The organism is Streptomyces sp. W1SF4 (genome assembly GCF_003950035.1).
Taxonomy (GTDB): domain Bacteria; phylum Actinomycetota; class Actinomycetes; order Streptomycetales; family Streptomycetaceae; genus Streptomyces; species Streptomyces racemochromogenes.
In genome coordinates, this window is record NZ_CP034350.1 from 2,980,001 (window position 1) to 3,036,871 (window position 56,871).

Sequence of the window (56,871 nt, forward strand, 5' to 3'; positions counted from 1 at the left end):
GCTGATAGGCCGCGGGCTCATCCTTCACCGCCGGAGCTTTCCACCACAGGAGATGCCTCCCGCAGTCGTATCCGGTATTAGACCCCGTTTCCAGGGCTTGTCCCAGAGTGAAGGGCAGATTGCCCACGTGTTACTCACCCGTTCGCCACTAATCCACCCCGAAGGGCTTCATCGTTCGACTTGCATGTGTTAAGCACGCCGCCAGCGTTCGTCCTGAGCCAGGATCAAACTCTCCATGAATGTTTACCGGTAATCCGGTCCACACCACGAAAGAGCGGGCCAGTCACGGTCGGAATAAGACCGACTGGCCACAACGTCCTCGCTGTGTTCGTTGCCTGCCAGTGCCCGAGGGCCCGACAGGTCTTTTTCAAAGGAACCTCATCCACCGGAGTGGACGGGGTATCAACTTCTGGCGTTGATTTTTGGCACGCTGTTGAGTTCTCAAGGAACGGACGCTTCCTTTGTACTCACCCTCTCGGGCTTTCCTCCGGGCTTTCGTTCTTCGTTCTTGCGATTCAGACTCTATCAGAGTCTTTCTCGCTTGCTTTCCAGGTCCTGCACTTTCGCGCTTTCCCTTTCCGGCGGTTCCGACTCTATCAGAAGTTTTCCACCGGATTTCCCGGCTTCGGATTCCTGGATGAGGAGTCGACTGCGCCCCACAGGAATTCAATTCCGAATGGGAGCGAGAGAGATTTTAAACCATCGCTGCCGAACTTGTCCAGTTCGAGGCAACCGTTCGAATCTACCTCCCCACAGTGGCCGTGTCAACGGTCTGCGGGACGACGAGGAGACTAGCAGCTCAGCTGCCTTGTACGCACATCAGGCTGCCGTCGGGAGCGTCGCCGTGCGGTCCGCCTCCTCCACGTCGCCCACCTCGCCCGCGCGGGAGGCGCGGCCGCCGAGGACGTAGACGTAGGTGAGGAACGCGGCCTCCGCGACCACGCCGATCGTGATGCGGGCCCAGGTCGGAAGGCCCGACGGGGTCACGAAGCCCTCGATCAGGCCGGAGACGAAGAGGACCGCGGCCAGGCCCATGGCCATGCCGAGGGCGGCGCGGCCCTGTTCCGCGAGGGCCGTGCGGCGGGTGCGGGGGCCCGGGTCGATGACCGTCCAGCCGAGGCGCAGGCCCGTACCGGCGGCGACGAAGACGGCGGTCAGTTCGAGGAGGCCGTGCGGGAGGATCAGGCCGAGGAAGACGTCGAGGCGGCCGGCGGAGGTCATCAGGCCCAGGCCGACGCCCAGGTTGGCCATGTTCAGGAACAGGATCCACAGGACCGGGAGTCCGAGGAAGGCGCCGAGGACGAGGCAGATCGCTGCGGCCTGGGCGTTGTTCGTCCAGACCTGCGCGGCGAAGGAGGCCGCCGGGTGGCTGGAGTAGTAGGTCTCGTACTGGCCGCCGGGCCGCGTCAGGTCCTTGAGGTGCTCGGGGGCGGCTATGGCGCTCTGCACCTCGGGGTGGGCGGCTATCCACCAGCCGATGAGCACGCCGAGGGCGGTGGAGAGCAGCGCGGTGGGTATCCACCAGCGGCGGCTGCGGTAGACGGCCGCCGGGAAGCCCTCGGTGAAGAAGCGGGCGGCGTCGCGCCAGCCGGCGCGGCGGGTGCCGGTGACCGTCGAGCGGGCGCGGGCCACGAGCTGGGTGAGGCGGGCCGTGAGCATCGGGTCCGGGGCGCTGGACTGGATCAGGGAGAGGTGGGTGGAGGTGCGCTGGTAGAGGGCGACGAGTTCGTCGGCTTCCGCGCCGGTGAGCCGGCGGCCGCGGCCGAGGAGCTGCTCCAGGCGGGCCCATTCCGTCTGGTGGGCCGCCACGAAGACGTCGAGATCCATCCGGTTACCGCTCCCCTGCCCCTGGCCACCCGATACGGCTTACTTCTCCTGCGGTCAGCTTGGCAGACTGGGGTGGACAGGGGCGGGTCAGGTCGGGGAAAGGTGCGCGCGTTGAGCGATCTGGTGACGGGAGACGCGGTCGTCCTGGGTCTGCGGCCGGCGCGGCTGCCGAGCCGGGCCCTGGCGGTCCTGCTCGACCTGGTCGTGTACGGCGTCGGGTTCGTGGTGGTGATCGTCGGGCTGGTGGCCGCGACGGCTTCCCTGGACGAGGCCGCGCAGGCCGCGGTGGCGGTGGCCAGCCTCCTGCTGGTGGTGGTCGGCGTGCCGATCGCGGTGGAGACGCTGAGCCACGGCCGCTCGCTGGGGAAGCTGGCGTGCGGGCTGCGGGTGGTGCGGGAGGACGGCGGGCCGATCCGGTTCCGGCACGCGCTGGTGCGCGGGGCCATGGGGGTCGTTGAGCTGCTGCTCACCTTCGGGGCGGTCGCCTGTATCGCCTCGCTGATGTCGGAGCGGGGCCGGCGGCTGGGTGACGTGTTCGCCGGGACCCTGGTGGTGCGGGAGCGGGTGCCGGGTACCCGCGTCATGCCGGTGCCCCCGCCGCCGCCGTGGCTGGCCGGGCAGTTCGCGGCGCTGGACCTGTCGGCGGTGCCGGACGGGCTGTGGCTGGCGATCCGGCAGTACCTGACGCGGATGAACCAGCTGGACCCGCACACGGGTGCCGCGATGGCGGTGCGGCTGGCCGATGACGTGGTGGCCCGGACCGGGACGCCGCCGCCGCCCGGGGTGCCGGCCGCCGCGTTCCTGATGGCGGTGGTGCACGAGCGGCAGTCGCGGGACGCCGCGCGCGCCTTCGCCCCGGCGCCGATGCCTGAGCAGATGCCGGCGCCGATGCCTGCACCCGTGCCCGTGGCCGGGCCGGTCGTCGCTCCCGCGCCGGTCGTGGCGCCCGTGTCGCCGACGCCGCCGCGCGGGACCGGGTTCGCGCCGCCGGCCTAGTCCTCGAAGCCGTCCGGATCGTCGGCGTCCGCGAAGGACGACGGCGGGGTCTCCAGGTGTTCGAGTTCGATGCCGGGCGCCGAGAGGACCACGTCGCCCGCGAGGTGCACGGTGTGGACCTCGCCCGTGTCCAGGGCGGTGACCTGGTACTCGTCCACCACCAGGGGGCCGCTGTCCGTCGGGTGCTCGGCGCGGGAGAGCAGGGTCCAGGCCTGGTCGACCGTACGGGGTGCCAGTACGGGATCGGTGAGCGCGAGGAGCCGGACGCGGGTCGCGGGGGCGCCGGGGGTCAGGCGCAGCAGGCGGGCCGTGGCGATGAGGAAGGCCGGGGAGCTGCCGGTGAAGCCGGGGGCGGCGACGTTGCCCTCGGTGGCCTCGGCTCCGGCGGGGTCGGTGCGGACCCAGGTGACGCCGTCGATGGCTGCGCCGCGCACCTGCCAGCCGCCGGCGTTGGCCTCCATGCGGATGGGTCGGCCGAGGGCGTCGAGGGCCAGGTCCAGCGAGCCGCGGTGGTCCCCGTCCGGGGTGGTCAGCTGGGCCACGTAGCGCCAGCCGGAGGGGCCGGGGGCGCAGTGGAAGTGCTCCTCGCCGAGGGGGGTGTGGTCGTGCGGGTCGTGGAGCGAGTAGCGGCCGCGGGGCATGGCGTCGGGTCCTTGGGTACGGGGCAGGCCCCCGGCGCGGATGCCGGGGGCCTGCCTGGAGTGCTGCGGATCCGTGGGGATCGGTGGCGGTGGATCAGTAGCGGTAGTGGTCGGGCTTGTACGGGCCCTCGACCTTGACGCCGATGTACGCGGCCTGCTCGGGGCGCAGGGTGGTGAGCTTGACGCCGAGGGCGTCGAGGTGGAGGCGGGCGACCTTCTCGTCGAGGTGCTTGGGGAGCACGTAGACGTCGGTCGGGTACTCGGACGGCTTGGTGAAGAGCTCGATCTGGGCCAGGGTCTGGTCCGCGAAGGAGTTCGACATCACGAACGAGGGGTGGCCGGTGGCGTTGCCCAGGTTCAGCAGGCGGCCCTCGGACAGCACGATCAGGACCTTGCCGTCGGGGAACTTCCAGGTGTGGACCTGCGGCTTGACCTCGTCCTTGACGATGCCCTCGATCTTCGCGAGGCCGGCCATGTCGATCTCGTTGTCGAAGTGGCCGATGTTGCCCACGATGGCCTGGTGCTTCATCTTGGCCATGTCCGAGGCCATGATGATGTCCTTGTTGCCGGTCGTGGTGATGAAGATGTCCGCGGTCTCCACCACGTCCTCGAGGGTGGCGACCTGGTAGCCGTCCATCGCCGCCTGCAGCGCGCAGATCGGGTCGATCTCGGTGACGATGACGCGCGCGCCCTGGCCGCGCAGCGACTCCGCACAGCCCTTGCCCACGTCGCCGTAGCCGCAGACGACCGCGACCTTGCCGCCGATCAGGACGTCGGTGGCACGGTTGATGCCGTCGATCAGCGAGTGCCGGCAGCCGTACTTGTTGTCGAACTTCGACTTGGTGACGGCGTCGTTCACGTTGATCGCCGGGAAGAGCAGGGTGCCCTCGGCCATCATCTCGTAGAGGCGGTGGACACCGGTCGTGGTCTCCTCCGTCACGCCGCGGATCTCGGACGCGAGCTGCGTCCACTTCTGCGGGGCCTCACCGAGGGTGCGGTTGAGGAGCGTGAGGATGTGGGCGTACTCCTCGGAGTCCGCGGTGGACGGGTCCGGGGCCGCGCCGGCCTTCTCGAACTCGACGCCCTTGTGGACGAGGAGGGTGGCGTCACCACCGTCGTCGAGGATCATGTTCGGGCCGCCGGTGGGGGTGTTCGGCCAGGTCAGCGCCTGCTCCGTGCACCACCAGTACTCCTCCAGCGTCTCGCCCTTCCAGGCGAAGACGGGGACGCCCTGCGGGTTCTCCGGGGTGCCGTTCGGGCCGACCGCGATGGCGGCGGCGGCGTGGTCCTGGGTGGAGAAGATGTTGCAGGAGGCCCAGCGGACGTCGGCGCCCAGCGCGACGAGGGTCTCGATGAGGACGGCGGTCTGCACGGTCATGTGCAGGGAGCCGGTGATGCGGGCGCCGGCCAGCGGCTGCGCCTCGGCGTACTCCTTGCGGATCGACATCAGACCCGGCATCTCGTGCTCGGCCAGGGTGATCTCCTTGCGGCCGAAGGCGGCAAGGGAAAGGTCGGCGACCTTGAAGTCCATGGGTGATGCTCCTCATGGTTCGAGAGGTGGGTACGGCTGGGCCGCGCACGGGGCTGGCCGGTGCACTGAGCACAGTCCGTCGCGGGGCCCTCTCTCCCCTCGGCCGGTCACGAGGACCGCCCGACCGCCATCAGCAGCGACGCCTGACACTGATGACGAATCTACACCGATCGGCGGAGCGGACCCCAGTGGGGACGGGAACAAGTCGTTCTTCGTTTCCAGGCCGTCCGGCGGGATGTTCGGGGCCTTTCGGACTTTTGATCCGCCCCTCACCTGGTGCAGGATGCCGGTGGATCGGTTCGTGCGCGCGATCCTCGGACACCAAGGGGGCCGCGATCCGGGAGCTGGCAGAGGTGGACGAGCTCGTACGGGTGGCCCTCGCCCGGGAGGCGCAGGGCACCACGGGGCTCGGCGAGTCGATCGCGATCCCGCACGCCAAGACGGACGCGGTGGCCCGCCCGACGGTCGGCTTCGCCCGGTCTTCGGAGGGCATCGAGTGGGGCGCGCTGGACGGGACGAAGGCCCGCCTGGTCTAGATCCGGTAGCCCCGGCACCCGCCCGTACGTACGAAGGCCCCCGCGGCAGGTGAGCTGCGGGGGCCTTCGTACGTACGGGCGGGCGGGGCCGGTCAGCGGCCGTCGCCCTTGGTGAGGTCGGGGCGGGGAGCGAGCTCGGGCTGGTAGATGTCCGGCTCCAGGTAGATCACGCGGGCGATCGGGACGGAGGCGCGGATGCGGGCCTCGGCGGCGTTGATGGCGTTGGCCACCTCGGTCGCGGTGTCGTCGTGCTGGACGGCGATCTTGGCGGCGACGAGGAGCTCCTCGGGGCCGAGGTGCAGGGTGCGCATGTGGATGACGCCGGTGACGGTGTCGCCGTCGACGAGCGCGGCCTTGATCTTCTCGACCTCGGCGGTGCCGGCGGCCTCGCCGAGCAGCAGGGACTTGGTCTCCAGGGCCAGGACGACGGCGATGACGATCAGCAGGACGCCGATGCACAGGGTGCCGATGCCGTCCCAGACCCCGTTGCCGGTGAGCAGGGCGAGGCCGACGCCGATGAGGGCGAGGACGAGGCCGACGAGCGCGCCGAGGTCCTCCAGCAGGACGACGGGCAGTTCGGGGGCCTTGGCGCTCTTGACGAACTGCCTCCAGCTCTGGCTGCCGCGGCTCTCGTTGGACTCCTTGATCGCGGTGCGGAAGGAGAAGCCCTCCGCGACGACCGCGAAGACGAGGACGCCGACGGGCCAGTACCAGGCCTCGATCTGGTGCGGGTCGTGGATCTTCTCGTAGCCCTCGTAGATGGCGAACATGCCGCCGACGGTGAAGAGCACGATGGAGACGAGGAAGGCGTAGATGTAGCGCTCGCGCCCGTACCCGAAGGGGTGCTGGGGGGTGGCCTCGCGCTGGGCCTTCTTCCCGCCGAGGAGCAGCAGGCCCTGGTTTCCGGAGTCGGCGACCGAGTGGACGCTTTCCGCGAGCATCGACGAGGAGCCGCTGAAGAGGAATGCCACGAACTTGGCTACAGCGATGGCGAGGTTGGCGGCGAGTGCCGCCACGATCGCCCTGGTACCGCCCGACGCGCTCATGGGTGCTGGGTGTCCTTCCTGGCCGCTGACTACGGCCGCACATTGTTGCAGCTGCGGGTGCGGCCGACGCTACGTCAGAGGACCACGGTGGCCCGGAAGACGGTACCAGCACCGGACAGTTCGGTCTTTTCGCCCGCGGGGACGAAGACCGACTCGCCGGGCGCCAGGGCCAGTTCGCCGACGCGGGGGGCGCCTGCGGTGCAGAGCAGGATCTGCGGGGCGCCGTCGGGGAGGGCGCGGGGGGCTCCGCCGGGGGCCAGGACGTGGCGGGAGAGCCGGAATTCGTCGATGGGGGTCTCGTAGACCTCCTCGCCGTCGCCCTCGGGACGCAGGATGCCCGGGGCGCTCGGCTCGAAGATGACGACCTTCAGCAGCTCGGGGACGTCCACGTGCTTGGGCGTCAGCCCGCAGCGCAGCACGTTGTCCGAGTTGGCCATCAGCTCGACGCCGAGGCCGTCGAGGTAGGCGTGCGGGATGCCGGCGCCGAGGAACATGGCCTCGCCGGGCTGGAGCCGCACGTGGTTGAGGAGCATGGCCGCGATCACGCCGGGGTCGCCCGGGTAGTCGTGGACGAGCCCCGCGTACGCCTCGTACGGCCCGCCGAGGCGTTCGGCGGCGGCCGCGGCCTCGGCGACGGTGCGCGCCATCTCCTCGCGGTCGGCGGTGAGGACGGCGGTGAGGACCTCGCGCAGGGCCGCCTCCTCGGGGTGGGCGCGCAGCAGGTCCACGTACGGCTTGAGGGAGTCGACGCCGAGGCCTTCGAGGAGGTCCGCGGCCTCCGTCGGCGGGCGGAAGCCGCACAGGCCGTCGAAGGGGGTGAGCGCGCAGATCAGCTCGGGCTTGTGGTTGGGGTCCTTGTAGTTGCGGTGGCCCGCGTCGATCGGGACGCCGCGCCGCTCCTCGTCCTCGTACCCGGCGCGGGCCTGGGCGAGGTCGGGGTGGACCTGGACGGAGAGGGGGGCGCCTGCGGCGAGGATCTTGAGGAGGAAGGGCAGGCGGGGGCCGAACCTGGCGACGGCGGCTGCTCCGAGTTCGCCCTCCGGGTCGGCGTCGATGACGGCCGCCAGGGTGGTCTCGCCGGCTCCGCGGTCGAGGCGGGAGGGGGCGCCGGGGTGGGCGCCCATCCACATCTCGGCCTGGGGCTCACCGGTCGGCTCGACTCCGAGGAGGGCCGGGATCGCGGTGGTGGATCCCCACGCGTAGGGGCGGATCGTGTTGGTGAGGCGGTCCATCGTCGTCGTCTTCCTGGATCTGGATGTGGTGCGGGCACGGGTGTGCCTAGCTGTGTCCCCGGGCCGCCAGCGCCAGGTAGGCGGTGGCGAAGTCGGTGACGGCGAGGAGCTCGGCGAGCTGTTCCAGGTCGCCGCCCTCCTCCGGTTCGAGCTCGCTGATGGCCGTGTCGTGGCTGAGGGCGAGCTCGCGCGCGGCCGGGGCGGCGCTGAGCGCGCCCGTCGGCCGGTCGCGCAGCAGGACGATGCGGGCGCGCAGGGCCTGCGGCTCCTCCACGCGGTCCCGGAAGAAGTCGTCCGGGTCGGCTCCGGCGGCGAAGGCCCCGGCGAGCAGCACCCCGTGCGCGGGCAGCGCCTCGGGGAGGGTCGCGGAGAGCGCGGGGCGGCCGGCCAGCTCGGCGAGGGTCGCGGCGAAGCGGCGGCCGGCGGGGCCGGCGCCCTCGCCCTCGCTCCAGATGAGGGGGAGCGAGTCGGCCAGTTCGGCGGCGAGGGTCTTGGCCGGGTTGGAGTAGGTGGCGATGGCCGGGCCGCAGCGCTCGGCGGTGCGGTCGAGGCGGTCGGCGACGCGCTGGAGGGCTTCGGGGGCGGCGCTGATCAGGCCGACCTTGTCGAGGAGGACCAGCAGCGGGGTCAGCAGGGCCCAGAGGGCGCCCGGACCGGCCGCGGCGGACTCGTCGTACTCCTGGTAGGGGGCCTTGGCCATCGGTACGAGGACTCCGTGCGCGCCGTTCACCGCCTCGCCCAGCGGTGAGCGCTCGGGGGCGACGGCGACCACGGCGCAGCCGCGCCGGTAGGCCTGCTCGGCGAGGGCCGCGAGGCCGGGCTCGGTGCCGTCGGTGGTGGCGATGAGGAGCAGGTCCACGGCTCCCGCCCAGCCGGGCAGGTTCCAGCGCAGCGCCCCGGCGGCGTGCGCGACGCCGGTGGGTTGCAGGCGGGTGACCGGCGCGGAGGCTCCGGCGAGGGCGCCGAGCAGGTCGGCGACGCCGGTGGCGGCCGTGCCGGAGCCGGCGATCAGGACGGAGCGGGGGCGCCCGTCGGGGCGCAGGTCCGCGAGTCCGGCCTCGGTGGCGTGCCGGGCCGCGGTGCGGACCCGGGCCCCGGCCTCGGCGGCGCCGCGGAGCAGGCCGCGGCGGTCGGCACGGGCGAGATCGTCCGGTGCGTCGAGGAGTGACTCGTCGAGCATGGGGGCCTCCGGCGGGGTTGACGGATCCAGGCTGGTCGAGCGGTGGGGAACGGGGGCCGGTCAGGCGGGGCGGCGGGCCTCGTCCACGAGCAGGACCGGGATGCCGTCGCGGACCGGGTACGCGAGACCGCAGTCCTGGCCGGTGCAGATCAGCTCGGGGGCGGTCTCGTCCGCCGACTCGTCCCGGAGGGGGGCGTGGCAGGCGGGGCAGGCAAGGATCTCCAGCAGGCCGGCTTCGAGCGGCATGGGGCGGTTCCCTTCGGGGATGCGGATCGCTTATCGCGGATTGGGCGAGGTCAGCGTACCGCCGAGTCACCTGCGGTGCGGCTTGACGCGGGCCGGGCGCCGTTGCCCTGCCGGGCGGGGTACCCGGTTTCGGGTGCGGGTCCGTCGCCGGGGGCTCTGCCCCCGGACCCCCGCGCCTCAAACGCCGGCGGGGCTGGATTTCGCCGGCCTGGCGGAGCCGCCGGCGGGCGCGGGGCAGGGGCGACGCCCCTGGATCCTGCGCCCGCCGGTCGGGCGTTACGCGCGGACGAGGGCGAGGACCTCGTCGCGGATCCTGGCCAGGGTGGCCTCGTCGCGGGCCTCCACGTTGAGGCGCAGGAGCGGCTCGGTGTTGGAGGGGCGGAGGTTGAACCACCAGTCGGCGGCGGAGACCGTGAGGCCGTCCAGCTCGTCGAAGGTGACGCCCTCCTGGCCGGCGTAGGCGGCCTTGACGTCGGCGGTGCGGGCGGCCTGGTCGGCGACGGTGGAGTTGATCTCGCCGGAGCCGACGTAGCGGTCGTACTCGGCGACCAGCTCGGAGAGCGGGCCCTGCTGGCCGCCGAGGGCCGCGAGGACGTGGAGCGCGGCGAGCATGCCGGTGTCCGCGTTCCAGAAGTCCTTGAAGTAGTAGTGCGCCGAGTGCTCGCCGCCGAAGATGGCGCCGGAGGCGGCCATCTCGGCCTTGATGAAGGAGTGGCCGACGCGGGTGCGGACGGGGGTGCCGCCGTTCTCGCGGACGACCTCGGGGACCGACCACGAGGTGATCAGGTTGTGGATGATCGTGCCGGTGCCGCCGTTGCGGGCGAGCTCGCGGGCCGCGACCAGGGCGGTGATGGCGGACGGGGAGACGCCCTCGCCGCGCTCGTCGACGACGAAGCAGCGGTCGGCGTCGCCGTCGAAGGCCAGGCCCAGGTCCGCGCCCTCGGCGATCACGCGGGCCTGGAGGTCGACGATGTTCTTCGGGTCGAGGGGGTTGGCCTCGTGGTTCGGGAAGGTCCCGTCCAGCTCGAAGTACATGGGGACGAGGTCCAGCGGGAGGCCCTCGAAGACGGTGGGGACGGTGTGGCCGCCCATGCCGTTGCCCGCGTCGACGACGACCTTCAGCGGGCGGATGGCCGTCAGGTCGACCAGGCCCTTGAGGTGCTCGGCGTAGCCGGTGAGGGTGTCCTGCTCGGTGATGGTGCCCGGGACGGTGCCGGCGGGGATCTCCGGGGCGCCCTCGTCGGTCCACTTCTCGGCGAGCTCGCGGATGGTGGCGAGGCCGGTGTCCTGGCCCACGGGCGCGGCGCCGGCGCGGCACAGCTTGATGCCGTTGTACTGGGCCGGGTTGTGCGAGGCCGTGAACATGGCGCCGGGCAGGTCCAGCTTGCCGGAGGCGTAGTACAGCTGGTCGGTGGAGCACAGGCCGATCAGGGTGACGTCGACGCCGCGGGCGGCCGCGCCCCGGGCGAAGGCGGTGGACAGGCCCGGGGAGGAGGGCCGCATGTCGTGGCCGACCACGATCGCCGTGGCGCCGGTGACCTCGACGAACGCAGCACCGAACAGTTCGGCCAGGGGCTCGTCCCACTCGTCGGGTACGACGCCACGTACGTCGTACGCCTTGACGATGTTCGAAAGATCTGCGGCCACTGCCTGCCCTCCTGAAGGTTCTGTGCGGTGGAGCAAACCTACCTTGTACGCAGAGCGGCTTTTCAGACGATCCGTACGTCAGGAATCGGGCGAACGGAGGACGCGCAGGTGTCCGCGACGCGTCTCGCCGGCCACCGGGGCACCCGGTCCGGACCCGCCGGCCTCGGCCGCGCGCTCGGGCGGACGGGCCGCCTCGCGGACCGCGTTGGCCAGGGCTTCGAGGTCGTCGCCGCTGGGGCGGGACGGGCCGGAACCGTCCGACAGGCGCACGACTTCCCAGCCGCGCGGGGCGGTCAGGCGCTCGGAGTGCTCGGCGCACAGGTCATAGCAGTGGGGTTCGGCGTAGGTGGCGAGCGGGCCGAGAACTGCGGTCGAGTCGGCGTAGACGTACGTCAGTGTGGCGACGGCAGGGCGGCCGCACGCGGTGCGCGAACAGCGACGTACAAGGCTCACGACGTTGGACGGTACCGCACTCTTGACCGGGCCGCGACGACTCGCCCCCCGGCCGTCCTCCCGTGTCGTACTCCGTCCGGGCCGTGCCACGGGTGACGAAGAGGGGCAACGGGTCCGTAACGCGGCCCGATCTTGGCCGACGTGACACCAGGTCGTGACCGTATCGGGTCCTGGCCGTGGCGTGCGGGCTACCCTGCGGGGGTGACGGACAGTTCGCTTCCTCCCCGCCCGGCGGTCCCCGCCGCGGCCCCTTCCGAGCCGCGCCAGCGGCGGCGCGACCGGCACGGCCGGGGCATGCGCGGGCCGCTGGCCCCGCCGCAGGTGCCGCTGTCCGCGAGCCGGGCGGAGCTGTTCGGGGACCTCGTACGGGATTCCGTGGAGCGGCTGGAGCGGCGCTGGACGCAGCTGGCCGAGGTGGAGTTCGTCATCGCGGACGTGCCGGGGCCGCCGGGCGGGCCCGACGCGGGCTGGAACGACGAGGCGGTGCCGCTGGGCGGGCTGGTGGAGGCCCGGGACGGGAAGCCGGCGCGGATCGTGGTGTTCCGGCGGCCGGTGGAGATCCGGGCCAAGACGCGGGACGAACGGGCGCTGCTGGTGCACGAGATCGTGGTGGAGCAGGTCGCGGAGCTGCTGGGGCTGTCGCCGGAGACGGTGGACCCCCGGTACGGGCAGGACTGACGCCCCGCCCGTACCCGGTTTCGGCACCCGGTTTCAGCGCAGCAGGATCGAGGGGTCCTCGGCGGCCCGGGGGACGGAGACCGTGGAGCGGTCGTCGCCGAAGGCCTGGACGGTGAACATCGGGATCCCGTCGTGCGGCAGGGTCAGGGTGCGGGCCGCGTGGACGGGGCCGCCGGACAGGGTCTCGACGGTCAGGGCGTAGGGGCCCTTGCCGCCGGTGGGGGCCGGCGGGGTGACCGCGCGGGTGGTACCGCCCTTGAGGGTGATCTCCGTGGCGGCGCCCTGCCCGCCCTCGGTGCCCGGGGAGGCGGTGACGCGGACCTTCGCGTCGGCGCCGGAGGCGGTGAGGGTGAGGACGGTGGCCTTGTCGTCGGCCCGGTTGTCGGCGACGGTGGCCCGCTCGCCGACGGGCGTGCTCGCGGGGACGAAGGCCAGCTCCTGCTTGGCGGCGGTGCCGCGGACCACGCGCAGGGCGGCGACGACGGGTACGGCCTTCTTCGGGTCGGCGGGGGCCAGCAGCAGGGAGCCGGCCTCGCCCCGGGTGACGTCGCCGAGGTCCAGGGTCTCGGTCATGCCGCCCTTGAGGTGGAGGCGTTCCCGGCCGGCCGGGTTGATGGGGCCGGTGGGGCCGGACAGCTTCACGGTGAGGTCGGCGTCGTCCTCGCCGGGGGCGAAGGCGACCAGCCGTACGGAGGTGGCGTCGGCGGGGATGCCGGGCAGGACCAGGGTGTCCGCCGGGCCCGCGGAGGCCGGGAGCCAGTCGGCGCCCGTGCCGTCCTCGGCCACGTGGACGGAGGCGCCGACCCGGCCGGAACGCGCCGTGACGTGCGCGGTGGCGTCCGCGAGCAGGCTGTCGGGGGCCAGCTGGGACAGCGACACCTTGGTGGTGGACCGGGGGGCGACGTCGTACACGGGGTCGGCGATGCCCGGCTTGTCCTTGAGCAGGCCGTCGGGGCCGTGCAGCTTGACGGCCACCTCGGCGACGGTGTCGTCGGGGTTGGTGAGGTGGACGTAGTCCTGGCGGCCCTTGGCGGTGCTGACGCCGGGGAACCAGAAGTCGGTGCCGGGCGCGGTGCAGGCCAGCCCGAGGAGGCCGCGCGCGTGGCCGGCGGACACCTTGGTGGTCTGCTGGGCGGTCCAGCCGGGGGCCAGGGCGCCCTGGGCGGCGCCCGTCAGCGCCGGTGCCTCCGCGCCGGAGGCGGTGGCCGCGACGGGCTTGCCCGGCTCCTTGAGGTCGAGGACCGCCTTGCCGTCCTTGTCGGCGAGCCGGGCCGGGCCGGCGGCGCCTCCCTTGCCGGGGGTGAGGGAGGTGTACGTGGTCTCGGCGATGTCCGAGGAGCTGGGGGCGGGGCACACCAGCACCGACCGTTCCACCGGCATCCGGGCGGCGGCCGCCCGTCCCGCGCCGCCGGCCGGGGTGGCGGCGGGGGCGGTGAGGAAGGCCAGCCCGGTGGCGGCGGCCAGCGCCGCCGTCACGGCCGCGAGCGTCAGGGGGGCGCGCTGCTTCACTGGTTGCTCCCGTCCGGACGCGGGTGGTGCTGTCCGTAGGCGTCGTACTGCTGCTCGTACTCGTACGGGTGGGGCTGCTGTTGCTGCGGGAAGTGCGGCTGTCCCCCGGTCGGGGGATACGGGCCGTAGGCGTCGGGGGCGGGCTCCGGCTGGTGCGGCTGCCGCGCCTCGTACGGGTGGGGCTCCTGGTAGGCGTACGACTCCTCGCCGTACACCTGCTGCGCGGGGATCTGCGCGTACGGGTCGACGACGGCCTCGGCGGGGACCGGCTCCGGGTCGGGCGCGGCGGCCGGCCCGGTGCGGCGGCGGCGGCCGTGGCCGGGCTCGCCGGCGCCGTCCCCGGGGGCGGCGTCGGGGGCGGTCTCCTCGGGCAGGTCGTCGTCGAGGCGGGCGCGGCGGCCGGGCAGGGCCATCACGAGGAGCAGCAGGGCGAGGGTGCCCTGCGCCCAGTGCCAGGCGGTGCGGGGGAAGGAGTCCTGGTGGACGAGGTCGAGGTGGCCGGCGTCGGTGGGCAGGGCGAAGCCCTGGGCCCAGCCGTCGACGGTCCGGGGGGTGAGGGGTTCGCCGTCGAGGGTGGCCCGCCAGCCGGCGTCGGCCCGGTCGGCGATGCGCAGGGTGCGGCCCTCGGGGCCGGCGGGGAGGTCGGCGTGGACCTCGACGGGGCCGGCCTCGACGGTGAGGGTGGCGGTCTGGCCCTGGCGGGCGGGGACGATCGCGACGCGGGAGGTGAGCCGTTCGACCTCCCACAGGGCGGTGCCGTCGTTCTGGTGGCGCTGTTTGAGGCCGGGGGTGCCGTCGAGGATGCGGCGCATGGGGGCGGAGCCGCCGGCCGGGATCATCACGTAGCGCACGGCGAAGGCGCTGAGCTGCTCGGACTGGTTGGCTCCGGAGCCGGAGACCAGGCTGGAGACGGCTTTGGCGAGGCGGGGTTCGGGGCCGGCGGCGGCGAGGAGTTCGCCGTCGCCGAGGCGGGCGCCGGAGCCGCGGACCAGGGCGTAGGAGACGGTGGCGGGCGAGTCTCCGCCGAGGACCAGCGTGCGGGTGCGGTTGGTGTCGCCCGAGTGCTCGGCGACGACGGCCGGGACCTGGACGGGGTCGCGCCGCTTGAGGGGTCCGTCGGCGCCGGCCGCGACCCAGGCCGCGGCGAGGAGCAGCGGGCCGGCCGCGGCGGCGAGTGCGGTCAGGGCGGCGAGCGGCTGGCGCCAGCCGAAGCTGCGGGCGGCGACGCGGTACTTGGCGCCGTCCGCGCCGAGTGCGGCGGCCGCGAGGAGTCCGAGCCCGTACAGGAGGGTGCCGGGGCCGGCCCAGCCGGTGCGGTCCAGGAGGACGGCGAGGAACAGTCCGGCGAGGGCGGCGGTCCATGCGGTGCCGACGGCGAACCGCCGGTCGGCGCGGAGCAGGGCGGCGAGGGCGGCGAGCAGGACGCCGGCGAGCAGGAACGCGCCGGTGGTGCCGGGGCCGCCGGGGTCGGCGGTGAGGAGGCCGAGGGGGGTGGCGGAGCCGGTGCCGTAGGGCAGTCCGGCTTCGCGCAGGAAGCGGCCGGGGTGGGCGAGGAGGCCGAGGGACCAGGGGGCGAGGACGGCGAGGGGGACGGCGAGGACGGCCAGCAGGCGGGGGGCGTACGTCTTCCGGTGCGCGCGGCGCGCGAGGACGGCGGCGGTGCCGAGGACGGCGGCGAGGGGCCACGCGACGGGGGTGAAGGCGGTGGCCAGGGTGAGCAGGAGGGCGTACGTCCACACGGCGCGGCGGCCGCTGCCGGGCTCGGTGTCGGTGAAGCCGTGGGCGGTGGCGGCGGAGCGGGCGATGAGCGGCAGGAGTACGGCGAGGACGGCGGTGCCGAGGCGGCCGCCGGCGAGGGCGCCGGTGACGGCGGGGAGGAAGGCGTAGCCGACGGCGGCCCAGGCGCGCAGCAGGCGGGAGGTGACCAGGGGCCGGGAGGCGAAGTAGGCGGTGAGGCCGGCGAGGGGGACCGAGAAGACCAGGAGCAGGGTCAGGGCGGCCTGGGTGGAGCCGAGGAACAGGGCGGAGAGGCCGGCGAGGACCGCGAGGTAGGGGGGTGCTCCGGCGGTGGTGCCGGTGCCGACGGGCTGCCATTCGCCGGTGTAGGTGTGCCAGAGGCCGCCCGCGCCGGAGGGGGCGGGGAGCAGGGCGCCGCCCGTGAGGCTGCCGCCGCCGATGAGGGCGCGGCAGGCGACGAGGGAGACGAGGAGGAGTCCGGCGAGGAGGGCGGGTGAGGGGTTGCGGGCGATCCGCTTGAGCCGGCCGGGCCGGTCGGCTTCGGGGTAGTCGGTGTCGTCGCCGCCGGGGCCGGGTTCGAGGCCGGCGCCGTGCCGGCCGGCGGGGGCGGGGTCGCTGTCGCGTCCGGAGCCGAGGTGGGCGGCGAGCTGTTCGGCGCCGGCGCGGAGAGTGGCGCCGGGCGGGGGGAAGAGGGGGCGGAGTTCGGCGGCGGGGACGGCGGGGCGGCGGCGCGCCCTGCGGGCGGTGAGGATCCGGCCGGGCCGGAGCAGGGTGGCGAGGAGGCCGGTGAGTTCGTCGACGGCCTGGCCGGGGGCTTTGCCGAGGAGGTAGCCGAGGGTGCGCAGCAGGGTGCCGAGGACCAGGCGCAGCAGGACGTAGGGCAGGGCGCGGCCGGGGGTGTTGGCCAGCAGGGTGTGGACGGCGCCGGCCTTGTCGACGCGGTGGGGGCTGACGGCGGAGCGGCCGGCGCAGTCGACGGTGCGGCGTTCGCGGGAGGCGGCCTCGGCGTGCCGCAGCACGGCGTCGGGGGCGACGAGGACGGTGTGGCCGGCGCTGTGGGCGCGCCAGCAGAGGTCGACGTCGTCGCGCATCAGGGGCAGTCGGCGGTCGAAGCCGCCGAGGGCGTCGTACACGTCGCGGCGTACGAGCATGCCGGCGGTGGAGACGGAGAGGACGGGGCGGACCTGGTCGTGCTGGCCCTGGTCCTGTTCGCGGCGGTCGAGGCCGGTCCAGCGGCGGCCGCTGCGGGCGATGGTGACGCCGGCTTCGAGGAGTTGCCTGCGGTCGTACCAGCCGCGGAGCTTGGGGCCGATGACGGCGGCGTCGGGGTTGCCGTCGGCGACGCGCAGGAGTTCGGTGAGGGCGTCGGGTTCGGGTGCGCTGTCGTCGTGGAGCAGCCAGAGCCACTGGACGGGTTCGCCGTGGGGGAGGTCGGGGAGGTCGTAGGCGTCGTCGCGCCAGGTGCGGCTGACGGGGTCCCAGCCGCTGGGGCGCTTGAGGTAGGGGAGTTCGTCGGGGGTGAGGGTGCCGGCGCTGCGGGCGGCTTCGTCGACGGCGGCGCCGAATCCGGTGCGGCGGGCGAGGTGCAGGACGCGGTCGTCGCCGAGGGCTTCGGCGAGGAGGCGGGCGGAGTCGTCGGCGCTGCCGGTGTCGGCGGCGACGTGGTTCTGCGCGGGGCGTTCCTGGGTGAGGAGTCCGGCGAGGGTCTCGGGCAGCCAGCGGGCTCCGTCGTGCGCGACGAGGACCGCGGTGACGACGTGCCGGGGGAACTCGGGGGTGGCGGCCGCCTGCGGGGAGGCCGGCGAGCTGCTGTGCGGGGACATCGCGGTACGGGCCCTCCGGCCTGGGGATCCGGGGGTGTTGTGCCCTCGGAGGCTGCTGGACAGCGCCCCACACTAACGGCTGGGAAGGGGAGGGTACGCCGCGTCGGAAGAAGGTCCGGAACGCGACGGTCCGCCTCCTGCGGGGAAGGTGCGGGAGGCGGACCGTTTGCTCGGTCTGACGTTGTTTGACGTTGCTTTCGGTGGTGCTCCGGGACCGTTTCGGATCGCCGGTCGTCGCCGCTCTCAGACCGCGGCCTTTTTCAGCCGGCGCCGCTCGCGCTCGGACAGACCGCCCCAGATGCCGAATCGCTCGTCGTTGGCGAGGGCGTACTCGAGGCATTCGGAGCGGACCTCGCAGGCGAGGCAGACCTTCTTGGCTTCGCGGGTGGAGCCGCCCTTCTCGGGAAAGAAGGATTCGGGGTCGGTCTGCGCGCACAGTGCGCGCTCCTGCCAACCGAGCTCCTCGTCCGCCTCTTCGACCAGCAGTTCCTGAAACAGCTCGGTCATGTGCGCCCCTCGCTCTGTCTGTGCGTCCCCGTGATGTTGCCGTTACTGATCGCCGAGCAACGACACGAGTGAAATTACAAGTGTGTGGCTCCTGTGCAGTCAAGCCGAGATCTGCTATTGGGGCCCTTATTCACTCTGCGGAACCAAGCGTATACAGAAAGTGTTCATATCGCCAAAAATCGTGACACAAGCCACAGGCTGTCCGCGGCTGCCGCCCTCGTTCGAGGTCGACGCGTCACTCTCAGGAGGGGTTGCGATTCGGCCGAAGATGCAGCCGAGATCACATTCCGATCACGAGTGACGCCCACGGGTTTGATCTCGGTTCCCGTCGAGTCGGAGCGGCACATCCCCGGGCCGTGAGTGCACAAACCTTTCTCCGCGCACAGTAACCGGATGAGGTGAAACTTTTCCCACAAACCGGACATTGGGTTGACAGTCCGGCCCTCGGCCCGGTCTCCTTGTCCTCATGTCAGCGCCCGCAGCCGCCACCTGGACCCCCATTCGTGGGTTCCTGCGCGCTGCCCAGGTTCGCTGTTGCTGTTGCAGCTGTTGATGCCCCCGGAGCCCCTGGCTCCGCAGAGCTCCGGCCACTCCCCCACAGCAACCGCCCCGCACGACTGACACCCGTCGAGGACACCCCCACGATGAACAGCGCCTCCGCATCCTCCGCCGCGACCACCGCCGCCTCCGCCACGACCGCGACCTCCCCGGCGACCGTCGTCCCGACCCCGGCCCCGGCCACCGCCCCCGCGCCCGCGCCGGCCGCCGTCGTCGAGAGCGACCTCCAGATCGCCGGCGACATCCTCGCCGTCCAGCACCTCCTCCAGCCCGCCCGCGAACACCCCGTCACCGTCGCCGAGTTCGCCGGCCTCGCCCGGTCCATCGCCGAGGACCGCGCCAGCTGGGAACACCTCGTCCGCTACGACGCCACCACCCGCTGGTACCACCGCCTGCGCACCGGACCCGGCTACGAGGTCTGGCTGCTCAGCTGGGTCCCCGGCCAGGGCAGCGGCCTCCACGACCACGGCAGCTCCTCCGGCATCCTCACCGTCCTCGACGGCCGGCTCACCGAGCACACCCCCCGCGGCCGGCTCACCCACGCCGCCGGATCCCAGCGCGTCTTCGCCCCCGGCTACGCCCACGAGGTCGTCAACGACACCCTCGACGGAGCCGTCAGCCTGCACGTCTACTTCCCCGGCCTGACCGAGATGCCGATGCACAGCTGCTCCCCGGCCCGCCAGGAGCACGTACCCGCCTGACAGACTGCGGGGTATGCGCATTGTTGTTCTGGCCGGCGGCATCGGCGGCGCCCGTTTCCTCCGCGGACTCAAGTCCGCCGTCCCCGACGCGGACATCACGGTCATCGGCAACACCGGTGACGACATCCACCTGTTCGGGCTGAAGGTCTGCCCCGACCTGGACACGGTGATGTACACCCTCGGCGGTGGCATCAACGAGGAGCAGGGCTGGGGCCGCACCGACGAGTCCTTCACCGTCAAGGAGGAACTCGCGGCGTACGGGGTCGGACCCACCTGGTTCGGCCTCGGCGACCGCGACTTCGCCACCCACATCGTCCGCACCCAGATGACCGGCGCCGGCTACCCGCTCAGCGCCGTCACCGAAGCCCTCTGCGACCGCTGGCAGCCCGGCGTCCGGCTGCTCCCCATGACCGACGACCGCGTCGAGACCCACGTCGCCGTCACCGACCCGGAGACCGGCGAACGCCGCGTCGTCCACTTCCAGGAGTACTGGGTCAAGCTCCGCGCCTCCCTCGACGCCGAAGCCGTCGTCCCCGTCGGCGCCGAACAGGCCAAGCCCGCCCCCGGCGTCCTCGACGCCATCGCCGGCGCCGACGTCATCCTCTTCCCGCCGTCCAACCCCGTCGTCTCCATCGGCACCATCCTCGCCGTACCCGGCATCCGCGAGGCCCTCGCCGCCGCCCCGGCACCCGTCGTCGGCCTCTCCCCCATCGTCGGCGGAGCACCCGTACGGGGCATGGCCGACAAGGTCCTCGCCGCCGTCGGCGTCGAAACCACCGCCGCCGCCGTCGCCCGCCACTACGGCTCCGGCCTCCTCGACGGCTGGCTCGTCGACACCTCCGACGCCGACGCCGTCACCGAGGTCGAAGCCGCCGGCATCCCCTGCCGGGCCGTCCCGCTGATGATGACCGACACCGACGCCACCGCCGCCATGGCCCGCGCCGCGCTCGACCTCGCGGAGGCCACCCGGTGACCGTCCCCTCCTACGAGGTGCGGGCCGTCCCCGGCATCCCTGAGATCCGGCCCGGCGACGACCTCGCCCGCCTCATCGCCGACGCCGAACCCGGCCTGCGCGACGGGGACGTCCTCCTCGTCACCTCGAAGATCGTCTCCAAGGCCGAGGGGCGCATCGTCCGCGCCGACTCCCGCGAGGACGCCATCGACGCCGAGACCGTACGCGTCGTCGCACGCCGCGGCACGCTGCGGATCACCGAGAACCGCCGCGGACTGGTCATGGCGGCCGCCGGCGTCGACGCCTCCAACACCGAACCCGGCACCGTCCTGCTGCTGCCCGAGGACCCCGACGCCTCGGCCGCCGCGATCCGCGCCGGACTGCGCGCCGCGCTCGGCGTCGACGTCGGCGTCGTCGTCACCGACACCTTCGGCCGGCCCTGGCGCTCCGGACTGACCGACGTCGCCATCGGCGCCGCCGGGGTACGCGTACTCGACGACCTGCGCGGCGGCACCGACGCCCACGGCAACCCGCTCAGCGCGACCATAGTGGCCACCGCCGACGAGCTCGCCGCCGCCGGAGACCTCGTCAAGGGCAAGGCCGCCGGACTGCCCGTGGCCGTCGTCCGCGGACTCCCGCACGTACTCGGCGACGGCTCCACCGCCGCCGACCTGGTCCGCGCCCCCGCCGACGACATGTTCCGCCTCGGCACCTCCGAAGCCGTACGCGAAGCCGTCACCCAGCGCCGCACCGTACGCGCCTTCACCGACGACCCCGTCGACCCCGGCGCCGTACGCCGCGCCGTGGCCGCGGCCGTCACCGCCCCGGCACCGCACCACACCACGCCCTGGCGGTTCGTCCTGCTGGAGTCGGCCGCCGCCCGGCTGGAACTGCTCGACGCGATGCGGGACGCCTGGATCGCCGACCTGCGGCGCGACGGCAAGTCCGAGGAGTCCATCGCCAGGCGGGTGCGCCGCGGCGACGTGCTGCGCAACGCCCCGTACCTGGTCGTGCCGTGCATGGTCACGGACGGCGCCCACGACTACGGGCACGCGCGGCGGGACGCCGCCGAACGGGAGATGTTCGTCGTCGCCATGGGCGCCGGCGTGCAGAACTTCCTCGTCGCCCTGGCCGGCGAGCGGCTCGGCTCGGCGTGGGTGTCCTCGACGATGTTCTGCCGCGACGTGGTGCGCAAGGTGCTCGCGCTGCCCGACGACTGGGACCCCATGGGGGCCGTCGCCGTCGGCCGCCCGGCGGCACCCGCCGCCGACCGGCCGGCGCGGACGCCGGAGGCCTTCATCGAGGTGCGGTGACTTCGGTGACTTCGGTGACTTCCTAGAGCCTGCCGATGTCGGTGCGCGGCATCCGGGGCATGCGGCGGGGCGGGGTGCGCCCCGCCAGCAGCACGAGCCGGGCCGCGCGGTGCCGCTGCCCCTCGTACGGGGCCAGCAGCTCCAGCATCCGGGCGTCGTCGGCGTCCCGCTCACCGGCGAGGGCGTAGCCGATGATGCCGGGCAGGTGCAGGTCGCCGGTGGTCACGGCGTCGGGTGCGCCGTTGCTGCGCTGGAGGGTCTCCGCGGAGGTCCACGGCCCGATCCCCGGCACCGCCTCCAGCCGCGCGGCGGCCGGCCCCGGCTCCATCGCGGCCGCCTCCTCCAGACGGGCGGCCACCCGGGCGGCCCGCACGATGGTCGACGAACGCTTCATGTCCACCCCGGCCCGGTGCCAGTCCCAGGAGGGGATCAGCGCCCACTCCCGGGCGGCGGGCATCACGTACAGCTCCCCCGCGAGCGGCCCGGGCGCGGGCGTCCCGTACTGCCGGACCAGACGGCGCCAGGCACGGTACGCCTCGTCGGCGGTGACCTTCTGCTCCAGAACGGTCGGGATCAGCGACTCCAGCACCAGCCCGGTCCGGGTCAGCCGCAGCCCCGGACTGCGGCGGTGACTGGCGTGCACCAGCCGGTGCCGGGGTACGAAGACGGCCGGATCGTCGGCGGCTCCGAGCAGCGCGGGCAGGTTCTCCAGCAGCCAGTCCCGCCCGGGCCCCCACGCCTCGGCGTCCGCCCCCTCGGGCGTCGCGGCGACCCGGAGCGTGGCGGGGCCGTCGGGGGTACGGGTGGCCCGCCAGACGGAACCGTCGGGGGTGGTCCGGAACGTCGGATCCCCGGGCCCCCGCCGCAGCGGCCCCAGCACCAGCCCGAGATCCACGGGGGTCCCGGGGTTCCAGCGCCGCCCCTTCGCCCCCGCCCCACCGGAGCGCCCCCGCCCCGCGGGCACGGCGGTGTGACCACCCCGGACGGTGGTCCGGGTGGTGGGGGTGGTGGTGCTGGGGGTGGAGGGGGTGAAGCGGCCGGCCATGCGTCGAGCGTAGCCCGGCGGGGGCGGTATCCCCCGGGGCGGTCTCGGAGAAGGTCGGGGGTTTCCCGTCAGTCCCATCGTCCTTCCGGTTCGGGCCGGTCCCTCAAGGGCGCTCCCTTCGGTCGCGTCGCTACGCGATGGCCTTCGGCCACCCTTGACCGACCGACCCGAACCGGAAAGCCGAAAGACTGCCGGGAAACCCCCAAAGAAACGGCACGGTCCAGAAGAGGGCGGACGGGTCTCTCAGGGATGAGACGAGGGGCCGGGCGCCGGCACGCCGGGCATCCGAGCCCTCACGAGTCCAGTTTCCGGGCCAGGGGCGCGACTACCCGCACGAGAGGTTGATCAGAGCGGCCTCCAGACCCCCCAAGGCGACAGATCGCTACGCGCTCCTCCCGTCTCAGCGTCCGACGACCGTCCTGGGCTGATACCCGCACCAGAGGACGACCAGGTCAGCCCACGGGTCGGTGGGCGCGACAGATCGCTACGCGCTCCTCGAATCTCGGCGGCCGGCGGCCGTCGAGGGTTGCTCTGAGGCGGGTTCGACGTCGGCCTGCTTCGGGTGGGGGCTCGGGCTGCGGAGTTCACCGCCTGGCTCCACCGGGACGCGGGAGCCCCGGCACACGTCACGGTCTTCTTCCACGATCGTGCTGTCGAGTGGGCGACCGTGACGGGCGATGCACCCATGCACGCCTATGTCCTGCTCCGAAAAGCCCAGGCCACCGACCGTCATGACGCGGCCCGCATGCTTGACCTCGCCCACGCTGCGGCCAACGGCCCCTGGAAGCTGCCGCCCCGTGCACAGGCCGAGGCCCTTCAGCAGGAAGCACGGGCCCTCGCCCTCACCGGAGCCCCACCGGACACTGTCGCCCGCACGCTGGACTCAGCCCACCACGCCCTGGGCCGGGCGGGGCGTGCCGAACCCGCGAGCTGTACCGGGCCGCTCTGCGCCGGATACACCCTCGACCGGCTGATGGCTCAGAGCGCGATCAGCCACCGCGAGGCCGGCCAACCGGGCCGTGCGGCGGACCTGCTCCGACAGCACCTCGCCCACGGCACGTTCGCGCCCAGGGACCGGGCCTTCTTCACCGCCCACCTGTCGGGCGCTCTTGCCGCGGCCGGCGAACCTGATCAGGCCGCCGCCACCGGCATGTCCGCGCTCAGCCTCGCCGCCGCTCCGGGCTTCGGCCAAGCACTCGGCGAGCTGCGCCGGAACGCCTCCGAGTTGCGCGCTCACGCACGGCGCCCAGCCGTACGTGAGCTGCGTCAAGCGCTCACGGCGCTGACCGCCTAGGAGGTGAGGAAACGAGTCACCCGCTCGATGACCTGTGTCTGCCAGACCTGGGTCTGAGGATCGGCATAACCGGGGTCGTCGTGTACGGCGAAACCGTGCTGGGCTCCGTCCAGTTCCATCAGGTCGGCCTGGCTCGCGAAGACGGACTGGTACCGACGCGAGGACTCCACCGGGACGAAGGTGTCCTTCGTCCCGTGCACCATCAGGACCGGTGCCCGCACGGCCCGGAGGTAGACGTCCGGATCAAGGTAGAACACCTCGTTGTGCAGGGCCCGCCCCAGCTCGAACGGTGACTTCTCCGTGAAGCCGAGCTCGTCCAGATCGCGGGCAGCGGGGTGGGAGATGTAGTCGCCTTCGAAGTACGGGCGGCTGTCCACGTAGCGGTCCCGATAGTCCAGGCGTGGGTTCAGGAGCACCAGCCGGCCCACGTCCTGCGGCCGGTACGCCGCGTGCAGGGCGGCCGCTCCACCGGAGAAGGAAGCCGCGATCACATGGGGCGGCCCGTCGAGCCCCCATTCGCGCCGCACCTGGTCTCCGGCGGCCCGGATGTCGTTGGAGACGCCTGCGATGGTGATGTCCTGCGGACGACCTCCGCTCGCCCCGTGCGCCCGCAGATCCAACCGCAGGGACAGCAAGCCGGATGCTGCGAGCCCTTCGGCCAGGCGGCGGAAGAATCCGCCCTCCTCCCTCGTCACCCCGGCACCGTGCACCAGCACGGCGCATCCCCTCGCCGCCTCGGACGGCGCTGCGACCGTGCCCGCCAGCTCTGTACCGTCCAGCGACCGGAACCGAACTTCCCACTCAGAGGCCATGACCCCGATGGTAGGGATTCCAAGGCAAATCCGGCCGCCGGACGCCGAGACGCGAGGAGCGCGTAGCGATCTGGCGCGTCCACCGGCCCCGTGGGCTGCCCTGTTCGTCCTACGGTGCAGGCATCAGCCCAGGACGGTCGTCGGACGCCATGCCAGCAGGAGCGCGTAGCGATCTGACGCGTCTGGGGGCTTCCCAGGTCGCCCGCATCAACCTCTCGTGCGGGTTGTCGCGCCCCTGGTCCGGAATTGCGGACGTGGGGGCGGATGTCGGGCGGGCCGGCCCCGGCCCCCTCGTCTCAGCGCTGAGAGACCCGTCCCTCCACCTTGGACCGTGCCGTTTCTTTGGGGGTTTCCCGGCAGTCTTTCGGCTTTCCGGGGCGGGTCGGTCTGTCAAGGGTCGCCGAAGGCGATCACGAAGTGACGCGACGAAGGAGCGCCCTTGACAGGCCGGCACGACACGGAAGGACGATGGGACTGACGGGAAGCCCCCAACCGGCTATGAGACCGCCCGAGGGGAACCCGCCCCCGGCCCTCGGCCCGCAGGCGAGGGGGCGGGTGGGCAGCCACCGCCCTGCCCCCGCCCCTCGAGGGGGTGATAGCGGGCTCGCGCCGCAGGCGACGTACCCCGCCTACCGCCCCTGGAGTTTTGCCGAGGTGGTTCTCGTCGGCGGGAGCTGGTTGTAGAGGAGGCGGCCCGGGCATTCGGTGGCGAAGCCGTCGCGGTGGCCCGAGATGACGTTCAGCTTGACGTTGCTGCCCTTCGGGTAGCGGTTGCCGCCGCCCGACTTGAGGGTGGTCTTCGCCCTCGGGTCGGCTCCGAAGAGGCCCAGCTTCCAGGCCGTCAGGCGGGCCACCGCGTCCACCGCCGGGGCCGGCGGGGCCGTGGAGGTGTAGGTGCCGATCACCGCGATGCCCATGCTGTCCGCGTTGAACCCCATGGTGTGCGCGCCGAGCACCGGCTTCGCGACGCCGCCCGCCCGGCCCTCGTAGACCGTTCCGCACTTGTCGACGGCGAAGTTGTAGCCGAAGTCCCGCCAGCCGCTGCTGACCACGTGGTACCGGTACAGGCTCCGGATCACCGCCGGGGCGTCCTTGCAGGCGTAGTTGTTGCCGGAGGCGGTGTGGTGGACGAAGGCGGCCTTGACGGTGCTGGTGTAGACGAAGCCCGTCTCGCGCAGGGACTCGTCCGCGCCCCAGCCGCGCCGGGTCACGATCTTCGGGCGGGGGCCGATGTACGGCGCGGCGGCGGCGGTGAGTTCGCCGTCGGCGGCGAAGACGGCGTCGGCCGTGGAGTCCGCCTTGTTCAGGGCGGGGATCTCCAGGGCGCCGAGGGGGGCGTGCGGGAGGTTGGCGGAGGAGGCCTCCGCCGTCTCCATGGTCATGCCGGTCTGTGCCGCGGTGTCGCCCTTGTCGTCGTCCGAGTCGTCCGCGGGGCGCTGTGCCGGACGGGTCGTGGCGCCGCCGGTGCCGTTCTTGCCGTCGAGGACCTCCACGGGCGCCGCCGAGCCGGGGTCGACGAGTTCGATCCGCATGCCCGAGGGCAGCCGGGACGCCGCCCGGGTGGTGCTGGTCTCCGCCTGGACGCGGATCTCCACGGCGTCGGAGGCGCCGACCCACAGCGGGGCGGTGCTGCCGCGGACGCGGCCGGTGCCGCGTTCCGTCGCGTCGGGGTCGGCGGCGTGTTCGCCGTTGTGGGTGTCGAGGTCCTGCCAGTCCGACCACTGCCGGGTGCCGACCGCGCGGGTCCGGACCTGGACGCTGCCGACGAGCGGGGTGCTCACGTCGTCCCAGACGACGCCGACCAGCGAGAACGTCTTGACCTCGCGCGCCGCCAGGCCCCGGGTCTCGGCCGGGTCCGGTGCGGCGCTCATGCCGGGCACGCCGGGGATGCGGGCGCCCGAGGGCGCCAGGGGGACGAGCGGCAGCGACTGGGTGGATCCGGCGGGGTCCGCGGGGACCGACTCGGCCTGGGCAGGAGTGGACAGCGCGAGCGGCATGGCCAGTGCGGCAGCCGTCGCGACGCCGATGGAGGAAGCAAGGAATCCGCGCATGGAAGCGATGCTGGGCACAGCCTCCACGAAGCGCCATCGGAGAACTGACGATCCGTCCGACGATCAGTGCGGCCGCCCACCCCCGTACGGGCGAGCCGCCACCCGCCGTACGGGGGACGGGCCCGCGTACGCTGGGCCGGGTGAACGCCACTGACCGCACCCCTGCCGACCTGCTGCGATCCGCGCTCGCCGCCGATCCGGGCCGCCCGCTCGTGACCTTCTACGACGACGCCACGGGCGAGCGCGTCGAATTGTCCGTCGCCACCTTCGCCAATTGGGTGGCCAAGACCGCCAATCTGCTCCAGGGTGACCTGGGCGCCGAGCCGGGCGACCGGCTCGCGCTGCTGCTGCCGGCGCACTGGCAGAGCGCCGTGTGGCTGCTCGCGTGTGCGTCCGTCGGGGTGGTGGCCGAGGTGGGCGGGGATCCCGCCGGTGCCGACCTGGTGGTGAGCGGGCCCGACACCCTGGAGGAGGCACGCGCCTGCTCCGGTGAGCGGGTGGCGCTCGCGCTGCGTCCGCTGGGCGGGCGGTTCCCGCAGCCGCCGGCCGGGTTCGCGGACTACGCGGTGGAGGTGCCGGGGCAGGGCGACCGGTTCGCTCCCTTCGTGCCGGTGGACGCCGACGGCCCGGGCCTGGTGGTGGGCGGCGAGGAGCTCAGTCACGCGGACGTGGTCGAGCGGGCGCGGGCCGACGCGGCCGGCCGGGGCGCCGGCGAGGGCGCCCGGGTGCTGTCGGGGCTCGGCTACGACAGCTGGGAGGGTTTGTCGGCGGGGCTGTACGGGGCGCTGGCCACGGGCGGCTCGGTGGTGCTGTGCCGGAACCTGGACGCGCTGTCGCCGCAGGCGCTGGAGCAGCGCGTGGAAAGCGAGCGCGTCACCCTGCGGGTCTGAGGGCACCCTCCGGGGGCCGTGCGGGGGCTCCGCCGCGATTTGTCACCCACATGGCCCTTGCCCGCCCCCTGCCCCCGGGCCGTCGGGCTCGCCCGGGGGCAGGATCGGCTCCAGGCCGTGCTCACCCGTACGGCTGGTTGCCGGCAGGGCGAGGGATGGAGCGCCAGTGGCGGACAGCGCGGGCATACCGGACGGCGGAGCGGCCGGGAGCGGCGGCGCGCCCCCGCACGGCCGCGGCCGTGGTCGCGGGCGTCGGCGCCGGATGCTGCGCTGGGTCGGGCTGGGGCTGGTCCTTCTGGTGCTGGCGGGCGCGGCGGCGGGCTGGTGGCTGTACGCGAAGCTCGACGGGAACATCACGGAGGACACCTCCGCCGAGGCCGAGCTGCGGCGCTACGAGCGCGAGCGGCCGACGCGCTTCGGGGCGGGCGTCCAGAACATCCTGCTGATCGGCTCGGACTCCCGGTCGGGCACGGCCAACTCGCGCTACGGGCAGGACGAGGGCACGCAGCGTTCGGACACCGCGATCCTGCTGCACCTGCCGGCGGACCGCGGGAGCGCGACCGCGGTGTCGATACCGCGGGACCTGATGGTGGAGGTCCCGAGCTGTCTGAAGCCGGACGGTACGCGGACCGGTGAGCGGCTCGCGCAGTTCAACTGGGCGTTTTCGTGGGGCGGGGCCGCCTGCACGATCCGTACGGTCGAACGGCTGACGGGGATCCGGATCGATCACCACATGGTGGTGGACTTCGGCGGGTTCAAGAAGATGGTCGACGCGGTCGGCGGGGTCGAGGTGTGCCTGAAGCGGCCGGTGGTGGACGGGGAGGCGCACCTCAGGCTCCCGGCGGGGCGCCAGCTGCTCCAGGGTGAGCAGGCGCTCGGTTTCGTGCGGGCGCGGTACGGTCTGGGCGACGGCAGCGACACCGAACGGATGGAGCGCCAGCAGCAGTTCCTGGGCTCGCTGGTGGAGAAGGTGAAGAGCAACGGGGTGCTGCTGAACCCGGGGCGGCTGTATCCGCTGCTGGACGCGGCCACCTCGTCGGTGACCACCGATCCGGGGCTGGCGTCGTTGCGCGGCCTGTATGAACTCGTACGGGGCGTACGGGACATACCGACTGATCAGGTCAAGTTCCTGACCGTGCCGCGTCGCCCGTACGCGGCGGATCCCAATCGGGACGAGCTCGTCGAGCCGGACGCGGCAAGGTTGTTCCGGCAGCTGCGCATGGACCTCCCGCTGACGGTCACCTCTGCGGAGCCGGATCCGCGGGTCCGGCCGGAGCCCGATCCGGAACCCGATCCGGAGCCTCGTACGGGGCCCTGGGAGCGGGTCCGGGAGAGCGCCGGACCGGCGACGGCGACCGGCCCGGCGGCCGCCTCGCGGGAGCCGTCGCCGACGCGAAGCGGAAGCCCGGTGGGGGTCACGCCGGCGCCGACTTTCACGGGAACCACGGCGGCCGCGGCCGACTGCCGGTAAAGCAATCCAAAAGCCCGGGGTCCGGCCGAGCCCGATGGGCGGTTTGGCCCGTTATAGAGAGAGTGGATTTTGTCACCAGCATGGTTTGGGGCTGACCTGGCCGGATAAGGTGAGCGATCCGGTGCACGGGCCGTGACAGGGGCCCCGCACCAGCAGCCGGATCGTTGACCGCGTGCCTGGGGGGAGGCGCGTCGCGAAGCACCGACGGAGGATTCGAGCAACCGTGGATGCGCAAAGCCGTGGGCGGGCGGACGAGATCGACCCCGCAGACCAGTGGGTGCTCAATCCCCGCACCGGCAACTACGAACTGCGACTGGGCCATTCCGCAGCGCAGCAGCCCGTCGTCGCCGCGCCCCGCAGATCCCGCAGGACCGCCACGGCTCCCTCCGCGCCGACCGCTCCCTCCCCGGCCGTACCCAAGCCCCGCCGCGGCGAGGGCCTGCCCGGCGGGCGGCGCGGCGGGCGTCCGCGCAAGGGCGGCGGTCCGCCCCGGCGGCGGAAGGTGCTGGTGGCGACGGGCGGGACGCTGGCGCTGCTGCTGGTCGCCGGCGGGCTGGGCTCGTACCTCTACTACGAGCACCTGAACGGCAATCTGAAGGTCATCGACACCGGTGGCGTCGGCGGCGGCTTCAAGAAGGACCAGCCGATCAACATCCTGGTGATCGGCACGGACAAGCGCAGCGGCAAGGGCAACGAGGGCTACGGGGACGCGGAGAGCGTCGGGCACGCCGACACCACGATCCTCTTCCACGTGTCCAAGGACCGCACCAACGCGACGGCGCTGTCCATCCCCCGCGACCTGATCACCGACATCCCGGCCTGCCCGACGAAGCAGCCGAACGGTTCGGTGAAGGACATCGCGGGCACCAAGGGCACCCGCTTCAACAACAGCCTGGGCCAGGAGGGGCGCGACCCGGGCTGCACGATGCGCACGGTCAAGCAGCTGACCGGCATCGAGGTCGACAACTTCATGATGGTCGACTTCAACGCGGTGAAGAACCTGAGCACGGCGGTGGGCGGGGTGCCGGTGTGCGTGGAGAAGGACGTCAACGACCGCGATTCCAAGCTGAACCTGAAGGCGGGCGAGCACCGGCTCCAGGGCGAGCAGGCGCTGGCCTTCGTGCGGACGCGGCACGCGTTCGGCAACGAGAGCGACCTGGACCGGATCAAGACCCAGCAGCAGTTCCTGGGTTCGATGATGCGGGAGATGAAGTCCAAGGAGACGCTGACCAGTCCGAAGAAGTTCGTGTCGCTGGCGGAGGCGGCCACCAAGTCGCTGACGGTGGACCAGGGGCTGGGGTCGATCGGGAAGCTCACCGACCTCGCCGGTGAGTTGAAGGACATGAACCTCAAGAACATCACCTTCACCACGCTCCCGGTGCTCGACAACCCGAACGAGCCGGCAAACCGGAAGTCGACCGTGGTCCTCAACGCGGCGCCCGCCGAGGAGCTGCTGCGGATGGTCCGGGCGGACGTCTCGCTGACCGAGGTCGAGAAGAAGGAGGCGGCGGCGAAGGAAGCGGCCGACGCCGACGCCAAGGCCCGGCAGGACGCGGTGCTCCAGGGCAACCGCGCGCCCGCGGGGGACGTCCGGGTGGACGTGTACAACGGCGGTGGGCCCCCGGGATCGGCCTCCACTACCCTGACCTGGCTGCAGAACAGCAAGGGCGTCCTCAAGGCCGGCAACCACGGCAACGCCTCCGCCCGGCTGGGCGCCACCCAGCTGGAGTTCGCCCCGAACCAGGCCGACCAGGCCCGGGCGCTGGCGGACATGATGGGGCTGTCCGGTGCCGCGCTGAAGATGGGTTCCGTGGACGCGGGTCCGAGGACGCCGATGAAGCTGACACTGGGTGCCGACTTCAAGGAGCCGGGGAAGCCGCTCGGTGCGCCGCAGGCTCCGCAGCAGGCGCCCGAGGGGCTCCAGCGGGTCGAGGCGGACAAGGCGGTCTGCGCGAAGTGAGCGGTCCGCGCCACGGGGGCGGACGGCTGTTAGGCACGGCACGCACCAGCACCACCGATCTTTTCGACCGGCCGGCGTATGACGGGCGGTAGCCGGCAGGACCGGCACCACACCGACCAGTAGTGATCTTGAGGGGGGACGCGTGAAGCACAGCAGCGTGCGGGGGGAGGGGGCGCCCGACCAGGCCGCCGACGGCATATCCGACGGCGAGCGGAAGACCGCCGCATCGGTGCCCCCGCCCCGGAAGGGCTCGGGTACGGCCCTGCCCGCGGAAGGCGGGCTCCCGGTGCGGCGGCGCCGCCGCCGGGTGCTGTTCTGGGTGGCGTCCGTCATGGCGTTCCTGATCCTGGGGACGTCGGCGGCCGGGTACCTCTACTACCGTCACCTCAACGGCAACATCCGCAGCGGGCAGCGCCTGAGCGGGGAGAGCGGCGTGGAGAAGACCCACGCCAACGCCAAGGGCCAGCGGCCGCTGAACATCCTGCTGATCGGCTCGGACAGCCGCAACAAGCCGGAGAACGTCGAACTGGGCGGCAGTCACGACACCGTGGGGAACCCCCCGCTCGCGGACGTGCAGATGCTGCTGCACGTGTCGGCCGACCGGGAGAACGCCTCCGTGGTGAGCATCCCTCGCGACACCCGGGTCGAGATACCGGAGTGCACGGACCCCAAGAGCGGCGAGAAGTTCAAGAAGACCCGGGCGATGATCAACGAGTCGCTCGGTCGCGGCGGTCCCGGCTGCACGCTGGCCACGTGGGAGAAGCTGACCAACGTCTACATCGACCACTGGATGATGATCGACTTCTCCGGTGTGGTGCAGATGGCCGACGCGGTCGGCGGCGTCCCGGTCTGCGTCAAGGACAACGTCTGGGACCGGCCGATAGCCACCTCCGGCGGCGGCTCCGGCCTCAAGCTCCAGAAGGGCACCACCCGGGTCAAGGGCGAGCAGGCCCTGCAGTGGCTGCGCACCCGGCACGCGTTCAGCAGCGACCTGGGCCGGGCGCAGGCCCAGCACATGTACATGAACTCGATGATGCGCGAGCTCAAGAGCCAGAACGCCTTCACCGACGTCGGCCGGATCACGGCGCTGGCCGAGGCCGGCACGAAGGCGCTGGAGGTCTCGGAGGAGATCGGCTCGGTCAAGAAGCTCTACAACCTGGCCATGCAGCTCAAGGACGTGCCGACCAACCGCATCACGATGACGACGATGCCGACCTTCCAGGACCCCTCGGACCCGGACCGGCTCGTGGTGAACCCGGCGGACGCCGACAAGCTGTGGACGATGCTCCGCAAGGACGTGGCCTTCGACAAGAACGGCACTCCGACCACCCCGCAGAGCCCCTCGGCCTCCGCGTCCGCTCCGTCGCAGCCCTCCTCCGGGGCCTCGCAGCCGGGCCAGCCGTCGCCGTCGGGCCAGCCGGCGCAGCCGGGCCCGGGGCCGTCCGCGGCTCCGTCGACCGCGCCGGACAAGATCCAGGTCAACGTGGTCAACGGCACCGCGGTGGAGAAGATGCCGCTGGCCCCCCGGCGGGCGAACGTGGTGGCGGAGGCCCTGGTCGCCAAGGGCTTCACGGGGGCCCGCGCGGACAGCGCGCTGACCCCGGAGAAGGCCACCGTGGTGCGCTACCCGTCCCCCGAGCTGGCCGGCGAGGCGCAGAGCGTGGCGGCGGCCATGGGCATCCCGGGCACCGCGGTGCAGCAGTCGGCGGACGTCTCGCGGATCACCCTGATCGTGGGCGGCGACTGGCGCGACGGCGCGGTCTACCCGCAGCAGGCGCCGCCGGAGGCCGGTTCCGTGCCGGACACGGCCGACGCCCTCAACGGTTCGGACACCGGGGCCTGCATGGAGGTCTACAAGCCGTACCGCTGGTGAGCCGGCCCGGTCGAACGCGAAGGGGTGACCCGGTCCGTGGAGGGCCGGGTCACCCCTTCGTGCCGTTTCCGCCGCCCGCGGCGGTGTCAGACCTGCGAGTGGTCCCGGGCTCCGGCCGGGCCCGGGACGGACGGGCGGCGGCTCGCGATGACCTTGCGGGCCAGCGAGCGCGGGCTGGTGAGGAAGCCGAAGCCCCAGCTCATGTGCATGGTGGCGAGGGCGAGCGGGATCTGGGCGCGGGCCTTGAGCGGCAGCCCCCGGCCGGCCGGGACGGAGCCCGCGGTGATCGCGGCGAGGTAGCCGGCCGGGACGGCGAAGGCCCACGGGGTGAGGGCCACGCCCGCCACCACACCGGCCGCGATGGCGCAGACGGCGGTCGGCGGGGCGAGGTAGCGCAGGTTGATGGAGCCGGAGTGGTAGCGGGCCACGACGTGGCGCCAGCGGCCGTAGTCCTTGTACTGCTTGGCCAGGGCTCGTACGGAGGGCCGCGGGCGGTACTGGACCTTCAGCTCGGGGGAGAACCAGATGAGCCCGCCCGCCTCGCGGATGCGGAAGTTCAGCTCCCAGTCCTGGGCGCGGATGAACTCCTCGTTGTACCCGCCCTGCTGTTCGAGGGCCTCGCGGCGGAAGACGCCGAGGTAGACGGTGTCGGCGGGGCCGGCCTGGCCGCCGGTGTGGAAGGCGGCGTTGCCGACGCCGATCTTCGAGGTCATCGCGGCGGCGACGGCCTCTTCCCAGGCGTTCTCGCCCTCGGCGTGCATGATGCCGCCGACGTTCTGCGCGCCGGTCTCCTCCAGGAGGCGGACGGCGGTGGCGATGTAGTTCGGGGAGAGCATGCCGTGGCCGTCGACGCGGACGACGATCGGGTGACGCGAGGCCTTGATCGCGGCGTTGAGGGCGGCGGGGGTCCGTCCGGTGGGGTTCGGAACGGTGTGGACGCGGGGGTCTTCGCGTACGAGTTCGGCGGCGATCTCGTCGGTGCGGTCCGTGGACGGCCCGAGCGCGATCACCACCTCCATCTCGCCTGCGTACTCCTGTCCGAGGATGTGCCGGACGGAGTCACGCAGGTGGCGCTCCTCGTTGAGCACCGGCATGATCACCGAGACTGCGGGCTGCTGGGCGGGCATGTCGTCCTTCACGGTCGGGTACCGGTGTCACGTTACCGCGTACGGGGGAAACGGGTGCGCGGCGGACGAGCGGTACGGACAGCGGCTGATCGTATGGGCCTACTGTTCTGACGAATCTGCCCGATGTGCCGGCCGGTCGGCACCGTGAGCGAACCGCCGGCTCCGTCCCCGTGCTGTCCCCCGCGGAGGTGTCCACCGTGCCCCAGCCGCACCGTCCCACCCCACCCGCCAGGCCCTCCCAGCCGCAGCGTGCGCGCGGCGGCGGCCGCCGGGGCAGGCGCCGGGAGGGCAGGCCCCGGTGGGGGGTGCGGATCGCGGCCGGGCTGTCGCTGGTGGTGCTGGGGTCCGGAGCGGTCGGGCACGCGGTGATGACGGGCCTGGACACCGGGATCGAACGGGTCGACCCCTTCAAGGACATGAAGAACCGCCCCCAGGCCGGGCACGGGATGAACTTCCTGCTCGTCGGCACAGACGGCCGCGACCGGATCACCCCGCAGGAGAAGCGCGCGTTCCGGCTCGGCGGCGCCCCCTGCCACTGCACCGACACGATCATGCTGGTGCACCTCTCCGCCGACCGGGAGCGGGCCAGCGTCGTCAGCCTGCCCCGGGACAGCTACGCCGAACTGCCCCCGCACCGCGACCCGGTGACCGGCAAGCCGCACCGGCCGCACCCCGTGAAGCTGAACGCCGCCTACGCCGAGGGCGGGCCGAACCTGACCGTGCGCACCGTGGAGAACATGACGAAGGTCAAGATCGACCACTACCTGGAGGTGGACTTCAGCAGCTTCATGAAGACCGTCGACGCGATGGGCGGCGTGGAGATCTGCACCGTCAAGGCGCTGCACGACCAGAACACCGGCCTGGACCTGCTGCCGGGCACGCACCGGCTCAACGGCGGCCAGGCCCTCCAGTACGTCCGCTCCCGCCATGTCGACGGGGCCTCCGATCTGGGCCGCATGCAGCGGCAGCAGCGGTTCGTCGCCGCCCTCGTCAAACAGGCCACCGGGGGCGGGGTGCTGCTCAACCCGGTGAAGTTCAAGGAGGTCAGCTCCACCCTGCTGGGGTCGGTGCGGGCCGACCGCGACTTCGGCTCGGAGCAGATGCTGGCGCTGGGCCAGGCCATGCGCGACTTCACGCCTTCCTCGTCCGAGTTCGCCTCGGTGCCGGTCGGGGACGCCTCGTACCCGGTCAAGGGCATCGGCTCGACGGTGAAGTGGGACGGCCCGAAGGCGGCCCGGCTCTTCGAGTCGCTGCGCCAGGACCGGCCGCTGGCCCCGCCCCGGCCCGGCGGGGGCGCGGGCGGGGGGCAGCGGCCCGCCGCCGTGCCGGTGGACGTGCCGCCGCAGCAGGTGCGGGTCCAGGTGGAGAACGGGACCCGGATCGACGGGCTCGGCGGCCGGGTGGACGAGGCCCTGCGCGCCACCGGCTTCGACACGACCCGCACCCCGGGCAACGCCGCCAGCCGCGACGTCCGGCGCACGGTGATCGCGTACGACCCGCGCTGGGACCGCTCCGCCCGCACGGTGGCGGCGGCGCTGCCGGGCAGCGAGCTGCGCGCGGTCGCCGGGCAGGGCCGCACGGTGCTGGTGACGGCCGGCTCGGAGTACCGCAAGGTGGTGCCGGTGCGGGCCGAGAACCCCTACCGGGACGGCGGCGCCCAGGCCGTCACCGGCGACCAGGTGGTGTGCGGGCCGTAGGCCGTCCCGCCGGCTAGGCCGTGCGCTCCAGCAGGGAGACCGTCAGGCCGCGCACCGTCTTGCTCTCGGCCACCCGGTAGTGGCTGCGAAGCGCTTCGGCCTGCCCCTTGGGGAACTTGTGGTACGGGTTGTCCGTGCCGCTCCAGGTCACCACCCACACCCGGGGGGTGGTGCCCAGGCACTGCGCGGGCCGGCCGCACTCCTTGGGGAACAGGTCGTCGCGCTGGAGCGCCGAGCGCTCGGCGAAGACGTCCTTGAGGCGGACGCGGTCCGGCAGGAAGTACTCCACCTGGAAGTCGATCATGAACACCCGGTCGTCGCCGCGTACGGGCGCGAACCCGTCCCCGGGCCGGTAGCCCTTGGCGATGATCTTCGCGACGGCCTGGCCGTCCTGCTCGACCCTGGCCCACTCGGTGCGCATCTGCCGCTGGTCGGGCAGGCCGAGGACGATCAGCGCGGCCAGCACCAGCGCCCCGGCCCGCAGCGGCCGCAGCGCGGCCAGCGCGGCTGCCGCGAGCACCACCCAGGCGGGCACGGTGAAGAGCAGGTAGCGGTCCATGAAGTACGAGGTGCTGCCCTGCGACACCACCCAGGCGGCCACGACCGGGGCCGCGCCGGTCAGCAGGAGCTCCCCGGCGGGCCGCCGGCCCCGGCTCCAGGCGAGCGGCAGCAGCACCAGCGCGCCGAGGAGCAGGCCGGTGGTCGGGGAGGCGAAGAGGGTGCTCCACAGGTCGGCGAAGCTCCGCAGGTGCGGGGTCTTGATCCAGCTGATCTGCCGGGTGACCTGACGCTGCCCCAGCAGCACCAGCGGCACCACGGGCAGCAGGCCCACGGCCACCGTCACCGCGAAAGCGACGACGGTCCGCCCGCGCCGGTCCCGCCGCCACCGCAGCAGCACGATCAGCCCGTGCGGCAGCAGGATCAGCAGGGACACGACGTGGAACAGCCCGGCCGCCGCCACGGCGAGGGCGTACGGGGCCCAGCGCCGCGGGGCCGGCCGCTCCAGCGCCCGCAGCAGCAGCCAGGTCGCGGCGCTGACGGCGAGCACGACGAAGGCGTACGACCGCGCCTCCTGCCCGTACCGGGACACGGCCGGCACGAACGCGAAGAGCAGCCCGGTGAAGACGGCCGTGCGCCGGTCGAAGAGCGTACGGGCCGTCAGGACGGCGAAGGCGGCGGCGCCGGCCATGGCGAGCGCCGACGGGAACCGGAGCATGGCGAGGGAGTCGCCGAAGACGGAGACCCACCCGTGCAGCAGGAGGTAGTAGGCGCCGGAGACGGCGTCGACGTGCCGCAGCATGTCGATCAGCTCGCCGGTGCTGCGCGAGGCGGCGTTCCAGCTGGCGAGCTCGTCCCGCCAGGGCTGGGCGCGGCCGATGCCGAACGCGGTGACGGCCAGGGTCAGCAGTGCGGCCCACAGCCAGTCGAGGCGGGCCGGCAGCCGGCGGGGCGCCGCGGGCTCCTCGTCCGTTCCGGCGCTTCGGCGCCCGGCCGCACCGGCCGGGGAGTCGGGCAGCGTGCGTGCGGAGGTCATCGGATGGAAGCGCCTTCTGCGGGGACGGCAGGGCGCTCGACGGTCGCGGCGCGGCTGCGTACGGGTGGTCGGACGTCAGCGCAGCAGTCTACGGGGGCGTCACTGCCGCAGCCGAATGGATCACTCCTCGATGCCCTCGGCCGCGCGCCGCGCGCGCAGCTCGGTGATCGCCTGCCGGCGGGCGAGCCGGTGGGTGCGGCGGATCTGGGCCTCCTGGTAGCGGCGCTCGTCCTGCTCGGTCTGCGGGATCACCGGCGGGACCCGGCGGGGCTTGCCGTCGGCGTCCACCGCCGTGAAGACGAGGTAGGCGCTGCCGACCTGGGTGGCGGGGCTCGACTCGTTCCACCGCTCGGCGAGGACGCGTACGCCGACCTCCATCGAGGTGCGTCCGGTCCAGTTGACCTGCGCCCGGACGTGGACCAGGTCGCCGACGCGGACGGGGGCGAGGAAGGCCATCTCGTCCATGGAGGCGGTGACGGCGGGGCCGCCGGAGTGCCGCCCGGCCACGGCGCCGGCCGCGTCGTCCACCAGCTTCATGATCACACCGCCGTGCACGGTGCCGAGCAGGTTGGTGTCGTTGGCCGTCATGATGTGGCTGAGGGTGGTCCGGGACGCCGAGATCGGCTTGCCCTCGGGTGCGTCCGGTATCTGTGTCATACAGCCACCTTAAGTGCCGCCCGTAGGCATCAGGTGTGCAACAGGCGCGGTACGAAGCGTGGACCGGGGTGTCGGGCGGCCCTCCCGGCCGGGCATCCTTGTGCGCATGAGTGACTGGGACGGGTACGGCGAGCGCGACGCGCGGGGCCGCCGCGATGACGGGTACGGGCGCGGCAGCGGGCAGGCGCAGCCGGAGGGGGCGCAGCGGATGCGCCGCGTCCAGCGGCAGCCGCAGCAGCCGCCCCAGCGCCCGGGGCGTCCGCCGGTCCCGCCGCAGGCCCCGCCGCAGGGCGGCCGTCCGGGGTACGGGGTGCCGCAGCAGGCGCAGGCTCCGGCCTCGGGATACGACAGCGGCTACAACACCGGCCAGGTGTACGGGCGTCCCGCGGCTCCCGGCGGTCCGGGCCAGCGCCCGCCGGGCGGGCCCGGCGGCCCGGGCAGGCCGCAGGGGCCGGCCCCTGACTGGCGCAAGCGGATCAAGATCGGTTCGATCGCGGTGGTCTCCGTACTCCTCGTGACCGGCATCGGCACCTACTTCTGGGCGGACTCCCAGGTGCGCCGCGAGGTGGACCTGTCGAAGGTCATCGAGCGCCCGAAGGAGGGCGACTGCACCACCTACCTCATCGTGGGCTCCGACAGCCGCGAGGGGATGTCCGACGAGGAGAAGAAGAAGCTCCACACGGGCTCCGCCGAGGGCAAGCGCACCGACTCGATGATGATCCTGGCGAAGTGCTCCAGCGGGAACACGATGATCTCGCTGCCGCGCGACTCGGACGTGGAGATCCCCTCCTTCGTCGGCTCCCAGTCGGGCAAGAAGTTCCCCTCGCAGGGGCGGCGGGTCAAGCTCAACGCCGCGTACGCGGAGGACGGGCCGGAACTGCTGGTGCGGACGGTGGAGTTCAACACCGGCCTGCGCATCGACCACTACGCCGAGATCGGCTTCGCGGGCTTCGCGAACATCGTCGACGCCCTCGGCGGGGTGGAGCTGGACATCGAGCAGGGCTTCAAGGACGAGAAGTCGGGCGCCGACTTCAAGGCGGGAAAGCAGACCCTCAACGGCGAGCAGTCGCTGGCCTTCGTCCGCACCCGGTACGCCTTCGCCGAGTCGGACCTCCAGCGGACGAAGAACCAGCAGAAGTTCCTCTCCGCGCTCGCGAGCCAGGCGGCCACCCCGGGCACGGTCCTGAACCCCTTCTCCCTCTACCCGGTCATGGGAGCCGGCCTGGACACGCTGATCGTGGACAAGGACATGGGGCTGTGGGACATGGGGCAGATGTTCTTCGCGATGAAGGGCATCAGCGGCGGTGACGGCGTGTCGATGAACATGCCGATCTCCGGTCAGCGCGGCGGCAACCTGGTCTGGGACAAGGCGAAGGTGCAGCAGCTGGTCAAGGAGATCCAGAAGGACCAGAAGGTGACCGTCAGGGGGCAGTGACCCGGCCCCCGGCGGGTGGTGGAACGAAGGAGGAGGGGAACCCCGGCCGGGGTGCCCCTCCTCCTTCGTCGTCCGTCCGTGCGTTACTTGCCGGCGCGGGCGCGGAGCTTCCACGGCATGGCGATGGACTCCAGCTGGACGGCCAGGTTCATCTTGGACTCGCCGACGGTGCGGTCCTCGAAGTGGATCGGGACCTCCATCACCTGGAAGCCGCGGCGCAGGGCCTTGTACTTCATCTCCACCTGGAAGCTGTAGCCGGCGCTGCCGATCGACGCGAGGTCGATCGCCTTGAGCGCGCCGGCGCTCCACAGGTTGAAGCCGCCGGTGATGTCGCGGACGCGGGTGCCGAGGATGGTGCTCGCGTACGCGTTGGCCCAGCGGGAGAGCAGCTTGCGGTGCGCGCCCCAGGCGTCGGACAGCGTGCCGCCCGGCACGTAGCGGGATCCGACGACGAGACCGGCTCCGGTGGAGCGGGCGACGCCCAGCATCTCGGAGATCTTGCCGGCCGGGTGGGAGCCGTCGGCGTCCATCTGCAGGACGTACTCGGCGCCGTCCTCGACGGCCTTGGCCATGCCCGCTGCGTAGGCACGGCCGAGGCCGTCCTTGGCGGTGCGGTGCAGGACGGACATGCGGGGCTTGCCGTCCTCGGTGAGGAAGCCCTCGGCGAGCTCGTCGGCGATCTTGCCGGTGCCGTCGGGCGAGGAGTCGTCGACGATCAGCAGGCGCAGGCCCGGCTGGTCGAGGCCCATGAGCAGCTCCACCATGCCCGGCAGGTTGCCCGCCTCGTTGTAGGTGGGCATGACCACGGTGAGCGGCGTGTCCGCCCAGGTGTCGGGGAGCTTGGTGGTTGCGACGTCGGTCGGGCGGGGAGTCTGCTGCTCGCCTATCACAGGTTGTGCCTCACTGAAGTTGGTCACCGGTCGGAGGAGAAACGGACGGCGGCGTCCGGCAGTTCAGCCTCGCACCACACCCGCACCCCTGCGCGAAGTTCGTTGTCAGCCCCCACGACGGCGCCGTCGCCGATGACCGCGCCCGTCAGCACCGTGCGCGTTCCCACCGAGGCGCCTGCGCCGATGAGGCTGGCGCTCACCACCGTGTCCGCGCCGAGGATCGCGCCGTCCAGCACGATGGAGCCCTGGACGACAGCACCCGATTCGATCCGGGCGCCGGCACCCACAACGGTACCGCCCGAGAGCTTGGCGCCCTCCGCCACCTCGGCACCGGGGAGGACGAGCGCCTCGCCGCGCGGGCCGGGGACGGCCGGGGAGGAGACGACGCCGCGCACCAGGTCGGCGGAGGCCTGGACGAAGGACTCGGGCTTGCCGAGGTCCAGCCAGTAGGTGTCCTCGGTGACGCCGTGGAGCTTGGCGCCGGAGGCGAGCAGGCCGGGGAAGGTCTCGCGCTCGACGGACACCGGCCGGCCGGCGGGGATGGAGTCGATCACGCTGCGGCGGAAGACGTAGCAGCCGGCGTTGATCTGGTCGGTGATGATCTCCTCGGGGGTCTCCGGCTTCTCGGTGAAGGCCAGCACCCGCCCGTCGGCGTCGGTGGGGACCAGGCCGAAGGCGCGCGGGTCCTCGACGCGTACGAGGTGCAGGGAGACGTCGGCGTCGGCCGCCTGGTGCGACTCGACCAGGCCGGCGATGTCGAGACCGGTGAGGATGTCGCCGTTGAAGACGAGGACCGGGGAGTCCGGACCACCCGTCAGGCGCTCGGCGGCGTTGCGGATGGCGCCGCCCGTGCCCAGCGGCTCGTCCTCGACGACGTATTCGAGGGTGATGCCGAAGTCGGAACCGTCGCCGAAGTAGGGCTCGAAGACCTCGGCGAGGTAGCAGGTGGCCATCACGATGTGCGTGACCCCGGCGGCGGCGGCCCTGGCTATCTGGTGGGCGAGGAACGGGACGCCCGCTGCCGGAACCATCGGCTTGGGGGTGTTCACCGTCACGGGGCGCAGTCGCGTCCCCTGCCCGCCGACCAGCAGGATCGCTTCCGTCATTTTGTTCTCTCCCCAACCGGTTCAGGCGTACGAAGCTTCAAAGTTAGCCCATCCCGGGCGGTGCAAAGCCCTCAGGCGGGCCCTGCGGGCCGCCTCCGGCAACGTTCCGGTTACGGCGGGTTCCGTACTCCGCGCGGGCGCGGGGACCCGGCCGTCCCCTCTCTATGTACGGCGTGCCGGCCGAGCGGCCGAAGACCCGCTGCTCAGCGGCGAAAGCCCGCCCGCGAGATCCGCCCGCGGGCCGCGGGCCGCGCGGGCGGGCCAAGGGACTCCTCCTCGGGCCGGGCGCGGCGGCCCGCCGGGGGCGTACGGCCGCGGTCCGGCCGCCCGCTGGATCGGAATCGTTACAAAGGAGGGTGTACGGAAAGGCCCCCGGCGGGTGCGGGGGCCTTTCGCGCGTCTCCGGGCCGGGCGCGTTACGGCAGGTTGCGGGCCATGACGATGCGCTGGACCTGGTTCGTGCCCTCGTAGATCTGGGTGATCTTGGCGTCGCGCATCATGCGCTCGACCGGGTAGTCGCGGGTGTAGCCGTAGCCGCCGAGGAGCTGGACGGCGTCCGTGGTGACCTCCATCGCGACGTCGGAGGCGAAGCACTTGGCCGCGGCGCCGAAGAAGGTCAGGTCGCCGTCGACGCGCTCCGACTTGGCGGCCGCCGCGTACGTCAGCTGGCGGGCGGCCTCGATCTTCATGGCCATGTCCGCGAGCATGAACTGGACGCCCTGGAAGTCGCCGATCGGCTTGCCGAACTGCTTGCGCTCCTGGACGTAGCCCTTGGCGTAGTCCAGGGCGCCCTGGGCGATGCCGAGGGCCTGGGCGGCGATGGTGATGCGGGTGTGGTCGAGGGTCTTCATCGCGGTGGCGAAGCCGGTGCCCTCGGCGCCGATCATGCGGTCGGCGGGGATGCGGACGTTGTCGAGGTAGACCTCGCGCGTCGGGGAGCCCTTGATGCCGAGCTTCTTCTCGGGGGCGCCGAAGGAGACGCCCTCGTCGGACTTCTCGACGACGAAGGCCGAGATGCCCTTGGAGCGCTTCTCCGGGTCGGTGACGGCCATCACCGTGTAGTAGTCGGAGACGCCCGCGTTGGTGATCCAGCGCTTGACGCCGTTGAGCACCCAGAAGTCGCCGTCGCGGACCGCGCGGGTCTTCATGCCGGCCGCGTCGGAGCCCGCGTCGGGCTCGGAGAGGCAGTAGGAGAACATCGCGTCGCCCTTGGCGAGCGGGCCGAGGTACTTGGCCTTGAGCTCCTCGGAGCCGGAGAGGATCACCGGGAGGGAGCCGAGCTTGTTCACGGCCGGGATCAGGGAGGAGGAGGCGCAGACGCGGGCCACTTCCTCGATCACGATCACGGTGGCGAGGGCGTCGGCGCCGGCGCCGCCGTAGGTCTCGGGCACGTGAACGGCGTGCAGGTCGTTGGCGACGAGCGCGTCGAGGGCCTCCTGCGGGAAGCGGGCCTCCTCGTCGACCGCGGCCGCGAACGGGAGGATCTTCGCCTCGCACAGCGCGCGGACGGAGTCGCGGAGCATGTCGTGCTCCTCGGCCGGGCGGTACAGGTCGAAGTCGGCAGAACCCGCCAAGATCTCTCACTCCCCAAGGTCACGCGCCGTGGAAGGCGCGACAGCCGTGTGTCGCTGTCGCACGCCCGGCGCGGGATGCTAACTACCGTTAAGTAACCCAAATTCTAGTTCCCGGCGTCCGTGCAGCGATATGCGGCGCGTACGTGAGCTGCGTGACAGCCGGATGCTCCGGGGAACGTCCCCACGGACCGGCCCGACTATGCTCGGGGCCGCAAACGGCCCCGCACCTCTGGAGCATCCATGGCCCCCCTCAAGATCACCGTGATCGGTACCGGCTACCTCGGCGCCACCCACGCCGCGGCCATGGCGGAACTCGGCTTCGAGGTGCTGGGCCTGGACGTGGTCCCGGAGAAGATCGCGATGCTGGAGGCCGGCCGGGCCCCGATGTACGAGCCCGGCCTGGAGGAGCTGCTCGCCCGGCACGTGGCGGGACTGCCCGGATCCACCGGCCGGCTGCGGTTCACGCGGTCGTGGGAGGAGCTCGGCGCGTTCGGCGACGTCCACTTCGTGTGCGTGAACACCCCGCAGAAGCACGGCGAGTACGCCTGCGACATGTCGTACGTGGACGCGGCGTTCGAATCGCTCGCCCCGCACCTGAACGGGCCGGCGCTGGTGGTCGGCAAGTCGACCGTGCCGGTGGGCTCGGCGGCGCGGCTCGCGGCGAAGCTGGCGGAACTGGCCCCGGCGGGCGCGGACGTCGAACTGGCGTGGAACCCGGAGTTCCTGCGCGAGGGCTTCGCGGTGCAGGACACCCTGCACCCCGACCGGATCGTCATCGGCGTCCGGGGCGAACGCGGCGAGAAGCTGCTGCGCGAGGTGTACGAGACCCCGATGTCCGAGGGCAGCCCGCTGGTGGTCACCGACTTCCCGACCGCGGAACTGGTCAAGACGGCCGCCAACTCCTTCCTGGCCACCAAGATCTCCTTCATCAACGCGATGGCGGAGGTGTGCGAGGCCGCCGGCGGCGACGTGGTCAAGCTCGCCGAGGCCATCGGCCACGACGAGCGGATCGGCGCGAAGTTCCTGCGCGCCGGGATCGGCTTCGGCGGCGGCTGCCTGCCCAAGGACATCCGCGCCTTCATGGCCCGCGCCGGCGAGCTGGGCGCCGACCAGGCCCTGACCTTCCTGCGCGAGGTCGACTCCATCAACATGCGCCGCCGCGGCCACATGGTCGAGCTGGCCCGCGAGGCCGTCGGCGGCTCCTTCCTCGGCAAGCGGGTCGCCGTCCTCGGCGCCACCTTCAAGCCCGACTCCGACGACGTCCGCGACTCCCCCGCCCTCAACGTCGCCGGGCAGATCCACCTCCAGGGCGGCCAGGTCACCGTCTACGACCCCAAGGGCATGGACAACGCCCGCCGCGTCTTCCCCACCCTCGGCTACGCGGACTCCGCGCTGGCGGCGGCCCGCGGCGCCGAGGTCGTCCTGCACCTCACCGAGTGGCGCGAGTTCCGCGACCTCGACCCGGCCGAGCTCGGCGCCGTCGTCACCGACCGCCTCGTCCTGGACGGGCGCAACGCCCTGGATCCGGTGCGCTGGCGGGCGGCCGGCTGGACGTACCGCGCGATGGGCCGGCCGCAGGCCTGACGCCATGACGACGACCAGCAGCCTCCCCGCCGACCCGGCCGCGCCGGCCACGGCGCCGGGGCCCGCCGCGCACCGCCGGCGGACCTCCTTCGAAGCGGCCGCGCGCGGACGCGGCGCCCTCGCCGGCATCGCCGGCTTCTGGCTGGCCAGCCGGGCCGCGATGCTCTGGATGCTCGTCAACGACTTCTTCAGCTCGAACCTCGTACGCGTGGAGGTCACCGCGACCTACCACAACTGGTACGACGTCCTGTCCACCTGGACGCTGCCGCAGAACGACATCATGTGGCAGTACCCGCCGGCCGCCGCGGCGGTCTTCCTCTCCCCCGACCTGCTGCCGTTCCTCACCTACTTCCAGGCCTTCGTGGCCCTGACGGTGCTCTGCGACGGCGTGGTCCTGCTCGGCCTCGTCCGGGCGGCGCGCAGGAGCGACGGCAGCATGGCCGGCGCCCTGCTGTGGCTGGCGGCGCTGCCGATGATGATGGCGACCCCGTTCGCGCGCTACGACATCCAGGTCACCCTGCTCGCGGTCTTCGCGCTGCTCGCGCTGCGCAGCCGCCCCCGGGCCGGCGGGGTCGTCGCCGGCATCGGCGCGATGGTCAAGGTGTGGCCGCTGCTGACCCTGCTCGGCACCCCGCGCGGCAGGTCGACGCGGGACGCCGTCGTCGCGGCCGCGCTGTCCTGCGTGGCGCTGCTCGCCGTCTTCGCGGCGCTGTTCAGCGACACGCTCGGCTTCCTCGGCAACCAGGGCGACCGCGGCGTGCAGGTCGAGTCCCTCGGCGGCTCCGTCCTGATGGCGGCCCGCTTCCTGGACCTGTGGCCCGGCTGGATCGACTTCCAGTACGGGGCCTTCGAGTACATCGGCCCGTACGTGGCGGACATCGCGCGGGCCTCGCTCGCCCTGACCCTGGCCGGCTTCCTGCTGCTCCTGCTGTGGCGCGTCCGGGCGAACCACTGGACGAGCGCGACGCCTTTCGACGCCGCGCTCTGCGCGATCCTGGTCTTCACGGTCACCAGCCGCGTCATCAGCCCGCAGTACATGATCTGGCTGCTCGGCCTCGCCGCGGTCTGCCTGACCTCCAGGAACACCACCCAGCGCCCGGTCGCCTGGCTGCTCGTCGCCGCCAACGCGCTGACCACGCTGATCTTCCCGGTCTGGTACGCGGACATCCTCGCCACCAGCGCGCTCGGCACGGCCTTGCTGTGCCTGCGCAACGGCCTCCTGCTCTACGCCACGGTGTGGTCCGTGGTCCGGCTGTGGAAGGCGACCGTCCGGCGCGGGCCGGCGCCGGAGGCCGCTGCGGCCTAGGGGGCCCTAGGGCGCTCTGCGGTGCTGGGCGGCGCGGGCCGTGAACTCCGCGTCGCGCAGCACCCTCTGGGCGTTGCCCCAGGTCAGCAGGGCCAGGTCGGATTCCGTCCAGCCGCGTTCCAGGAGTTCCGCGATCAGGTGCGGGTAGCCCGAGGGGTCCGCGAGGCCGGCCGGGCGGGGCCCGCCCCGCTCGGCGCCGAAGGCCGCGCCGAGTCCGACGCCCTCCGGGCCCGCGATGGCCCGTACGTGGTCCAGGTGGTCGGCCACCGCGTGCAGGGAGTCCCCGGTCCGGGCGGTGTCGAAGGTGACCATCGCCAGGCCGTTCGCCGCCCGCAGCGCGAGCAGCACCTCGTCGGTGACGTTGCCCGGATGCGGGTTGAGGGCGGCGGCCCCCGTGTTCGAGATGATCACCGGTGCCTTGGACGCCGCCGCGAGCTGGCAGGCGGCGGCCGGCGGGCAGCCCGTCAGGTCCAGCAGCATCGCCAGCCGGTTCACCTCCTTGACCACCTCGTGGCCGAAGGCCGTCAGACCCTCCTCGGCCCAGGGGGCGCCGGCGGGCGCGAGGAGGCGCACGCCCAGCGCATGGAAGGCCCGCAGCGCGCCGAGGGAGTCGGTGAGCGTACTGCCGGGGACGGGGCCGAGGAACGAGGCGATCCGGCCCCGGTTGCGGGCGTCGGCCATGTCGTCGGCGCTCAGCGCCAGGCACAGGCTGTCGGGGTAGCGGCGCATCAGGGACCGCGCCACGTCGATCTGTTCGAGGGTGTCGGACACCACCTGGTCGGCGGCGGCGTCCGGGCGGGGCCGGCCCGGGGGCACGAGCAGCGTCCAGAACTGGGCGCCCACCCCGCCGGCGCGGAGCCGGGGGATGTCGGTGTCGACGCCGGTGTCGGGGGTGTCGATGTCGTGGTACGGGCTCTGGCGCAGGGTCCAGACGAGGGTGTTGCACCCGTCCGCGACGGGATGGACGGCGAGCAGCTCGGCTGCGCGGTCGAGGGCGCCGCCCGTGAAGGCGGGAGCGGGGACGTCTTCGGCTCCGACGCCCACGGAGTGGGGTTCATCCTGCAGATCGGCCATGGCAGTGGCTCCGGTCTCGGCGGCAGCAGGGAGAGAAGGTGCTGCCACCGTGCCACGCGGTGCACCGGGGCCGCCCGGCGGATGTGGCGTTCGGGTGGTTCCCCCTGCCCCGGCCCGGGCCGGGGCAGGGTGGGGCCGGGGGTCAGGGGTGGGCGTTCGAGGGGCCCGTGGTGGCCGAGAGGGCGCGGGAGGTCGATTCCGCGTCGCGCAGCACCCGTACCGCGTTGGACCAGGTCAGCTTCGCCAGGTCGGCCCGGGACCAGCCGCGCCCGATCAGCTCCGCGATCAGGTTCGGGTAGCCCGACACGTCGTCCAGCCCCGCCGGGGTGAACGCGGTGCCGTCGAAGTCGCCGCCGATGCCGACGTGGTCGATGCCGGCCACCTCGCGCATGTGGTCCAGGTGGTCGGCGACGGTGGCGGCGGTGGCCACCGGGCGCGGCCGGGCCGCCTCGAACTCCCGGTGCAGGGCCATCGCCTCCGGGGTGGTGTCGAGGTGGTGGAAGCCGTGCGCGCGCAGGTTCTCGTCCGCCGCCAGGGTCCACTCGACGGCGGCGGGGAGGATGAACTTGGGCACGAACGTGGCCATCGCCACCCCGCCGTTGCCGGGCAGCCGCTCCAGCACGTCGTCGGGGACGTTGCGCGGGTGGTCGCAGACCGCGCGCGCCGAGGAGTGCGAGAAGATCACCGGCGCCCGGGAGGTGTCGAGGGCGTCGCGCATCGTCGTCGCGGCGACGTGCGAGAGGTCCACGAGCATCCCGATGCGGTTCATCTCGCGCACCACCTCGCGGCCGAAGCGGGTGAGCCCGCCGTGGCGGGGTTCGTCGGTCGCCGAGTCCGCCCAGTCGATGGTGTCGTTGTGGGTGAGCGTCATGTACCGCACGCCCAGCTGGTGCAGGGCGCGGAGGGTGGCGAGCGAGTTGTTGATGGAGTGCCCGCCCTCGGCACCCATCAGCGAGGCGATCCGGCCCTCGGCGCGGGCCGCCTCCATGTCGTCCGCCGTCAGCGCGCGCACCAGCGAGTCCGGGTAACGGGTGATCAGCTGGCCGACGGCGTCGATCTGCTCCAGGGTGGCGCTGACCGCCTCGTCGCCGCTGTAGTCGGAGCGCACGTACACGGACCAGAACTGGGCGCCGACCCCGCCGGCGCGGAGCCGGGGCAGGTCGGTGTGCAGGTGGTCCGACTGGTCGCCGGCGATGTCCCGCCGGTCGAGGTCGTAGCGGACCTGCTGGCGCAGCGCCCAGGGCAGGTCGTTGTGCCCGTCGACGACCGGGTACTCGGTGAGCAGCTCCCGGGCCTGCGCCAGCAGGTCCGCCGCGCTCACTTGCCGAACCCGAAGGAGCCCGAGCCCGCGACCTTCGTCCGCAGCCGCTTGCCCTTCTCGGTGGCCTGGTCGTTCAGCTCCTGCTGGAACTCGCGCATCCGGCCGAGCAGCTCCGGGTCGTGCGCGGCCAGCATGCGTACGGCCAGCAGGCCCGCGTTGCGCGCTCCGGCGACGGAGACGGTCGCGACGGGGACCCCGGCGGGCATCTGCACGATCGACAGCAGCGAGTCCATGCCGTCGAGGTACTTCAGCGGGACCGGCACGCCGATGACGGGCAGCGGGGTGACGGAGGCGAGCATCCCGGGCAGGTGGGCGGCTCCGCCCGCGCCCGCGATGATCGCCTTCAGGCCGCGGCCGGCTGCCTGCTCGCCGTACGCCACCATCTCGCGCGGCATGCGGTGGGCGGAGACGACGTCGACCTCGTAGGGGATCTCGAACTCGTCCAGGGCCTGGGCCGCGGCCTCCATGACCGGCCAGTCGGAGTCCGAGCCCATGACGATGCCTACGACGGGGGAGGTGCTCATTCGGTGATCGTTCCTCTGAGGTAGCCGGCTGCGTGACGTGCGCGCTCCAGCACATCGTCCAGGTCGTCGCCGTATGCGTTGACGTGGCCGACCTTGCGGCCGTGTTTCACGTCCTTGCCGTACATGTGGATCTTCACCTGCGGGTCGTGGGCCATGCAGTGCAGGTAGCCCGCGTACATGTCGGGGTAGTCCCCGCCGAGCACGTTCGCCATGACCGTCCAGCGGGCCCGGGGGCGCGGGTCGCCCAGGGGGAGGTCCAGGACCGCGCGGACGTGGTTGGCGAACTGGGAGGTGACCGCACCGTCCTGGGTCCAGTGGCCGCTGTTGTGCGGGCGCATGGCCAGTTCGTTGACGAGGATGCGGCCGTCGGTGGTCTCGAACAGCTCCACGGCCAGGTGGCCGGTCACGCCGAGTTCCTTGGCGATGCGCAGGGCCAGGGCCTGGGCCTCGCCGCCGAGGGCTTCGGAGAGGTCGGGGGCGGGGGCGATCACCGTGTCGCAGACCCCGTCCACCTGGATGGACTCGACGACGGGGTAGGCCACCGCCTGGCCGTGCGGGGAGCGGACGATGTTGGCGGCGAGCTCGCGGACGTAGTCCACCTTCTCCTCCGCCAGGACGGGGACGCCCGCCTTGAACGGCGCCTCCGCGTCCTCGGGGGTGCGGACGAACCACACGCCCTTGCCGTCGTACCCGCCGCGCACCGTCTTGAGGATGACGGGGAACCCGCCGACCTCCTGCGCGAAGGCCGCCACGTCCGCCGGATCGCTCACGATCCGGTGGCGGGGGCTGGGCGCGCCGATCTCGTCGAGCTTGGCGCGCATCACCCCCTTGTCCTGGGCGTGCACCAACGCGTCGGGCCCCGGCCGGACGGGGATGCCGTCCGACTCCAGGGCCCGGAGGTGCTCGGTGGGTACGTGCTCGTGATCGAAGGTGATCACGTCGCAGCCGCGCGCGAAGGCGCGCAACGTCTCCAGGTCGCGATAGTCGCCGATGACGACGTCGCTCACGACCTGGGCCGCCGAGTCCTGTGGGGTGTCACTGAGGATCTTGAATCTGATGCCGAGGGGGATACCCGCCTCGTGGGTCATGCGGGCGAGCTGTCCGCCGCCGACCATGCCGACTACCGGGAACGTCACGCCTCCAGGGTATCCGGCGGTATTCCGCCATTCGGACGTGACCCTGGCGCGGACCCGCCGGTGGCCCCCGAGGGCCCCGTGTGCCGTGCGTCGCACGGGGTGCCGGGGCGCGGACTCCCGCCGCGGGGGACACTTAGCATGGTGTGGTTGACGAGATCGGGTGACGCGCCGCCGCGGGGCGACGACGACGGACAGGACTGAACCATCACATGAGCAGCACGCCGAACGCCGTACCGCTGTCCGAGCGCCTGCGCGGTCTCGCCCGGGAGGCCGTCAAGTTCGGGGCGGTCGGCGGAGCGGGCGTCCTGGTCAACTTCGGCGTCTTCAACCTGCTGCGCAACACGACCGACCTGCAGACGGTGCGCGCGAACGTCATAGCCATCGTGGTCGCGATCATCACGAACTACGTGGGGTTCCGCTACTTCACCTACCGTGACCGCGACCTGGGCAGCCGGCGCCGCGAGATGCTCCTCTTCGTCCTGTTCAGCGGGATCGGCATGGTCATCGAGAGCGGCGTGCTCTACGTCGGCACGTACGGCTTCGGCTTCGACGGCTCGCTCGCCAACAACGTCTTCAAGTTCGTCGGCATGGGCGTGGCGACCGTGTTCCGCTTCTGGTCCTACCGGACCTGGGTCTTCAAGGCCCTGCCCACGCCGGCCGCGCACTCGCTGGTCGTCGAGCAGCGCGACGGGCACGAAGAGCCCGCGACCCCCCGGACCCCCGAGCCCGCCGCCAACCAGGGCTGACGGCCCCCCGACGGCTACCTGACCGTACGCTCCGGCTCCGCGCGCTCCGGGGCGGTGCGGCTGAGGAAGAGCGCGAACACCGGCGGCCGGCTCTGGAGCAGTTCCAGACGGCCGCCGTCCGCTTCCGCGAGGTCCCGGGCGACGGCCAGGCCGATGCCGGTGGAGTTGCGGCCGCTGATGGCCCGCTCGAAGATCCGGTTGCCGAGGTCGGGCGGGACGCCGGGGCCCTCGTCCGTGACCTCGATGACGGCCTGGTTGCCGGTCACGCGGGTGCGCAGGGCGACGGTGCCGCCGCCGTGCATCAGCGCGTTCTCCACGAGGGTCGCCAGGACCTGGGAGACCGCCCCGGGGGTGCCGACGGCCCGCATGCCGGTCTTGCCGGAGCGGACCACGGCCCGGCCGGCGCTGCGGTAGGCGGGCCGCCACTCCTCCACCTGCTGCTTGACGACCTCGTCCAGGTCGAAGGGGACCGCCGAGCCGGTCCGCGGGTCCCGGGAGTTCGTCAGCAGCCGCTGCACCACGTCCGTGAGCCGCTCCACCTGGGTGAGGGCGATGCTCGCCTCCTCCCGTACGGTCTCCAGGTCGTCGGTGACCGTGATCTCCTCCAGCCGCATCGACAGGGCGGTCAGGGGGGTGCGCAGCTGGTGGGAGGCGTCGGCGGCCAGGCGCCGCTCGGCGGTCAGCATGCGGGCGATCCGCTCGGCGCTGGAGTCCAGCACGTCGGCGACGCGGTCCAGCTCGGGGACCCCGTAGCGCTTGTGCCGGGGCCGCGGGTCGCCCGAGCCGAGCCGTTCGGCGGTCTCGGCGAGGTCGGTGAGCGGGGAGGCCAGCCGGTTGGCCTGGCGTACGGCGAGCAGTACGGCCGCGACGACGGCCAGCAGCGCCACCGCGCCGACCACCGCCAGGGTCCGCCCGACCTCCTTGGTGACGGTGGCCCGGGACTCCTCGACCACCACGTGCATGCCCTGTTCGCCGCGGGCGGTGCCGCGGATGACGCTGTCCTCGATCCGGTCGCCGACCTCGACGACCGGCCGGCCGGGGACGGTGATGCGGGCGTACGTGCCGAGGTCGAGCTGCTCGGCGAGGGCGCCCGCGTCGACGGGCTTGTGCTCCAGGGCGTCCGCCTCGACGATGCCGAGCAGCCGCAGCGCCTCGGAGCCGATGCGGTCCTGGGCGCTGCTGGTGATGGTCCGGGTCTCCACGATGACGAGGGAGACCCCGAACACGGCGATCACGACGAGCACCACGGCGAGCGTGGAGTTGATGAGGCGGCGGCGCATGCCCTGGGTGTCAGCTCTTCTCGAAGCGGAAGCCGACGCCGCGGACGGTCGCGATGTAGCGGGGGTTGGCGGCGTCGTCGCCGAGCTTCTTGCGCAGCCAGGAGATGTGCATGTCGAGGGTCTTGGTGGAGGACCACCAGGTGGTGTCCCAGACCTCGCGCATCAGCTGGTCGCGGGTGACGACCCGGCCGGCGTCGCGGACCAGGACGCGCAGCAGGTCGAACTCCTTGGCGGTGAGCTGGAGCTCCTCCTCCCCCATCCAGGCGCGGTGCGACTCGACGTCGATGCGCACGCCGTGGGTGGCGGGGGCCTGGCTGGCCTCGCCCGCGCCGCGCCGCAGCAGGGCCCGTACGCGGGCCAGCAGCTCGGCGAGGCGGAAGGGCTTGGTCACGTAGTCGTCGGCGCCGGCGTCGAGGCCGACGACGGTGTCGACCTCGTCGGCCCGGGCGGTCAGCACCAGGATGGGGAAGCCGTGACCCTCGGCGCGCAGTCGCCGGGCCACCTCCAGGCCGTCCATGCCGGGCAGGCCGAGGTCCAGGACGACGAGGTCGACGCCGCCCTGCAGTCCGGCGTCCAGGGCGGTGGGGCCGTCCTCCCGGACCTCGACCTCGTACCCTTCCCGGCGCAGGGCGCGGGCGAGGGGTTCCGAGATGGATGCGTCGTCCTCGGCGAGCAGTACACGCGTCATGTGGGTGATGGTAGTCCGCGGCGGCTGAAAGCAGGCGCTTGCCCGCACACCCCTCTCGAACTGGGGTTATGGACTACTACCCGCCTTCGAACATGACGTATCGGTTCCCGGAATGCCTGTGATCCATCTCTCAAGCCCTTCCATATGCATCGGTGCCCTGTCGTATGGTGGCGGAACGCCCGATGCACTACCGAGGGGATATTTGCGCTCAAATCCGCGCGAAGAACCTCAAATTCTGCTCTGGTCGGTTCATTCCGGCCCAGATGACAGTGAATGACCTATGGGCCGGGCCCGGCGCGCGAGGAGGCGCGCGGGGCGTGGATCCCGGTTACGGCTGCCCCGTCACCCCGCCATAGCGGGACACGAGACCCCAGGGCGTGGGGTGGGACATCCGTCGCCGGTGCCGGCCAACCCCCACCGGGCGCTGAACAGCTCACGAAGCCAAGCGTCCCGAGCAAGCAAGGATCGACCATGGCTTCCAGCCTGACGAAGGACTCGGCGACTCCGGCGCCCGAAAAGACCTTCTTCGGCCACCCCCGTGGCCTGGCCACTCTGTTCATGACCGAGATGTGGGAGCGGTTCTCCTACTACGGCATGCGGGCCCTTCTCGTCTACTACCTGGTCTCGGGCGGCGCCGACGCCGCCACGGGCAGCCAGGGCGGCGGTCTGGCCATGACCGCGGCGACGACCACGGCCATCTACTCCGTGTACGTCTCGATGGTCTACCTGATGGCCATGCCCGGCGGCTGGTTCGGTGACCGCGTCTGGGGCGCCCGCAAGACGGTCGCCATCGCCGGCTTCATCATCATGGCGGGTCACCTCTCCCTGGCGCTCCCCGGCCAGGCGATGTTCTTCGTCGGTCTGATCCTGGTCGCGGCGGGCTCCGGTCTGCTGAAGGCCAACATCTCCACGATGGTCGGCCACCTCTACGACGGTCCGGACGACCCGCGCCGTGACGGTGGCTTCACCCTCTTCTACATCGGCATCAACCTCGGTGCCTTCGTCGCTCCCTTCGTCGTCGGCACGATCGGCAAGGAGCACAACTGGCACCTCGGCTTCGCGCTCGCGGCCGTCGGCATGGGCCTGGGCCTCGCCCAGTTCCTGATCGGCACCAAGAACCTGAGCCCGAAGAGCAGCCAGGTCCCGAACCCGCTGACGCCGGAAGAGCGCAAGGCCGTCCTGACCAAGGGCGCCCTGGTCGTCGTGGCCGTCGCCGTCTTCTACGGCGCCGTCGTCGCCCTGGGCATGTACACGCTCAACTGGGCCCTGGTCCCGCTGACGCTGGCCGGCCTGCTCATCCCGATCGCCGTCCTGGTCCGCATCAAGCGCGACAAGGACCTCTCTGGCGCCGAGCAGTCGAAGATGACGGCCTACATCTGGTTCTTCATCGCCGCCGCCGTCTTCTGGATGATCTACGACCAGGGTGGCTCCACGCTGTCCCTGTTCGCCGACTCCAAGACCGCCGACACCGTCTTCGGCTTCGAGTTCTCGGCCACCTGGTACCAGTCGCTGAACCCGCTGTTCGTGATGGCGCTGGCCCCGGTCTTCGCCTGGGCGTGGCTGTGGCTGGCGCGCAAGAACCAGGAGCCGAACACCATCGTGAAGTTCGCGATGGGCCTGGTCCTGATCGGCGCCTCGTTCTTCGTCTTCATCGTCCCGATGGGCATGGCGACGGGCGACACCAAGGTCTCCCCGATGTGGCTCGTCTCGATCTACATGATCCAGACCATCGGTGAGCTGTGCGTCTCCCCGGTCGGCCTCTCGGTCACCACCAAGATGGCCCCGCAGAAGTACGCCTCCCAGATGATGGGCGTCTGGTTCCTCGCGGTCACCGCCGGTGACTGCACCACCAGTCTGCTCTCCATCGCCGGTGTCGACCTGAACGGCACGTGGGTGATCGGCTTCCAGGCCGCCGCCGCGGCCCTGGCCGGCTTCGCGGTCTACACGTACCGCAAGAAGGTCCAGGCCCTCATGGGCGACGTGCACTGACGCACCCCGCACGAACGCGCAACGGCCCGGCACACCGGAAGGTGTGCCGGGCCGTTGCGCGTTCCGGGGTCCGTCAGCGGGTGCCGCGCAGGCGGCGCCACGGGGTGAAGGTGAAGACCGCGCCGCCGAGGAGGATCACGGTGCCCGCGACCAGCCCGAGGGCCTTGAGGCCGCCGTCGTCGTCGGCGCCGGTCTCGGCGAGGCCGCCCGGGCCGGCGCTGCCGGAGGCCGCGGAGCCGGAGGAGGTGGAGCCGGAGCCGCCCGGCTGGGCGGTGGTGTCCAGCTCCAGGGAGACACCGCTGCCGGTCGCCTTGCAGGGCACGTTGATCGGGGTCGAGCCCGGGGCCATCGTGACGTCGATCGTCAGCTGGTCGGGGCTCAGCGTCACCTTGCCCGACTTGCCGGGCTTGTAGGTGCCCGTCATGTCGCTGAGGCTGACCGGTGCCTTGTCCGGGATCGGCTCGGCGTTGGCCGGGCCGGTGACCTTGACCGTGCCGCTGTCGGCGCCGCCGAGCTTGATGTCCATGGAGGGCTTGAGGGCCCCCGCGGGCAGGGCCATGGGGGCGGCCATGGCACCCTTCGCGGTCTTGACGGTGAGGTCGAAGGCGCCGCCGGCGTTCTTCCTGGCGTTGACGGTGACCGGGGTCTTGATGCCGCCGGGGACGACCGCGCCGCAGTCGTACGCCACCTCGACCGCCTTGCCCGGGAAGTCGGTCTGACCGCCGCTGCCGCCGGTGCCTCCGCCCGAGCCGCCCGTGGTCGCGCCGCCGGTGGTGGTGCCGCCCGTCGTCGTACCGCCGGTGGTGGTGCCGCCCGTCGTCGTACCGCCGGTGGTGGTGCCGCCGGTCGTCGTACCGCCCGTCGTCGTGCCGCCCGTGCCGCCGCCGTCCGTCACGTCGATGACCGCCCCGCCCTTCACCTCGCCCACCGGGGCGCACTTGGTGACGAAGGTGCCGAAGGAGAAGGTCACCGCGACCTCGTACTTGCCGGGGGTCACGGTGATCTTGCCGGCCTTGGTCAGCTTCAGCTTGCCCTTCATGGTGGACATCACCATGGGGGCCTTCTTCGGGATCTCCGGGTTCTTCTTCTCCCCGACGACCTTGACCTCCCCTCCCCCGCCGCCGACGGTGAGCCAGCCCGTGGGCTGGACCGAGTCCTTCGGGATCACCATCAGGTCCGTGTTGTTCGAGGCCGGCTTCACCGTCTCCCACGACACGTCGACCTCGTCGCCGACCTTGGCCGCAGCCGGTGCGGTGATCTTGGCGGTGGTCTCGCCCTCCACCGGGTCGCCGCCGCCGGCCGGCGGCACGCACTTGACCTTGAACGTGGCTTCGGCGGCCTGGGCGGGGGAAGCCGCCACGGCGACACCCGCGCCGCTGAGCAGCAGCGCGACCAAGGCCGCGCTCGCCCTCCGTTGGGTCTTCACGATGGTCCCTTCGTCGTCGGACTGTGATCGGACGGTGCGGATGTCTGTGGGGGTCCCGCGTCCCGCGGTTCCGGCTGCGGGGTGAACCAGGGGAGCGCCGGCGGCCGAGCCCCGGCGGCCCCGGCGGCCGTGACCCGGGGCAGCCGGGCGGTCACCGCCGCCGGGTCCGGGGCGGCCTTCGGGCCCCGGTGGCGGCCGGGGGTACCCGCGCGGGGGCGGACCCGGTCGACGACGGCCATGCCCGCACGGAAGAGCGCCGTCGGGATGACCACCAGCAGCAGGCCCCAGAAGAGCAGCACCCCGTACGGGCGGTCCACGCCCCAGGGCTGGGCGGCCAGGACCGTGTCCCCGTACTTGAGGGAGACGGTGTAGTCGCCGTGGGCGCCCGCCGGCAGGGCCACCTCCAGCGCGACCTCCGCCTTGCCGCCGGGCGGGATCGTCCCCTTCCAGCGGGCCTCCTCCCACACCGGGGCGAAGACCCCCCGCGCGGTGCCGAGCTGGAAGACGGGGTCCTTGACCGGGGCCGAGCCGAGGTTGCCGACGGTGGCGGTGAACGTGCGGCCGGGCGGCGCGCCGAACCAGGTCAGCACCCCGTCCTCGCCCCTCAGCCGCACGCCCGTCAGCATCGCGAGGCGGGCCGTGCCGGACTCGGCGGGCAGGTCGGCCACCGGATGGCCGGTGATCCTGACCGGCACGGCCACCGTGGACTGGTCCCCGTTGACGGAGGTCACGTTGACCACGCACGGGCAGGGCTTGGGCGGCTCCGCGACCGGCAGCCGGGCGGTGAAACGGCCGTCGTCGGTGACGGAGACGGCCGTGCCGTCGGCGTTGGCGCAGCTGTTGGTGCCGCCGATCATGTTCTGGCCGCAGACCAGCAGCATGACCAGGGTCTTCGGCCGCCAGCCGGTGCCGGTGACCGTGATCTCGGTGCCCTTGGCCGCCTCCTGGAGGGACAGCGCCGCGGTGGGCTTGCCCTCGGCCGCGGCGGCCGGGGCGCCCGCCGCGAGCAGCGGCAGCAGGGCGAGGGCGAGCGCCGCCAGGGCCGCGCCGAGGGGGGATGCGGCCTTCGCGCCGGCCGTGCGGCTCACCTGGGTGCTCCCGTCAATTCGGTCAGCAGGGTCGGTCCCGTCGGCTCGTGGTCGTCCGCCGCCGCGTCCCCCTGGGTCGGCGCCTCCCGCGTCGCCGTGCGCCGGGTGCGCCGGGCCCGTACGAGGAGCAGCGCGGCCAGGGCGGTCCCGGCGAGGGCGAGCAGGGCGCCGGCGGCCAGG

The 56,871-nt window shown here is 72.7% G+C and carries 46 protein-coding genes, 1 rRNA gene and 1 pseudogene (2 of these 48 only partly in view); 17 read left to right on the top strand and 31 right to left on the bottom strand.

Going from position 1 to position 56,871, the window contains the following annotated elements; all coding sequences use genetic code 11:
• Together D1J60_RS13800 and D1J60_RS13810 are read right to left on the bottom strand one after the other, a co-directional pair.
• Positions 1-240: ribosomal RNA gene (locus D1J60_RS13800) — 16S ribosomal RNA — on the bottom strand (it extends 1,284 nt beyond the left edge of the window).
• 579 nt (positions 241-819) lie between these two features.
• Complete coding sequence (locus D1J60_RS13810; RefSeq protein WP_125821301.1) at positions 820-1,827, bottom strand: stage II sporulation protein M; 1,008 nt, start codon at positions 1,825-1,827, stop codon at positions 820-822.
• A gap of 111 nt (positions 1,828-1,938) precedes the next feature.
• Between D1J60_RS13810 and D1J60_RS13815 the strand changes: the two genes are divergently transcribed.
• A complete protein-coding gene (locus D1J60_RS13815) occupies positions 1,939-2,823 on the top strand; it encodes an RDD family protein (RefSeq protein WP_125821302.1) in 885 nt (294 codons plus the stop codon).
• On the opposite strand, the gene D1J60_RS13820 is transcribed toward D1J60_RS13815, so the two are convergent.
• Positions 2,820-3,464 carry a hypothetical protein gene (locus D1J60_RS13820; protein WP_125821303.1) on the bottom strand — a complete coding sequence of 215 codons (645 nt, stop codon included), beginning with the start codon at positions 3,462-3,464 and terminating at the stop codon, positions 2,820-2,822. The genes D1J60_RS13815 and D1J60_RS13820 overlap by 4 nt on opposite strands.
• A 94-nt stretch (positions 3,465-3,558) precedes the next feature.
• Positions 3,559-4,995 carry an adenosylhomocysteinase gene (ahcY, locus tag D1J60_RS13825; protein ID WP_125821304.1) on the bottom strand — a complete coding sequence of 479 codons (1,437 nt, stop codon included), beginning with the start codon at positions 4,993-4,995 and terminating at the stop codon, positions 3,559-3,561.
• Between the two features lie 350 nt (positions 4,996-5,345).
• Here ahcY and D1J60_RS13830 point away from each other — a divergent pair.
• A pseudogene (locus tag D1J60_RS13830) lies at positions 5,346-5,528 on the top strand (PTS sugar transporter subunit IIA); the annotation flags it as partial.
• A 95-nt stretch (positions 5,529-5,623) separates the two neighbouring features.
• Here D1J60_RS13830 and D1J60_RS13835 read toward each other — a convergent pair.
• The 6 genes from D1J60_RS13835 to D1J60_RS13860 all read right to left on the bottom strand — a co-directional run bounded on the left by D1J60_RS13835 (position 5,624) and on the right by D1J60_RS13860 (position 11,425).
• Entirely contained in the window at positions 5,624-6,577 is a 954-nt protein-coding gene (locus tag D1J60_RS13835; protein ID WP_125821305.1) for a cation diffusion facilitator family transporter, read from the bottom strand.
• A gap of 74 nt (positions 6,578-6,651) precedes the next feature.
• Positions 6,652-7,809 carry a mannose-6-phosphate isomerase, class I gene (manA, locus tag D1J60_RS13840; RefSeq protein ID WP_125821306.1) on the bottom strand — a complete coding sequence of 386 codons (1,158 nt, stop codon included), beginning with the start codon at positions 7,807-7,809 and terminating at the stop codon, positions 6,652-6,654.
• Between the two features lie 46 nt (positions 7,810-7,855).
• The gene (locus tag D1J60_RS13845; protein ID WP_125821307.1) at positions 7,856-8,989 is read right to left on the bottom strand and encodes an SIS domain-containing protein; all 1,134 of its coding nucleotides are present in this window, start codon (positions 8,987-8,989) and stop codon (positions 7,856-7,858) included.
• Between the two features lie 60 nt (positions 8,990-9,049).
• Positions 9,050-9,235, bottom strand: coding sequence for a Trm112 family protein (locus tag D1J60_RS13850; RefSeq protein WP_007264456.1), 186 nt, complete (start codon positions 9,233-9,235; stop codon positions 9,050-9,052).
• A 276-nt stretch (positions 9,236-9,511) separates the two neighbouring features.
• Positions 9,512-10,882: a phosphomannomutase/phosphoglucomutase gene (locus D1J60_RS13855; protein WP_125821308.1), complete on the bottom strand. Its 1,371-nt coding sequence runs from the start codon at positions 10,880-10,882 to the stop codon at positions 9,512-9,514.
• Between the two features lie 78 nt (positions 10,883-10,960).
• Entirely contained in the window at positions 10,961-11,425 is a 465-nt protein-coding gene (locus D1J60_RS13860) for a DUF3499 domain-containing protein (RefSeq protein ID WP_125603737.1), read from the bottom strand.
• Between the two features lie 204 nt (positions 11,426-11,629).
• On the opposite strand from D1J60_RS13860, the gene D1J60_RS13865 reads away from it, so the two are divergent.
• Positions 11,630-12,013: a metallopeptidase family protein gene (locus tag D1J60_RS13865; RefSeq protein ID WP_125603739.1), complete on the top strand. Its 384-nt coding sequence runs from the start codon at positions 11,630-11,632 to the stop codon at positions 12,011-12,013.
• A 33-nt stretch (positions 12,014-12,046) separates the two neighbouring features.
• Here D1J60_RS13865 and D1J60_RS13870 read toward each other — a convergent pair whose 3' ends face one another.
• From D1J60_RS13870 to D1J60_RS13880, 3 genes are all read right to left on the bottom strand, one after another.
• Complete coding sequence (locus D1J60_RS13870) at positions 12,047-13,522, bottom strand: DUF5719 family protein (RefSeq protein WP_125603738.1); 1,476 nt, start codon at positions 13,520-13,522, stop codon at positions 12,047-12,049.
• Positions 13,519-17,082: a glycosyltransferase family 2 protein gene (locus D1J60_RS13875; protein WP_125821309.1), complete on the bottom strand. Its 3,564-nt coding sequence runs from the start codon at positions 17,080-17,082 to the stop codon at positions 13,519-13,521. The genes D1J60_RS13870 and D1J60_RS13875 overlap by 4 nt, the downstream gene beginning before the upstream one ends.
• 243 nt (positions 17,083-17,325) lie before the next feature.
• The gene (locus D1J60_RS13880) at positions 17,326-17,589 is read right to left on the bottom strand and encodes a WhiB family transcriptional regulator (protein ID WP_003983763.1); all 264 of its coding nucleotides are present in this window, start codon (positions 17,587-17,589) and stop codon (positions 17,326-17,328) included.
• A 644-nt stretch (positions 17,590-18,233) separates the two neighbouring features.
• Here D1J60_RS13880 and D1J60_RS13885 point away from each other — a divergent pair.
• From D1J60_RS13885 to D1J60_RS13895, 3 genes are read left to right on the top strand one after another with little or no spacing between them, the layout of a single operon-like run.
• The gene (locus D1J60_RS13885; RefSeq protein WP_241253258.1) at positions 18,234-18,848 is read left to right on the top strand and encodes a cysteine dioxygenase family protein; all 615 of its coding nucleotides are present in this window, start codon (positions 18,234-18,236) and stop codon (positions 18,846-18,848) included.
• 13 nt (positions 18,849-18,861) lie between these two features.
• Entirely contained in the window at positions 18,862-19,821 is a 960-nt protein-coding gene (gene cofD, locus D1J60_RS13890; protein ID WP_125821310.1) for a 2-phospho-L-lactate transferase, read from the top strand.
• Entirely contained in the window at positions 19,818-21,113 is a 1,296-nt protein-coding gene (locus D1J60_RS13895; RefSeq protein WP_125821311.1) for a coenzyme F420-0:L-glutamate ligase, read from the top strand. The genes cofD and D1J60_RS13895 overlap by 4 nt, the downstream gene beginning before the upstream one ends.
• Before the next feature lie 22 nt (positions 21,114-21,135).
• On the opposite strand, the gene D1J60_RS13900 is transcribed toward D1J60_RS13895, so the two are convergent.
• Positions 21,136-22,158, bottom strand: coding sequence for a DNA-3-methyladenine glycosylase 2 family protein (locus tag D1J60_RS13900; protein WP_125821312.1), 1,023 nt, complete (start codon positions 22,156-22,158; stop codon positions 21,136-21,138).
• A gap of 685 nt (positions 22,159-22,843) precedes the next feature.
• Here D1J60_RS13900 and D1J60_RS13905 point away from each other — a divergent pair.
• Positions 22,844-23,452: a hypothetical protein gene (locus D1J60_RS13905; protein ID WP_206436523.1), complete on the top strand. Its 609-nt coding sequence runs from the start codon at positions 22,844-22,846 to the stop codon at positions 23,450-23,452.
• On the opposite strand, the gene D1J60_RS13910 is transcribed toward D1J60_RS13905, so the two are convergent.
• Positions 23,449-24,264, bottom strand: a complete 816-nt coding sequence (locus D1J60_RS13910; RefSeq protein ID WP_125821313.1) for an alpha/beta fold hydrolase — start codon at positions 24,262-24,264, stop codon at positions 23,449-23,451. The genes D1J60_RS13905 and D1J60_RS13910 overlap by 4 nt on opposite strands.
• A 629-nt stretch (positions 24,265-24,893) precedes the next feature.
• The gene (locus tag D1J60_RS13915) at positions 24,894-26,315 is read right to left on the bottom strand and encodes a peptidoglycan recognition protein (RefSeq protein WP_125821314.1); all 1,422 of its coding nucleotides are present in this window, start codon (positions 26,313-26,315) and stop codon (positions 24,894-24,896) included.
• A 140-nt stretch (positions 26,316-26,455) separates the two neighbouring features.
• Between D1J60_RS13915 and D1J60_RS13920 the strand changes: the two genes are divergently transcribed.
• The 4 genes from D1J60_RS13920 (at position 26,456) to D1J60_RS13935 (ending at position 32,509) form a co-directional block, all read left to right on the top strand.
• Positions 26,456-27,205, top strand: a complete 750-nt coding sequence (locus tag D1J60_RS13920; protein WP_125595561.1) for a TIGR03089 family protein — start codon at positions 26,456-26,458, stop codon at positions 27,203-27,205.
• A gap of 166 nt (positions 27,206-27,371) precedes the next feature.
• The gene (locus D1J60_RS13925) at positions 27,372-28,676 is read left to right on the top strand and encodes an LCP family protein (RefSeq protein ID WP_345501212.1); all 1,305 of its coding nucleotides are present in this window, start codon (positions 27,372-27,374) and stop codon (positions 28,674-28,676) included.
• A 223-nt stretch (positions 28,677-28,899) separates the two neighbouring features.
• Positions 28,900-30,636 (top strand): LCP family protein, encoded by a 1,737-nt coding sequence (locus tag D1J60_RS13930; RefSeq protein ID WP_125821315.1) that lies wholly within the window; start codon positions 28,900-28,902, stop codon positions 30,634-30,636.
• 331 nt (positions 30,637-30,967) lie between these two features.
• Positions 30,968-32,509, top strand: a complete 1,542-nt coding sequence (locus tag D1J60_RS13935; protein ID WP_241253557.1) for an LCP family protein — start codon at positions 30,968-30,970, stop codon at positions 32,507-32,509.
• Between the two features lie 86 nt (positions 32,510-32,595).
• Here D1J60_RS13935 and D1J60_RS13940 read toward each other — a convergent pair whose 3' ends face one another.
• Complete coding sequence (locus D1J60_RS13940; protein ID WP_125821316.1) at positions 32,596-33,636, bottom strand: glycosyltransferase family 2 protein; 1,041 nt, start codon at positions 33,634-33,636, stop codon at positions 32,596-32,598.
• A gap of 305 nt (positions 33,637-33,941) precedes the next feature.
• Here D1J60_RS13940 and D1J60_RS13945 point away from each other — a divergent pair, with 305 nt between their 5' ends.
• Complete coding sequence (locus D1J60_RS13945; RefSeq protein WP_125824018.1) at positions 33,942-35,333, top strand: LCP family protein; 1,392 nt, start codon at positions 33,942-33,944, stop codon at positions 35,331-35,333.
• A 13-nt stretch (positions 35,334-35,346) separates the two neighbouring features.
• On the opposite strand, the gene D1J60_RS13950 is transcribed toward D1J60_RS13945, so the two are convergent.
• Together D1J60_RS13950 and D1J60_RS13955 are read right to left on the bottom strand one after the other, a co-directional pair.
• On the bottom strand, positions 35,347-36,867 hold the full coding sequence (locus D1J60_RS13950; RefSeq protein ID WP_125821317.1) for a glycosyltransferase family 39 protein: 1,521 nt from the start codon (positions 36,865-36,867) through the stop codon (positions 35,347-35,349).
• Between the two features lie 120 nt (positions 36,868-36,987).
• Complete coding sequence (locus tag D1J60_RS13955; RefSeq protein ID WP_125595564.1) at positions 36,988-37,524, bottom strand: acyl-CoA thioesterase; 537 nt, start codon at positions 37,522-37,524, stop codon at positions 36,988-36,990.
• 106 nt (positions 37,525-37,630) lie between these two features.
• On the opposite strand from D1J60_RS13955, the gene D1J60_RS13960 reads away from it, so the two are divergent.
• Entirely contained in the window at positions 37,631-38,959 is a 1,329-nt protein-coding gene (locus tag D1J60_RS13960) for an LCP family protein (protein WP_125595565.1), read from the top strand.
• An 83-nt stretch (positions 38,960-39,042) separates the two neighbouring features.
• On the opposite strand, the gene D1J60_RS13965 is transcribed toward D1J60_RS13960, so the two are convergent.
• The 3 genes from D1J60_RS13965 to D1J60_RS13975 all read right to left on the bottom strand — a co-directional run bounded on the left by D1J60_RS13965 (position 39,043) and on the right by D1J60_RS13975 (position 42,529).
• Positions 39,043-39,759, bottom strand: coding sequence for a polyprenol monophosphomannose synthase (locus tag D1J60_RS13965; RefSeq protein WP_241253558.1), 717 nt, complete (start codon positions 39,757-39,759; stop codon positions 39,043-39,045).
• A 113-nt stretch (positions 39,760-39,872) separates the two neighbouring features.
• Positions 39,873-40,955 (bottom strand): NDP-sugar synthase, encoded by a 1,083-nt coding sequence (locus D1J60_RS13970; RefSeq protein ID WP_007264479.1) that lies wholly within the window; start codon positions 40,953-40,955, stop codon positions 39,873-39,875.
• Positions 40,956-41,371: 416 nt separating this feature from the next.
• The gene (locus D1J60_RS13975; RefSeq protein ID WP_125595567.1) at positions 41,372-42,529 is read right to left on the bottom strand and encodes an acyl-CoA dehydrogenase family protein; all 1,158 of its coding nucleotides are present in this window, start codon (positions 42,527-42,529) and stop codon (positions 41,372-41,374) included.
• Positions 42,530-42,769: 240 nt separating this feature from the next.
• Between D1J60_RS13975 and D1J60_RS13980 the strand changes: the two genes are divergently transcribed.
• Together D1J60_RS13980 and D1J60_RS13985 are read left to right on the top strand one after the other, a co-directional pair.
• On the top strand, positions 42,770-44,113 hold the full coding sequence (locus tag D1J60_RS13980) for a UDP-glucose/GDP-mannose dehydrogenase family protein (protein ID WP_125821318.1): 1,344 nt from the start codon (positions 42,770-42,772) through the stop codon (positions 44,111-44,113).
• 4 nt (positions 44,114-44,117) lie between these two features.
• Positions 44,118-45,419 carry a glycosyltransferase family 87 protein gene (locus D1J60_RS13985; RefSeq protein WP_125821319.1) on the top strand — a complete coding sequence of 434 codons (1,302 nt, stop codon included), beginning with the start codon at positions 44,118-44,120 and terminating at the stop codon, positions 45,417-45,419.
• Positions 45,420-45,425: 6 nt separating this feature from the next.
• Here D1J60_RS13985 and D1J60_RS13990 read toward each other — a convergent pair whose 3' ends face one another.
• The 4 genes from D1J60_RS13990 to D1J60_RS14005 all read right to left on the bottom strand — a co-directional run bounded on the left by D1J60_RS13990 (position 45,426) and on the right by D1J60_RS14005 (position 49,474).
• Complete coding sequence (locus D1J60_RS13990; RefSeq protein WP_164720896.1) at positions 45,426-46,493, bottom strand: membrane dipeptidase; 1,068 nt, start codon at positions 46,491-46,493, stop codon at positions 45,426-45,428.
• A gap of 142 nt (positions 46,494-46,635) precedes the next feature.
• A complete protein-coding gene (locus D1J60_RS13995; RefSeq protein ID WP_125821321.1) occupies positions 46,636-47,814 on the bottom strand; it encodes a dipeptidase in 1,179 nt (392 codons plus the stop codon).
• Positions 47,811-48,338 carry a 5-(carboxyamino)imidazole ribonucleotide mutase gene (purE, locus tag D1J60_RS14000; protein WP_125821322.1) on the bottom strand — a complete coding sequence of 176 codons (528 nt, stop codon included), beginning with the start codon at positions 48,336-48,338 and terminating at the stop codon, positions 47,811-47,813. Before purE ends, D1J60_RS13995 begins: the two co-directional genes overlap by 4 nt.
• Entirely contained in the window at positions 48,335-49,474 is a 1,140-nt protein-coding gene (locus D1J60_RS14005) for a 5-(carboxyamino)imidazole ribonucleotide synthase (protein ID WP_125597913.1), read from the bottom strand. Before D1J60_RS14005 ends, purE begins: the two co-directional genes overlap by 4 nt.
• Positions 49,475-49,683: 209 nt before the next feature.
• Here D1J60_RS14005 and D1J60_RS14010 point away from each other — a divergent pair, with 209 nt between their 5' ends.
• Positions 49,684-50,220 (top strand): GtrA family protein, encoded by a 537-nt coding sequence (locus tag D1J60_RS14010; protein ID WP_125597916.1) that lies wholly within the window; start codon positions 49,684-49,686, stop codon positions 50,218-50,220.
• Between the two features lie 14 nt (positions 50,221-50,234).
• Here the strand turns inward: D1J60_RS14010 and D1J60_RS14015 are convergent, their stop codons facing one another.
• A complete protein-coding gene (locus D1J60_RS14015) occupies positions 50,235-51,500 on the bottom strand; it encodes an ATP-binding protein (protein WP_125597918.1) in 1,266 nt (421 codons plus the stop codon).
• A gap of 10 nt (positions 51,501-51,510) precedes the next feature.
• Complete coding sequence (locus D1J60_RS14020) at positions 51,511-52,188, bottom strand: response regulator transcription factor (protein WP_125597921.1); 678 nt, start codon at positions 52,186-52,188, stop codon at positions 51,511-51,513.
• A 471-nt stretch (positions 52,189-52,659) separates the two neighbouring features.
• Here D1J60_RS14020 and D1J60_RS14025 point away from each other — a divergent pair, with 471 nt between their 5' ends.
• Entirely contained in the window at positions 52,660-54,177 is a 1,518-nt protein-coding gene (locus D1J60_RS14025) for an oligopeptide:H+ symporter (RefSeq protein ID WP_125821323.1), read from the top strand.
• Positions 54,178-54,250: 73 nt separating this feature from the next.
• On the opposite strand, the gene D1J60_RS37250 is transcribed toward D1J60_RS14025, so the two are convergent.
• The 3 genes in view from D1J60_RS37250 to D1J60_RS14040 are tightly spaced (each overlapping or abutting the next) and all read right to left on the bottom strand, a layout consistent with a single transcriptional unit that may run on beyond the window.
• Positions 54,251-55,603 (bottom strand): hypothetical protein, encoded by a 1,353-nt coding sequence (locus D1J60_RS37250; RefSeq protein WP_164720897.1) that lies wholly within the window; start codon positions 55,601-55,603, stop codon positions 54,251-54,253.
• Complete coding sequence (locus D1J60_RS14035) at positions 55,600-56,691, bottom strand: hypothetical protein (protein WP_125821324.1); 1,092 nt, start codon at positions 56,689-56,691, stop codon at positions 55,600-55,602. Before D1J60_RS14035 ends, D1J60_RS37250 begins: the two co-directional genes overlap by 4 nt.
• Positions 56,688-56,871, bottom strand: partial view of a hypothetical protein gene (locus D1J60_RS14040; protein WP_125821325.1) — the 3' end only. The gene runs 875 nt beyond the window's last position; only the last 184 of its 1,059 coding nucleotides appear in the window; its start codon lies beyond the right edge, outside the window — the gene reads right to left on this strand; it ends in the stop codon at positions 56,688-56,690. The genes D1J60_RS14035 and D1J60_RS14040 overlap by 4 nt, the downstream gene beginning before the upstream one ends.

Excerpts from the sequence above, each read along its gene's own strand:
- D1J60_RS14020 (WP_125597921.1), bottom strand. The coding sequence starts at position 52,188 with ATGACGCGTGTACTGCTCGCCGAGGACGACGCATCCATCTCGGAACCC.
- D1J60_RS13915 (WP_125821314.1), bottom strand. The coding sequence starts at position 26,315 with ATGCGCGGATTCCTTGCTTCCTCCATCGGCGTCGCGACGGCTGCCGCA.
- D1J60_RS13850 (WP_007264456.1), bottom strand. The coding sequence starts at position 9,235 with ATGCCGCTCGAAGCCGGCCTGCTGGAGATCCTTGCCTGCCCCGCCTGC.
- D1J60_RS13810 (WP_125821301.1), bottom strand. The coding sequence starts at position 1,827 with ATGGATCTCGACGTCTTCGTGGCGGCCCACCAGACGGAATGGGCCCGC.
- purE (WP_125821322.1), bottom strand. The coding sequence starts at position 48,338 with ATGAGCACCTCCCCCGTCGTAGGCATCGTCATGGGCTCGGACTCCGAC.
- D1J60_RS13940 (WP_125821316.1), bottom strand. The coding sequence starts at position 33,636 with ATGCCCGCCCAGCAGCCCGCAGTCTCGGTGATCATGCCGGTGCTCAAC.
- D1J60_RS13985 (WP_125821319.1), top strand. The coding sequence starts at position 44,118 with ATGACGACGACCAGCAGCCTCCCCGCCGACCCGGCCGCGCCGGCCACG.
- D1J60_RS13875 (WP_125821309.1), bottom strand. The coding sequence starts at position 17,082 with ATGTCCCCGCACAGCAGCTCGCCGGCCTCCCCGCAGGCGGCCGCCACC.
- D1J60_RS13965 (WP_241253558.1), bottom strand. The coding sequence starts at position 39,759 with ATGCCCACCTACAACGAGGCGGGCAACCTGCCGGGCATGGTGGAGCTG.
- D1J60_RS14010 (WP_125597916.1), top strand. The coding sequence starts at position 49,684 with ATGAGCAGCACGCCGAACGCCGTACCGCTGTCCGAGCGCCTGCGCGGT.
- D1J60_RS13950 (WP_125821317.1), bottom strand. The coding sequence starts at position 36,867 with ATGACCTCCGCACGCACGCTGCCCGACTCCCCGGCCGGTGCGGCCGGG.
- D1J60_RS13845 (WP_125821307.1), bottom strand. The coding sequence starts at position 8,989 with ATGCTCGACGAGTCACTCCTCGACGCACCGGACGATCTCGCCCGTGCC.
- manA (WP_125821306.1), bottom strand. The coding sequence starts at position 7,809 with ATGGACCGCCTCACCAACACGATCCGCCCCTACGCGTGGGGATCCACC.
- D1J60_RS13865 (WP_125603739.1), top strand. The coding sequence starts at position 11,630 with ATGCGCGGGCCGCTGGCCCCGCCGCAGGTGCCGCTGTCCGCGAGCCGG.
- D1J60_RS13960 (WP_125595565.1), top strand. The coding sequence starts at position 37,631 with ATGAGTGACTGGGACGGGTACGGCGAGCGCGACGCGCGGGGCCGCCGC.
- D1J60_RS13910 (WP_125821313.1), bottom strand. The coding sequence starts at position 24,264 with ATGGCCTCTGAGTGGGAAGTTCGGTTCCGGTCGCTGGACGGTACAGAG.
- D1J60_RS13820 (WP_125821303.1), bottom strand. The coding sequence starts at position 3,464 with ATGCCCCGCGGCCGCTACTCGCTCCACGACCCGCACGACCACACCCCC.
- D1J60_RS13885 (WP_241253258.1), top strand. The coding sequence starts at position 18,234 with ATGAACAGCGCCTCCGCATCCTCCGCCGCGACCACCGCCGCCTCCGCC.
- D1J60_RS13835 (WP_125821305.1), bottom strand. The coding sequence starts at position 6,577 with ATGAGCGCGTCGGGCGGTACCAGGGCGATCGTGGCGGCACTCGCCGCC.
- D1J60_RS13990 (WP_164720896.1), bottom strand. The coding sequence starts at position 46,493 with ATGGCCGATCTGCAGGATGAACCCCACTCCGTGGGCGTCGGAGCCGAA.
- D1J60_RS14015 (WP_125597918.1), bottom strand. The coding sequence starts at position 51,500 with ATGCGCCGCCGCCTCATCAACTCCACGCTCGCCGTGGTGCTCGTCGTG.
- D1J60_RS13935 (WP_241253557.1), top strand. The coding sequence starts at position 30,968 with ATGGCGTTCCTGATCCTGGGGACGTCGGCGGCCGGGTACCTCTACTAC.
- D1J60_RS13905 (WP_206436523.1), top strand. The coding sequence starts at position 22,844 with ATGCACGCCTATGTCCTGCTCCGAAAAGCCCAGGCCACCGACCGTCAT.
- D1J60_RS13900 (WP_125821312.1), bottom strand. The coding sequence starts at position 22,158 with ATGGCCGGCCGCTTCACCCCCTCCACCCCCAGCACCACCACCCCCACC.
- ahcY (WP_125821304.1), bottom strand. The coding sequence starts at position 4,995 with ATGGACTTCAAGGTCGCCGACCTTTCCCTTGCCGCCTTCGGCCGCAAG.
- cofD (WP_125821310.1), top strand. The coding sequence starts at position 18,862 with ATGCGCATTGTTGTTCTGGCCGGCGGCATCGGCGGCGCCCGTTTCCTC.
- D1J60_RS13880 (WP_003983763.1), bottom strand. The coding sequence starts at position 17,589 with ATGACCGAGCTGTTTCAGGAACTGCTGGTCGAAGAGGCGGACGAGGAG.
- D1J60_RS14025 (WP_125821323.1), top strand. The coding sequence starts at position 52,660 with ATGGCTTCCAGCCTGACGAAGGACTCGGCGACTCCGGCGCCCGAAAAG.
- D1J60_RS13955 (WP_125595564.1), bottom strand. The coding sequence starts at position 37,524 with ATGACACAGATACCGGACGCACCCGAGGGCAAGCCGATCTCGGCGTCC.
- D1J60_RS13980 (WP_125821318.1), top strand. The coding sequence starts at position 42,770 with ATGGCCCCCCTCAAGATCACCGTGATCGGTACCGGCTACCTCGGCGCC.
- D1J60_RS13970 (WP_007264479.1), bottom strand. The coding sequence starts at position 40,955 with ATGACGGAAGCGATCCTGCTGGTCGGCGGGCAGGGGACGCGACTGCGC.